This window comes from Agrobacterium sp. 5Ca50, from assembly GCF_055381905.1.
Map to the genome: position 1 here is coordinate 1,865,856 of NZ_AP026438.1, position 56,942 is coordinate 1,922,797.

The 56,942-nt window shown below is 55.6% G+C and carries 55 protein-coding genes (1 of these 55 only partly in view); 13 read left to right on the forward strand and 42 right to left on the reverse strand.

Translation table 11 applies throughout. From position 1 onward, the window contains the following. From gcvP to ACZ5FM_RS09180, 3 genes are all read left to right on the forward strand, one after another. Positions 1–378 carry the end of an aminomethyl-transferring glycine dehydrogenase gene (gene gcvP, locus ACZ5FM_RS09170; RefSeq protein WP_464038510.1) on the forward strand. 2,487 nt of this gene lie to the left of the window's left edge, so the window shows 378 of its 2,865 coding nt (coding positions 2,488–2,865); its start codon lies beyond the left edge, outside the window; its stop codon occupies positions 376–378. A gap of 167 nt (positions 379–545) precedes the next feature. Beyond that, positions 546–2,360, forward strand: coding sequence for a HAMP domain-containing methyl-accepting chemotaxis protein (locus ACZ5FM_RS09175; RefSeq protein WP_464038511.1), 1,815 nt, complete (start codon positions 546–548; stop codon positions 2,358–2,360). Between the two features lie 203 nt (positions 2,361–2,563). Next, the gene (locus tag ACZ5FM_RS09180; RefSeq protein ID WP_464038512.1) at positions 2,564–2,875 is read left to right on the forward strand and encodes a flagellar basal body protein; all 312 of its coding nucleotides are present in this window, start codon (positions 2,564–2,566) and stop codon (positions 2,873–2,875) included. 5 nt (positions 2,876–2,880) lie between these two features. Here the strand turns inward: ACZ5FM_RS09180 and ACZ5FM_RS09185 are convergent, their stop codons facing one another. Further along, positions 2,881–3,384, reverse strand: a complete 504-nt coding sequence (locus ACZ5FM_RS09185; protein WP_259146033.1) for a hypothetical protein — start codon at positions 3,382–3,384, stop codon at positions 2,881–2,883. Positions 3,385–3,525: 141 nt separating this feature from the next. On the opposite strand from ACZ5FM_RS09185, the gene ACZ5FM_RS09190 reads away from it, so the two are divergent. Beyond that, on the forward strand, positions 3,526–4,794 hold the full coding sequence (locus ACZ5FM_RS09190) for an MFS transporter (protein WP_464038513.1): 1,269 nt from the start codon (positions 3,526–3,528) through the stop codon (positions 4,792–4,794). A 53-nt stretch (positions 4,795–4,847) separates the two neighbouring features. On the opposite strand, the gene ACZ5FM_RS09195 is transcribed toward ACZ5FM_RS09190, so the two are convergent. The 5 genes from ACZ5FM_RS09195 to cysG form a co-directional block, all read right to left on the reverse strand. Beyond that, positions 4,848–5,660 carry a ferredoxin--NADP reductase gene (locus ACZ5FM_RS09195; RefSeq protein ID WP_464038514.1) on the reverse strand — a complete coding sequence of 271 codons (813 nt, stop codon included), beginning with the start codon at positions 5,658–5,660 and terminating at the stop codon, positions 4,848–4,850. A 191-nt stretch (positions 5,661–5,851) separates the two neighbouring features. Further along, the gene (locus ACZ5FM_RS09200) at positions 5,852–6,358 is read right to left on the reverse strand and encodes a DUF934 domain-containing protein (protein ID WP_464038515.1); all 507 of its coding nucleotides are present in this window, start codon (positions 6,356–6,358) and stop codon (positions 5,852–5,854) included. 12 nt (positions 6,359–6,370) lie between these two features. Continuing rightward, entirely contained in the window at positions 6,371–8,041 is a 1,671-nt protein-coding gene (locus tag ACZ5FM_RS09205; RefSeq protein ID WP_250981699.1) for a nitrite/sulfite reductase, read from the reverse strand. An 8-nt stretch (positions 8,042–8,049) separates the two neighbouring features. Further along, positions 8,050–8,364 (reverse strand): DUF2849 domain-containing protein, encoded by a 315-nt coding sequence (locus ACZ5FM_RS09210; protein ID WP_250981700.1) that lies wholly within the window; start codon positions 8,362–8,364, stop codon positions 8,050–8,052. Continuing rightward, positions 8,357–9,829, reverse strand: coding sequence for a siroheme synthase CysG (gene cysG, locus ACZ5FM_RS09215; protein ID WP_464038516.1), 1,473 nt, complete (start codon positions 9,827–9,829; stop codon positions 8,357–8,359). The genes ACZ5FM_RS09210 and cysG overlap by 8 nt, the downstream gene beginning before the upstream one ends. Before the next feature lie 229 nt (positions 9,830–10,058). Here cysG and ACZ5FM_RS09220 point away from each other — a divergent pair, with 229 nt between their 5' ends. Both ACZ5FM_RS09220 and mazG read left to right on the forward strand, forming a co-directional pair. Then, positions 10,059–10,646 carry a deaminase gene (locus tag ACZ5FM_RS09220; RefSeq protein WP_464038517.1) on the forward strand — a complete coding sequence of 196 codons (588 nt, stop codon included), beginning with the start codon at positions 10,059–10,061 and terminating at the stop codon, positions 10,644–10,646. Between the two features lie 31 nt (positions 10,647–10,677). Continuing rightward, positions 10,678–11,511, forward strand: a complete 834-nt coding sequence (gene mazG, locus ACZ5FM_RS09225; protein WP_464038518.1) for a nucleoside triphosphate pyrophosphohydrolase — start codon at positions 10,678–10,680, stop codon at positions 11,509–11,511. A 48-nt stretch (positions 11,512–11,559) separates the two neighbouring features. On the opposite strand, the gene ACZ5FM_RS09230 is transcribed toward mazG, so the two are convergent. The 9 genes from ACZ5FM_RS09230 to dusB all read right to left on the reverse strand — a co-directional run bounded on the left by ACZ5FM_RS09230 (position 11,560) and on the right by dusB (position 23,756). After that, positions 11,560–12,753, reverse strand: a complete 1,194-nt coding sequence (locus tag ACZ5FM_RS09230) for a GGDEF domain-containing protein (protein WP_464038519.1) — start codon at positions 12,751–12,753, stop codon at positions 11,560–11,562. A gap of 297 nt (positions 12,754–13,050) precedes the next feature. After that, positions 13,051–14,382: a GTPase HflX gene (gene hflX, locus ACZ5FM_RS09235; RefSeq protein WP_464038520.1), complete on the reverse strand. Its 1,332-nt coding sequence runs from the start codon at positions 14,380–14,382 to the stop codon at positions 13,051–13,053. Positions 14,383–14,562: 180 nt separating this feature from the next. Further along, entirely contained in the window at positions 14,563–14,805 is a 243-nt protein-coding gene (hfq, locus tag ACZ5FM_RS09240) for an RNA chaperone Hfq (protein WP_027673217.1), read from the reverse strand. 198 nt (positions 14,806–15,003) lie between these two features. Next, positions 15,004–16,380: a Trk system potassium transporter TrkA gene (trkA, locus tag ACZ5FM_RS09245; RefSeq protein WP_259146016.1), complete on the reverse strand. Its 1,377-nt coding sequence runs from the start codon at positions 16,378–16,380 to the stop codon at positions 15,004–15,006. Positions 16,381–16,432: 52 nt separating this feature from the next. Then, positions 16,433–17,797 (reverse strand): nitrogen assimilation response regulator NtrX, encoded by a 1,365-nt coding sequence (gene ntrX, locus ACZ5FM_RS09250; protein ID WP_192488735.1) that lies wholly within the window; start codon positions 17,795–17,797, stop codon positions 16,433–16,435. Continuing rightward, positions 17,787–20,042 carry a sensor histidine kinase NtrY-like gene (locus tag ACZ5FM_RS09255; RefSeq protein ID WP_464038521.1) on the reverse strand — a complete coding sequence of 752 codons (2,256 nt, stop codon included), beginning with the start codon at positions 20,040–20,042 and terminating at the stop codon, positions 17,787–17,789. The genes ntrX and ACZ5FM_RS09255 overlap by 11 nt, the downstream gene beginning before the upstream one ends. Before the next feature lie 134 nt (positions 20,043–20,176). After that, entirely contained in the window at positions 20,177–21,628 is a 1,452-nt protein-coding gene (gene ntrC / locus ACZ5FM_RS09260; RefSeq protein WP_250981708.1) for a nitrogen regulation protein NR(I), read from the reverse strand. Next, complete coding sequence (locus tag ACZ5FM_RS09265; protein ID WP_192488732.1) at positions 21,625–22,773, reverse strand: two-component system sensor histidine kinase NtrB; 1,149 nt, start codon at positions 22,771–22,773, stop codon at positions 21,625–21,627. The genes ntrC and ACZ5FM_RS09265 overlap by 4 nt, the downstream gene beginning before the upstream one ends. Further along, the gene (gene dusB / locus ACZ5FM_RS09270; RefSeq protein ID WP_312945989.1) at positions 22,770–23,756 is read right to left on the reverse strand and encodes a tRNA dihydrouridine synthase DusB; all 987 of its coding nucleotides are present in this window, start codon (positions 23,754–23,756) and stop codon (positions 22,770–22,772) included. Before dusB ends, ACZ5FM_RS09265 begins: the two co-directional genes overlap by 4 nt. A gap of 316 nt (positions 23,757–24,072) precedes the next feature. Between dusB and ACZ5FM_RS09275 the strand changes: the two genes are divergently transcribed. Together ACZ5FM_RS09275 and ACZ5FM_RS09280 are read left to right on the forward strand one after the other, a co-directional pair. Next, the gene (locus ACZ5FM_RS09275) at positions 24,073–25,263 is read left to right on the forward strand and encodes a bifunctional 2-C-methyl-D-erythritol 4-phosphate cytidylyltransferase/2-C-methyl-D-erythritol 2,4-cyclodiphosphate synthase (RefSeq protein ID WP_464038522.1); all 1,191 of its coding nucleotides are present in this window, start codon (positions 24,073–24,075) and stop codon (positions 25,261–25,263) included. After that, positions 25,260–25,763 carry a CinA family protein gene (locus ACZ5FM_RS09280; RefSeq protein ID WP_464038523.1) on the forward strand — a complete coding sequence of 168 codons (504 nt, stop codon included), beginning with the start codon at positions 25,260–25,262 and terminating at the stop codon, positions 25,761–25,763. Before ACZ5FM_RS09275 ends, ACZ5FM_RS09280 begins: the two co-directional genes overlap by 4 nt. Here the strand turns inward: ACZ5FM_RS09280 and ACZ5FM_RS09285 are convergent, their stop codons facing one another. Next, positions 25,764–26,213: a type II toxin-antitoxin system RatA family toxin gene (locus ACZ5FM_RS09285; RefSeq protein WP_250981711.1), complete on the reverse strand. Its 450-nt coding sequence runs from the start codon at positions 26,211–26,213 to the stop codon at positions 25,764–25,766. It lies immediately after the preceding gene. Positions 26,214–26,222: 9 nt separating this feature from the next. Further along, positions 26,223–26,792, reverse strand: coding sequence for a P-loop NTPase family protein (locus tag ACZ5FM_RS09290; RefSeq protein WP_464040449.1), 570 nt, complete (start codon positions 26,790–26,792; stop codon positions 26,223–26,225). Between the two features lie 192 nt (positions 26,793–26,984). Between ACZ5FM_RS09290 and ACZ5FM_RS09295 the strand changes: the two genes are divergently transcribed. Beyond that, positions 26,985–27,167, forward strand: coding sequence for a hypothetical protein (locus ACZ5FM_RS09295; protein ID WP_192488726.1), 183 nt, complete (start codon positions 26,985–26,987; stop codon positions 27,165–27,167). A 113-nt stretch (positions 27,168–27,280) separates the two neighbouring features. Here the strand turns inward: ACZ5FM_RS09295 and lipA are convergent, their stop codons facing one another. The 15 genes from lipA to ACZ5FM_RS09370 all read right to left on the reverse strand — a co-directional run bounded on the left by lipA (position 27,281) and on the right by ACZ5FM_RS09370 (position 43,286). Next, positions 27,281–28,252 carry a lipoyl synthase gene (gene lipA / locus ACZ5FM_RS09300; protein ID WP_259146011.1) on the reverse strand — a complete coding sequence of 324 codons (972 nt, stop codon included), beginning with the start codon at positions 28,250–28,252 and terminating at the stop codon, positions 27,281–27,283. Between the two features lie 132 nt (positions 28,253–28,384). Continuing rightward, positions 28,385–28,633 carry a GlsB/YeaQ/YmgE family stress response membrane protein gene (locus ACZ5FM_RS09305; RefSeq protein ID WP_259146009.1) on the reverse strand — a complete coding sequence of 83 codons (249 nt, stop codon included), beginning with the start codon at positions 28,631–28,633 and terminating at the stop codon, positions 28,385–28,387. Positions 28,634–28,699: 66 nt separating this feature from the next. Next, positions 28,700–30,145 carry a dihydrolipoyl dehydrogenase gene (lpdA, locus tag ACZ5FM_RS09310; RefSeq protein ID WP_464038524.1) on the reverse strand — a complete coding sequence of 482 codons (1,446 nt, stop codon included), beginning with the start codon at positions 30,143–30,145 and terminating at the stop codon, positions 28,700–28,702. A gap of 89 nt (positions 30,146–30,234) precedes the next feature. Next, positions 30,235–30,501, reverse strand: coding sequence for a YdcH family protein (locus ACZ5FM_RS09315; RefSeq protein ID WP_464038525.1), 267 nt, complete (start codon positions 30,499–30,501; stop codon positions 30,235–30,237). 89 nt (positions 30,502–30,590) lie between these two features. Further along, positions 30,591–31,241, reverse strand: a complete 651-nt coding sequence (locus ACZ5FM_RS09320) for an SGNH/GDSL hydrolase family protein (RefSeq protein WP_192488721.1) — start codon at positions 31,239–31,241, stop codon at positions 30,591–30,593. A 60-nt stretch (positions 31,242–31,301) separates the two neighbouring features. Next, positions 31,302–32,645, reverse strand: coding sequence for a pyruvate dehydrogenase complex dihydrolipoamide acetyltransferase (locus ACZ5FM_RS09325; protein ID WP_464038526.1), 1,344 nt, complete (start codon positions 32,643–32,645; stop codon positions 31,302–31,304). Between the two features lie 15 nt (positions 32,646–32,660). Beyond that, positions 32,661–34,079, reverse strand: a complete 1,419-nt coding sequence (locus tag ACZ5FM_RS09330; RefSeq protein ID WP_464038527.1) for a pyruvate dehydrogenase complex E1 component subunit beta — start codon at positions 34,077–34,079, stop codon at positions 32,661–32,663. A gap of 18 nt (positions 34,080–34,097) precedes the next feature. Further along, positions 34,098–35,144 (reverse strand): pyruvate dehydrogenase (acetyl-transferring) E1 component subunit alpha, encoded by a 1,047-nt coding sequence (gene pdhA, locus ACZ5FM_RS09335; protein WP_192488718.1) that lies wholly within the window; start codon positions 35,142–35,144, stop codon positions 34,098–34,100. Positions 35,145–35,295: 151 nt separating this feature from the next. Then, a complete protein-coding gene (locus ACZ5FM_RS09340; protein ID WP_192488887.1) occupies positions 35,296–35,613 on the reverse strand; it encodes an FtsB family cell division protein in 318 nt (105 codons plus the stop codon). Between the two features lie 172 nt (positions 35,614–35,785). Beyond that, the gene (gene eno, locus ACZ5FM_RS09345; protein ID WP_250981719.1) at positions 35,786–37,060 is read right to left on the reverse strand and encodes a phosphopyruvate hydratase; all 1,275 of its coding nucleotides are present in this window, start codon (positions 37,058–37,060) and stop codon (positions 35,786–35,788) included. A gap of 144 nt (positions 37,061–37,204) precedes the next feature. Further along, a complete protein-coding gene (kdsA, locus tag ACZ5FM_RS09350) occupies positions 37,205–38,053 on the reverse strand; it encodes a 3-deoxy-8-phosphooctulonate synthase (protein ID WP_250981720.1) in 849 nt (282 codons plus the stop codon). Further along, a complete protein-coding gene (locus ACZ5FM_RS09355) occupies positions 38,053–38,943 on the reverse strand; it encodes a VOC family protein (protein ID WP_464038528.1) in 891 nt (296 codons plus the stop codon). Before ACZ5FM_RS09355 ends, kdsA begins: the two co-directional genes overlap by 1 nt. Before the next feature lie 188 nt (positions 38,944–39,131). Further along, positions 39,132–39,479 (reverse strand): RcnB family protein, encoded by a 348-nt coding sequence (locus tag ACZ5FM_RS09360; RefSeq protein WP_192488715.1) that lies wholly within the window; start codon positions 39,477–39,479, stop codon positions 39,132–39,134. A gap of 167 nt (positions 39,480–39,646) precedes the next feature. Further along, positions 39,647–40,681 carry an L-glyceraldehyde 3-phosphate reductase gene (gene mgrA / locus ACZ5FM_RS09365; protein ID WP_192488714.1) on the reverse strand — a complete coding sequence of 345 codons (1,035 nt, stop codon included), beginning with the start codon at positions 40,679–40,681 and terminating at the stop codon, positions 39,647–39,649. A gap of 154 nt (positions 40,682–40,835) precedes the next feature. Then, positions 40,836–43,286 (reverse strand): beta-mannosidase, encoded by a 2,451-nt coding sequence (locus tag ACZ5FM_RS09370; RefSeq protein WP_464038529.1) that lies wholly within the window; start codon positions 43,284–43,286, stop codon positions 40,836–40,838. Between the two features lie 528 nt (positions 43,287–43,814). On the opposite strand from ACZ5FM_RS09370, the gene ACZ5FM_RS09375 reads away from it, so the two are divergent. Beyond that, positions 43,815–44,861 (forward strand): LacI family transcriptional regulator, encoded by a 1,047-nt coding sequence (locus ACZ5FM_RS09375; RefSeq protein WP_464038530.1) that lies wholly within the window; start codon positions 43,815–43,817, stop codon positions 44,859–44,861. A gap of 130 nt (positions 44,862–44,991) precedes the next feature. Here the strand turns inward: ACZ5FM_RS09375 and gndA are convergent, their stop codons facing one another. From gndA to ccoG, 5 genes are all read right to left on the reverse strand, one after another. Further along, a complete protein-coding gene (gene gndA, locus ACZ5FM_RS09380; RefSeq protein ID WP_192488711.1) occupies positions 44,992–46,422 on the reverse strand; it encodes an NADP-dependent phosphogluconate dehydrogenase in 1,431 nt (476 codons plus the stop codon). Between the two features lie 135 nt (positions 46,423–46,557). Continuing rightward, a complete protein-coding gene (gene ccoS, locus ACZ5FM_RS09385) occupies positions 46,558–46,713 on the reverse strand; it encodes a cbb3-type cytochrome oxidase assembly protein CcoS (protein ID WP_192488710.1) in 156 nt (51 codons plus the stop codon). Continuing rightward, positions 46,710–49,031 carry a cation-translocating P-type ATPase gene (locus ACZ5FM_RS09390; RefSeq protein ID WP_464038531.1) on the reverse strand — a complete coding sequence of 774 codons (2,322 nt, stop codon included), beginning with the start codon at positions 49,029–49,031 and terminating at the stop codon, positions 46,710–46,712. Before ACZ5FM_RS09390 ends, ccoS begins: the two co-directional genes overlap by 4 nt. Beyond that, positions 49,028–49,528 (reverse strand): FixH family protein, encoded by a 501-nt coding sequence (locus ACZ5FM_RS09395; RefSeq protein ID WP_464038532.1) that lies wholly within the window; start codon positions 49,526–49,528, stop codon positions 49,028–49,030. The genes ACZ5FM_RS09390 and ACZ5FM_RS09395 overlap by 4 nt, the downstream gene beginning before the upstream one ends. Further along, positions 49,525–51,111, reverse strand: coding sequence for a cytochrome c oxidase accessory protein CcoG (ccoG, locus tag ACZ5FM_RS09400; protein ID WP_464038533.1), 1,587 nt, complete (start codon positions 51,109–51,111; stop codon positions 49,525–49,527). Before ccoG ends, ACZ5FM_RS09395 begins: the two co-directional genes overlap by 4 nt. Positions 51,112–51,241: 130 nt before the next feature. Here ccoG and ACZ5FM_RS09405 point away from each other — a divergent pair, with 130 nt between their 5' ends. Together ACZ5FM_RS09405 and ACZ5FM_RS09410 are read left to right on the forward strand one after the other, a co-directional pair. Next, the gene (locus ACZ5FM_RS09405; protein ID WP_464038534.1) at positions 51,242–51,646 is read left to right on the forward strand and encodes an SRPBCC family protein; all 405 of its coding nucleotides are present in this window, start codon (positions 51,242–51,244) and stop codon (positions 51,644–51,646) included. Between the two features lie 13 nt (positions 51,647–51,659). Beyond that, on the forward strand, positions 51,660–52,010 hold the full coding sequence (locus ACZ5FM_RS09410; RefSeq protein ID WP_250981731.1) for a VOC family protein: 351 nt from the start codon (positions 51,660–51,662) through the stop codon (positions 52,008–52,010). A 46-nt stretch (positions 52,011–52,056) separates the two neighbouring features. Here ACZ5FM_RS09410 and ccoP read toward each other — a convergent pair whose 3' ends face one another. The 4 genes from ccoP to ccoN are packed head-to-tail and all read right to left on the reverse strand — an operon-like array spanning position 52,057 to position 55,453. Next, a complete protein-coding gene (gene ccoP / locus ACZ5FM_RS09415) occupies positions 52,057–52,920 on the reverse strand; it encodes a cytochrome-c oxidase, cbb3-type subunit III (RefSeq protein ID WP_250981732.1) in 864 nt (287 codons plus the stop codon). Positions 52,921–52,923: 3 nt separating this feature from the next. Further along, on the reverse strand, positions 52,924–53,076 hold the full coding sequence (locus ACZ5FM_RS09420; RefSeq protein ID WP_250981733.1) for a cbb3-type cytochrome c oxidase subunit 3: 153 nt from the start codon (positions 53,074–53,076) through the stop codon (positions 52,924–52,926). Positions 53,077–53,087: 11 nt separating this feature from the next. After that, a complete protein-coding gene (gene ccoO, locus ACZ5FM_RS09425; RefSeq protein WP_192488702.1) occupies positions 53,088–53,819 on the reverse strand; it encodes a cytochrome-c oxidase, cbb3-type subunit II in 732 nt (243 codons plus the stop codon). Positions 53,820–53,830: 11 nt separating this feature from the next. Then, entirely contained in the window at positions 53,831–55,453 is a 1,623-nt protein-coding gene (gene ccoN, locus ACZ5FM_RS09430) for a cytochrome-c oxidase, cbb3-type subunit I (RefSeq protein ID WP_464038535.1), read from the reverse strand. A 70-nt stretch (positions 55,454–55,523) separates the two neighbouring features. On the opposite strand from ccoN, the gene ACZ5FM_RS09435 reads away from it, so the two are divergent. Then, positions 55,524–56,240 (forward strand): hemerythrin domain-containing protein, encoded by a 717-nt coding sequence (locus tag ACZ5FM_RS09435; RefSeq protein WP_250981735.1) that lies wholly within the window; start codon positions 55,524–55,526, stop codon positions 56,238–56,240. A 44-nt stretch (positions 56,241–56,284) separates the two neighbouring features. Here the strand turns inward: ACZ5FM_RS09435 and cobU are convergent, their stop codons facing one another. Further along, positions 56,285–56,806 (reverse strand): bifunctional adenosylcobinamide kinase/adenosylcobinamide-phosphate guanylyltransferase, encoded by a 522-nt coding sequence (cobU, locus tag ACZ5FM_RS09440; protein WP_464038536.1) that lies wholly within the window; start codon positions 56,804–56,806, stop codon positions 56,285–56,287. Positions 56,807–56,942: the final 136 nt, after the last annotated feature.

Below are 56,942 nucleotides of genomic sequence, written 5' to 3' on the forward strand. Positions count from 1 at the left end.
GACTGCGGTTTCCACGCACCGACCATGAGCTGGCCGGTTGCCGGCACGCTGATGATCGAACCGACAGAATCGGAAACCAAGGCGGAACTCGACCGCTTCTGCGATGCCATGCTGGCCATCCGTGAGGAAGCCCGCGACATCGAAGAAGGCCGCAGCGACAAGCTCAACAACCCGTTGAAGAATGCGCCGCACACGGTGGAAGATCTGGTTGGCGAATGGGATCGTCCTTATTCCCGCGAAAAGGGTTGCTTCCCGCCCGGTGCTTTCCGCATCGACAAATACTGGTCGCCGGTCAACCGCATTGACAACGTCTATGGTGACCGTAACCTCATCTGCACATGCCCGCCGATGAGCGAGTACCAGGAAGCTGCAGAATAAAATGAAATGGCCCGCCTCTGGCGGGCCTTTTTTCTAGCGAAAGGGATGGCTTCCTGGAGAACAGCCCTCCCAAAAAATTAGTTTCATTAACAAACGATAAAACAAATATAACTAATTATATCCACAGCATATCCCCTCCTACTTTCCTCCCTGTGGATCCCAAGCATATGTCTATCCGCTTCAAGCTTATTGCAAGCATCTCGATGCTATCGGCAGCTATTGCCACGATCGTTGCTGTTTCATTTTTCAGTATTTCCACCATTTCCGAGCGCACTTATTCATTGCTGCAAGACAGAATTCAGCCAATGGCCCAGCTCAAGATGGTTGCAGACATGTATGCCGTCAATATTGTCGACACCACGCACAAAATCGCTGGTGGTGAAATGAGCTGGGAGGACGGCAGCAGCAGTCTGGCAAGCGCGCAGTCAAACATCGACAAGGCTTGGAGTGCTTACGAGAGCAGCTACATGACGCCGGAGGAAAAAAATCTTGCGACGACATTCAAGGCGCATCTTGCCGAATCCGGCCCTGTCTTGAACGAATTGTCGCAAATCATTGCAAAGCGCGACATGCAGTCTTTGGTGATGTTCAGCCGCACCAAGCTCTACCCGACGATTGACCCACTTTCCGGCCCGATCAACGATCTGATCAATTTGCAAATCGAAACTGCAAAGTCCGATTATCAGGCAACGCTGAAGGAAAAGAACTCCATATTTTTCTGGATGAGTGCTCTTAGCCTCGTCGCACTTGGCATCGTTGGTTTCTCGGTAGCTGTCGTCACCGGCGGGGTCTCCAAACCCCTGTCGCGGCTTGAAAACCTGATGCGCCGCATTGCGTCTGGCGACCTTGAGGTCAAGCTGTTTGGCGAAGATCGTAAAGATGAAATCGGCAAGATGATCGCCGCCGTTGCCGTGTTCCAACAATCTGCCATTACCAACCGTCAACTGGAAGCAGATGCCGCAGGTGCCCGTGCGCGCGCCGAGCAGGAACGCGCTCGCCTGACAGCAGAGGCGGAAGCCGCAGCCCAGGCACGCCTTGAAGCCGCAACATCCGGTCTTGCGACAGGCCTGCAGCGCCTTGCTGCTGGTGATCTTGCTTTCCAAATCACCGAACCCTTCTCGGCAGATTTCGATGCGTTGCGCCACAACCTCAACAGTGCGGTCAGCCAGCTGAACACCACCATGATCGAAATCACCCAGGCCGCATTCAGCATCGAGAGCGGTACATTCGAGATCAGCCAGAGCGCAACCGACCTCTCGCGCCGTACCGAACAGCAGGCAGCATCTCTGGAAGAAACCGCAGCGGCGCTTGACCAGATCACCGCCAACGTGTCCAACTCCGCACAGCGCACCAGCGACGCCCGCAAGCTGACCGGACAGGCCAACGAAAATGCTAAAAAGTCTGGCGAAGTGGTGGCGAATGCGGTGGCCGCCATGCAGAAAATTGTCCAGTCCTCGACGCAGATCTCTAGTATCATTGGTGTGATCGATGAAATCGCCTTCCAGACCAACCTTCTGGCTCTGAACGCAGGCGTGGAAGCTGCCCGCGCTGGCGAAGCTGGCAAGGGCTTTGCCGTTGTCGCGCAGGAAGTGCGCGAACTGGCACAACGTTCCGCGCAGGCCGCCAAGGAAATCAAGGAACTGATCCGCAATTCCGGCAACGAAGTTGAAAACGGCGTGAAGCTCGTTTCCGAAACAGGCACGGCACTGAAATCCATCGAAGAGATGATTGACGAGATCAACCACCATGTTGAATCCATTGCAACATCGTCGCGTGAACAGTCCACCGGCATGTCCGAGGTCAATGTTGCCGTCAACCAGATGGATCAGGTGACCCAGCAGAACGCTGCCATGGTCGAAGAGACCAATGCAGCCAGTGCTACACTTGCCTCTGAAGCGTCGCGCATGAAACAGCTGATGAGCCAGTTCAAGCTGGGCCAGCAGCAGACGCAAGGTTACGCGCAAAACCGTTACGCAGCGTAAGACAGAACTTCCTGCCCAAACAGAAAGCGCCGCACTTACCAGCGGCGCTTTTCTTTTAAGTGCACGGCACGGACATGTCCTGTTTTGCGACAGTGACGCCAAACCGAGCAAGATTTCGCTTACCGCGTCGCTTCACCTTTCCCTAAGCCGTGCCGCTTAATCTGCACCACTGGTAAATGGGGACAGAACAGGCAGGGCAACGCATGAGCATTTCAGCAATCACCAGCAACGCTCTATCAGGCATGCAGGGACATAGCCGAAGCCTTGCGGCAACCGCCAACAATGTCGCCAATGTCAGCACGCCAGGTTACGCCCGCCTTGAAACCAGCTTGTCAAGCAACGCCTCTGGTGGCGTGACAGCCTCTGTCAGCCAATCCAGCGATGGCGCCGGCGTCGACCTTGCCAGCGAGATGCTTGATAGCATCAACGCCAAAATCGGCTTCAAGGCCAATGCGGTCGTCTTTGAAACCGGTGCAGACATGTGGGACATGCTGCTGACAATCAAGCGCGACTGAACTGTTTACCGCGTCAGCTGAATATCGCTCGTGACAACGTTCTTTCCGTTTGCACCGTCCTTGTCAGTGGTGCGCAGGCGAAGGCCGTTATTGCCCACCTTGCTGATGGTCATATTGGCCACCCGATCACCATTGATCTCGCGGTTCCAGCGCACGGTCAGATTGATAGCATCCCCCTGACGTTTGCCGCTGAGCGCTGACGGACGGCCGGACGGGCCAACATAATTGCCTTTATAGCTGTTGCCACTGGCCGCCAAGTCGGCAGATATCTCGCGTTTGACCACCACTAATCCACGGCACGTTCCTTCCATGCGCAGCGATTGGCCCGCCGGATTGGACTGGAATGTGCAAGTAACCTTCACCGGCGATGCATTGGTCCGCATGCGCACGGTGCCGGTGCCCTTCCAGCTGCCGCCAAGACTGGCGAGAAACTGGCTTTCATTCGCCATTGCGGGCGGTGCAGCAACAACTGCAGCAAGCATAATGATCGATGCTAACTTATAGCTCATGACGCTGTTCCTTTTCATATGAACAGCCAACGTCCAGCAGTGCCGATAGTTCCTTCACACCGAAGCGTTAACTGTAACAGCAACCAATTTCAAAATCGCGCGTTTCACGCCAGCTTCGCCTCGCACCAGAACGAGCCGTCGATGACAACGCTAACAACACCCATCCACTCAGACGCCCAATCCCTGGGCAAAACCCCACATTCCGGCATCTCGGATCGTTCACTGCTGGCACTGGCTGTGCTGAACTTTTTCCTGGCCGATGCGCGGGATGGGCTGGGGCCATTTCTGGATGCGTTTCTCGCCACCAATGGCTGGTCGGCCATGCAGCTTGGCCTGATTGCAACGGTCGGCGGGCTGATCGGTCTTGCAGCAACGCCCCTGTGTGGAGCACTGGTCGATAGTTCAACCTGGAAACGGCTGCTGATTGCCGTGCCGGTCATCATCGTCACCGTTGGTGCATTGATCACGCTGATCTTTACCAACGAGGCAGTTGTCTGGACCGGTCAAATCATGACGGCGGTTGTCGGCGCAGTCATTGGACCCGCCCTTGCTGGCCTGACGCTTGGTCTTGTTGGCGAAAAACTGTTTCCACGCCAGATTTCCCGCAACGAGTTCTGGAACCACGGCGGCAATTTCGTCTCACTGTTCGCCACCTATATGGCCGTGTCGGCCTTTGGTATTTCGGGCGTCATCGGGTTGATGATCGTCACCGCTGTCGGAGCACTAGCCGCAATTGCTGCCATTGATCCGAAACGCATTGATCACAAGGTTGCCCGCGGCCTGGCTGAGGACAAGGGTGAGCCCGGACCATCCGGAATAAAGATATTGCTGAATGAAAAAGGCCTGATTTTCCTGGCCATCATCCTGCTGATCTTTCACTTCGGCAACGCACCGATGGGCCGCTTGATCGCGCAGGATTTTGCCATTGAGCTCAATTCGCCGTTTCGTACCACCGCCATCATTACCGGTGTCGCGCAATTTGCCATGATTTTCGTGGCAGCCGCAGCACCGTGGCTCATTCGCCGGTTTGGTCTATCGACCGTGTTTCTGATTGCGCTGATCGCTTTGCCCATTCGCGGTTTGCTTGCCGCGTCCTTCGAACAGTTCTGGGTGATTTACCCCGTGCAATTGCTTGATGGCATTGGTGCTGGCCTGCTTGGCATTGCCACGCCGGTTGCGGTGGAACGTATTTTGAAAGGCACAGGCCGCTTTAATGTCGGCCTTGCCAGCGTCATGACGTTGCAAGGCATCGGCGCCTCCCTCAGCAACGGTGTCGCAGGCTGGTTGACCACCAAGGGTGGTTATGCGCTTTCGCATCTTGTTGGCGGCGGCATAGCGGCCATTGCCATCGCCTTATTCTTGCTGTTCCGACACGACATCGTGCCGCCAAAGGATACGGAAACGGCCTGAATGCAAAAAGGAGACCGCGAGGTCTCCTTTTTCAATTCACAAGGTCTTGTCGATCAACCGACGAAGGCGCGTTCGATCACGAATTCCGCTGGCTTATTGTTGGCGCCTTCATTGAGGCCAGCCTTTTCCAGCAGTTCCTTGGTGTCTTTCAGCATTGCGGACGATCCGCAGATCATGCCGCGATCGATTTCAGGATCGAACGCAGGTACACCAAGATCGGCAAACATCTTGCCGTTTTCAATCAGGTCGGTGATGCGGCCGGTGAAGGGATAATCTTCACGGGTCACCGTTGCGTAATGTTTCAACTTGTCGCCAACCAGTTCGCTCAGGAACTCGTGGTTCTTGATTTCCTCGACCAGATCAAAACCATATTTCAGCTCAGCCACGTCACGGCATGTATGCGTGAGAATGACTTCCTCGAACTTTTCGTAGGTTTCAGGGTCACGGATAAGGCTTGCGAAAGGCGCAATGCCGGTACCGGTCGAGAACATGTAAAGACGTTTGCCGGGTGTCAGCGCGTCCAGCACCAGCGTGCCTGTCGGCTTCTTGCGCATCAGCACCGTGTCGCCTGGCTTGATGGCCTGCAGGTGCGAGGTCAAAGGACCATCTGGCACCTTGATCGAGAAGAATTCAAGTTCTTCGTCCCAGGCCGGGCTGGCAATCGAATAGGCCCGATAAACAGGCTTTTCACCGACCATCAGGCCGATCATGGCAAACTCGCCAGAGCGGAAACGGAAACCGGCCGGGCGTGTCATGCTGAAACGGAACAGACGGTCGGTATAATGCTCAACCGAAATCACCGTCTCGGCGTAAACGCCGTCCGGAATCTTGGCTGCGAATTCTTCATTCTTGGCTGGAGCATTCATGCGTTGGTCCGTCCATTTCAGGTCTACGATGGATATTGCAGGGCAATTATACCATTCCATGCCGCTTTTAAAGGCATGGAATGTCATAGCTGGTCTACGTTTGAAAAATATGCACCAAAATCTCATGTTTTCATGAGATCAGTTGCAAACCACCCACCAAAATTAAGCTTCGGCTTGCAAAATACGAGATGTCATACTGCCGCACGCCGACGCCAGCTGTATGAATCAGTGGTCACAGCTTCCTTGACCGCTGGCTGATAGTGAACATCAATGCCTGGAATACGATGTTCAGACAGCCTGCGGATCGCTGTTTCATTGGTCACCGACAGGCTGGAAAACCCGGTGCGCAACATATGCGGAATTTGGTCAAGCAGCACATCGCCCACCGCCCTCACCTCGGCAGCAAAGCCTAGGCGCGAGCGCAGCAATGAGGCATGGCTGAAGCCGCGACCGTCATTATAGGCCGGAAATGAAATGGCCACCAGCGCTATACGGTCGAGATAAGGTGCCAAACGCAACACATCATCAGCAGGCTTGATCAGCACGCCAAGGTTCACGTCATTGCTTTCCTCTACCTTCACAAGGAAGTTATCAAGATCAAGGATCGCCTGTTGATCGTCCGTGGCCTTTACGTCCTCGGTTTCGATAACCCAGGGGTCGTTCTCGACAAAGCCGCTTTCGTTCCAGATTTTTGTCATGTCCAGTCTTCCTTATGCCGCTTCTGCCGCAGAGCCGTAAAGCGCATCCTTGAAAGGTTGCTGCCCGACACGACGGTAGGCTTCAAGGAAAGTCTCCTCTTTCGACAGGCGCAGGCCAATATAGGTATCGACAATCGTCTCGATGGCGTCGGTGACCTTTTCAGGTTCGAAACCACGGCCGATGATTTCACCTATCGAGGTGTTTTCATCACCAGAACCACCCAGCGTGATCTGGTAAAGCTCCGCACCCTTCTTTTCCACGCCCAGCAGGCCGATATGGCCAACATGGTGATGACCGCAGGCATTGATGCAGCCGGAAATCTTGATTTTCAGCTCACCAATTTCCGCCTGACGCTCTGGCGAACCAAAACGTGTGGAGATCTCCTGCGACACGGGAATGGAACGCGCATTGGCAAGCGCGCAATAATCGAGCCCGGGACAGGCAATGATATCGGTGATCAGACCGGCATTGGCGGTTGCAAGACCCGCTTCGGCGAGAGCCCGATAAACCGGCTCCAGATCAGCCAGCGCCACATGCGGCAGAATGATATTCTGCTCATGGCTGATGCGGATTTCATCCAGCGCATATTCCTCGGCAATGTCTGCCACGATATCCATTTGTGCATCGGTCGCATCGCCCGGAATGCCGCCAATCGGCTTCAGAGAAATGGTCACCATGCCGTAGTCAGGGTGCTGGTGCGGCTGCACATTCTGGTCCACCCAACGTGCAAAGGCTGGATCAGCCTTTTTCCAGCGGGCAAGACTTTCCCAGCCCTCGGCGCGCGCTTGCAGGTCAGGGGCGGCAAAATAGGCGGTAATGGCCTGAACATCGGCTTCCGGCAGCTTCAGCTCGCCATTGCGCAGGTGCGCAAATTCTTCGTCCACCTGACGTGCCAGCTCTTCCGTGCCGGTTTCATGAACCAGAATCTTGATGCGTGCCTTGTATTTGTTGTCGCGGCGGCCATGCAGGTTATACACGCGCATGATGGCCGTGATGTAGGACAGCAGGTCCTCTTCGGGCAGGAAGTCGCGCAGTTTCTTGGCAATCATCGGCGTTCTGCCCTGCCCGCCACCGACGTAAACGGCAAAACCGATCTCGCCCTTGTCGTTTTTCTTCAGGTGCAGACCAATGTCATGCACCTGAATGGCGGCGCGGTCGCGCTCGGCACCTGTCACGGCAATCTTGAACTTGCGCGGCAGGTAGGAAAACTCTGGGTGAACCGACGACCACTGGCGCAGGATTTCCGCGTAAGGCCGTGGGTCGGCCACCTCATCGGCAGCAGCGCCGGCAAAATGGTCGGCAGTCACGTTGCGAATGCAGTTACCTGATGTCTGCAGCGCATGCATTTCCACGCTGGCAAGCTCGTGCAGAATATCAGGCGTGTCCGACAGCTTTGGCCAGTTATACTGGATGTTCTGGCGGGTGGTGAAATGGCCGTAACCACGGTCATATTTGCGGGCGATATGCGCCAGCATGCGCATCTGCCGCGCGTTCAATGTGCCATAGGGAATGGCAACACGCAGCATGTAGGCATGCAGCTGAAGGTAAACACCATTCATCAGTCGGAGGGGCTTGAACGCATCTTCAGCCAATTCGCCAGAAAGGCGGCGCTCTACCTGATCACGAAACTGGTCCACACGGCTCTTTACGAAAGCGTGATCGAATTCGTCGTAGCGGTACATGTTATTCCTCAGACTGCAATAAAGGCGGAATCTGCAGGCTTGAAGCCCGCTGCGTAATGAATGGTCGGGCCAGCCGCACGAATGCGCTCTCTCAAACGCGTCGGCCAAAGACGGCCATCCTGTTCGGCGACATCAACCAGATTGACATCGACCACACGGTTTGCGGAAAAGTCGCGCTTGCCAACCTCTTCCAGCGAAGCAACCGCTTCGGCGTGGCGGGCAACAAAGGCCGCCTGCAGGTCTTCCGTCCATGTGCCATTGGCATCAAGCCACACGGCAATGCCATCGCCCAGCCGGTTCGCAGTCAGAACCTTGTCAGCCATTTTCATACTCCTTCTTGCGATCCGCGACCCGGCCAGACAGGGCCAGAGCCTCGGATCTCTCAAAATTCGCGCCAGCAACCGCTTCCCCGATGATAACCATGACAGGACCTGTCAGTTCATCCCGGAATTCGAGGTCGGGCAAATCGTTCAACGTGCCGTGCAACAGGCGTTTATCGCTTCGGCTTGCATTTTCAATAACCGCCACAGTGGTTTCCGCAGCCAGCCCCGCATTCATCAGACGGGTTGCCACAGAGGCGGCAACTGTACGCCCCATGTAAACGGCAACTGTTGCGCCTGACACAGCAAGGCTTGCCCAGTCCGGCAGGATATCGCCGGTCAGATCATGGCCGGTAGTGAAGATCAGCGAAGAGGCAACGCCACGCAGTGTCAGCGGCAGTTCGAAATCGGCAGCGGCAGCAAAGGCAGAGGTGATGCCCGGAACGATCTGGTAGGAAATACCGGCTTCACGCAGTGCCGCCATTTCTTCAGCCGCACGGCCATAAACCAGGGGGTCGCCGGATTTCAGGCGCACGACACGTTTGCCTTCCAGTCCCAACTGCACCAACAACTTGTTGATCTCGTCCTGCGACTTGCTGTGGCAGCCCTTGCGCTTGCCAACCGACAGACGTTCGGCATCACGCCGGCCCATATCGACAACAGCCTGCGGAACAAGCGCGTCATAAACGATCACATCGGCTTCCATCAGCACGCGCTGGGCACGCAGCGTCAAAAGGTCTTCGGCACCTGGACCAGCACCCACCAACCAGACATACCCCTTGTTGTTGCCAGCCGTGTTCAGCAGCCTGTTGGCCTCGGAGCGTGCCGAAGCGCCATCATTGACAGCAACCGCGTCGGCAACAGCACCGGAAAAGAACTGGCGCCAGAAGCTGCGACGCAAAGCACCCTTCGGCACCAGCTTTTCAGCCGCGTCACGATATTCGACGGCCAAACGCGCCAGGGCACCAAGCGATGGCGACAGCATCTGGTCAATGCGGGCACGGATCATTTGCGCCAGAACCGGGCCTGCACCCTCCGTGCCGATGGCAATGGCCACCGGTGCACGCGACACCAGTGCCGGTGTGAAGAAATCGCAATAATCAGGCTGGTCGACAGCATTGGCGGGAATGCGGGCTGCACGGGCAGCATCGACGATGGCGCGGTCCTGCGCACCATCACCGGTGGCGGCAAAAACCAACGATGCGCCAGCAAGCACATCAGGGACAAAAGCCTGCGCCACATGCTGCACACCACGGCCTTCATGCTCACGCAGAAAACCGGCATAGTCTGCTTCCGGCTGATCGGCATAGGCGATGATACCGGCATTGGTGTTCAACAGGAGGCGGACCTTGGCAAAAGCCTCATCGCCATTGCCAAACACGGCAACGCACTTGCCCTCCACCTTGAAGAAGGCGGGAAAGGTCGAAAGCCGGTCACTGGCATATGGGGAGGCACTGTCCTGATACATGTTTCAAAGTATCGCTGATCCTGCCAAATACTTGAAGAAACAGAAATTCCGCCTAACCCATTAGCTGGATTTTTCTTTTCTGCGATTGCTGGCTTTTGAGGATAACTAACCAACCCTCACCAAAACATCCGCCTAAAAAGCCCTAAATCCATCGAAAAACCGATGTTTTTGCTTCACATTTTTGGCAAAACTCGAATATGGTCGGGGACAAATTTCGAGGAATGAAACCGTGAAAACCACAACGATTGCGTCCCGCCTTCTCGATGTTATCGAGCATGACATATTACCGCTGACGACAAAAGGTGTCGCGACCGGAAACAAGGTTTTTGGCGCCGCCATCCTGCGAAAATCCGACCTGTCGCTGGTGATTGCCGAGACCAATAACGAGCTTGAAAACCCGCTGTGGCACGGTGAGGTTCATACTTTGAAACGCTTCTACGAGATGGGCGAAAAGCTCAACACCAAGGATCTGATTTTCCTGTCTACCCACGAGCCCTGCACCATGTGTATGTCGGCCATCACCTGGGCGGGATTTGATAATTTCTACTCCTTCTTCAGCCATGAGGATTCACGCGATGCCTTCGCCATTCCGCATGACCTGAAGATCCTGAAGGAGGTTTTTGGCCTGGAACCGGGCGGATATCGCCGCAACAATGCGTTCTGGAATTCCTATTTCATTGCCGACCTTGTGGACAGCGAGGCAGAACCGACCCGTGCGCAACTGAAAGCGCAGACAGATCGCATCAAGGCGATTTACAACAGCCTTTCCGACACTTACCAATCCTCCAAAACCGACAACGACATTCCCCTTAACTGACCCCGTAACGGACATAGCCGAAAGCAGCAGCATGGAAGCCTCGAAGGACATCTCCCGCCTCATCGAGATCATGGAGGCGTTACGCCAGCCGGACACCGGCTGCCCGTGGGATATCGTGCAAACCTTCGAAACGATCAAACCCTACACGATCGAAGAAGCCTATGAGGTCGCAGACGCAATAGAACGCAAGGACACGGATGATCTTTGCGAAGAACTCGGTGACCTTCTGCTACAGGTGGTATTCCATTCCCGCATTGCCGAGGAAATGGGTGAGTTTTCCTTTGGTGACGTGGTTCATGCCGTTACCTCGAAAATGATCCGCCGGCACCCGCATGTCTTTGCCGTGTCCGATGCGGACACGCCTGAAACGGTAAAACTGCAATGGGATACCATCAAGGCTGCCGAAAAACGCGAGCGTGCGGAACGCCGCGCCAAACGTGGTATCACCGAGGATTTCAAGGCCGGTTTCCTTGGCAATGTCCACCGCAGCCAGCCGGCATTGACCGAAGCACTGAAACTGCAGGAACAGGCCGCACGGGTCGGTTTCGACTGGTCCCAACCTGAACCAATCCTCGACAAGATCGAGGAGGAAGTGGCAGAACTGCGCGAGGCGCTGGCGTCTGGCAAACCGGAAAAAGTGGCTGACGAACTCGGTGATCTGATTTTTGCACTGGTCAATATCGGACGCCATGTCAGCGCGGATCCTGAGACGGCACTGAGAGGAACGAACACAAAGTTCCGTCGCCGTTTCAATCACATAGAACAAAGCCTTGAATCAAATAATGAGCGCCTTGAAGACGCGGGCCTTGAGCGCATGGAAGCGCTGTGGCAGGCTGCCAAGGCTATTGAGCGGCAACTGGACTGATTGAGTGTTTCTATCGCTATGGCCCGGTGACGGACCATAGGTGCCATATCAGGAGATTGCTGTGCGTACGGCGTCAGCCGATCCAGCCTCAACCGGCTCAAGGTCTTGCGAACGGAACACCGTCAGGCGATTACGCCCGGCACCCTTGGCGGCATAAAGGGCGATATCGGCCTTTTTCAACAGCAGCTTGGCAAAGTTTACCTTTTCCTCGCACACGGCAACGCCCATGCTGAGAGTGGCCGATATTTCCTTGTCTTCAGCTGTGTGAACGATGGCGCTGACGCAGGTGCGTATCCTCTCGGCCAGGATGGCCGGATTGTCCTTGCCGGAAGCACGCAGGAAAATGACAAATTCCTCGCCGCCGAACCGGGCAATCACATCATTGGGGCGCAGCATGGCCGACAGTTCCTGCGCCACCCGCGCCAATACCTCGTCGCCAGCCAAGTGGCCATGCGTGTCGTTGATCTTCTTGAAGTGATCAATATCTGCCATGACGATGGCGTCACCCACCCGCAGCGTTTCCGGCAGGCTTTCAAAAAACGAACGACGATTGGAAATGCCGGTCAGCGCATCAATGTTGGCAAGGCGCAACAAGTCTGCCTCGGCCCGTTCCTTGACCAACGCCATCACAAAAACCGCAATGGCGAAGTGGCAGACAATCGACAGGAAAAACGCGTTGGTCGGCGCAATGATCGCAACCGTTGGAAACTGATACCCGACAATGGCCATGATCCGCAGCATGGCGGAGGTGGCAAGCGCAAGGCTCAGCACCACCCGCACTGGCAATTTCTCCAGCATGCGGTCGCGGTACACGCAAAATGCGGCAATCAACAACAACATCGCGGCCAGTGCATTAAAAAGGCTCGCCCGCAATTCGGCGACCATATACCAAGCGGCACCAACCAGAAAACCTGTACCTATGATGGGAACCAGCATGACCAGCCACTGCCGGTTGCTTTTGCGTTGGCTGCTGACGCGGCACACGCCCACGACGAACACTGCATAACCAATCGCACCCGCCATAAACGCCACCACCGACCACAAGTAGATCTGCTCGGGCGTCTTGCGGCCAAAGATCACAAAGGTTGAAGCAAGGGCGCTGAGGAAAAAACCGATCGACAGAAGACCGAGACCAATATTGCCAGACGAGCGTGAGCGCACGTAAAGGAAACACAGCGCACCGACAAAAAACGACATCTGGTGCAGCAGCAGGACGGTTTGCGTATCAAGAGGTTCAGTCATTCAAAAACTCATCGGTACAGTATGCCTATTATCAGAAAGGCCCTCCCAAACCACAACCGATAAAACCTCGTTGCGCAAAAAAGTAAAAAAATAGAAAAAACAACCGGGATTTGACAATATCAGCCACACACCCTGGAGGCGAAAATATACCCCAAAGCGGTTCTGATATATCAAAATTGAGCGCTAACTGTTTGTTTTAAGATAAAACTACTTGCATAGCGATCACGCCACCTGTCGCAGACACTTCATTAAGCCTGTTTGCAAGTTTATCATGTGAATGTGTGTTGGAAGCGGTGATTACCGCTCCCAGTCCTCAGGCTCGCTTATCGCTACCTTGCCAAGCTTGCGTTCCAGCTGCGCAGTCTGCGCTTCCGACATGCGCACATCAAGCGCGACGGAACCATCTTCACGGTCCTCACGCTCATCGACAATTGCATTGTCATAAACCCACGACAGCAGATGTAGCTTGTCGACCGGCAGGATGACCGTCGTTTCGGTCAACACGCCCGACAGACGCACCGAAATCTCGTCCATCAGGGCATTAACGCCCTCACCCGTCACAGCCGATACGGCCTTGATGTTGTCACGCCCTTGCACGCGCTGCATGATGGCGTCATGGGCCTCGGTTTCCAGCCTGTCGACCTTGTTCCACACCTCGACAACCCGTTCGGACATTTCCTTCTCATCGATCCCGAGATCAGCGAGAATACGCAGCACGTCAGCCGACTGCGCGGCATTGTCGGGGTCCGACATGTCCCGCACATGCAGGATGAGATCGGCTTCCAGCACCTCTTCCAGCGTTGCGCGGAACGCCGCGACAAGGTGGGTTGGCAGGTCGGAAATGAACCCAACCGTATCGGACAGAATGACGGTGCGGCCATGCGGCAGCTTCATTCGACGCAGCGTCGGGTCAAGTGTGGCAAACAGCATGTCCTCGGCCAGTACGCCGGCACCGGTAATACGATTGAACAGCGTCGACTTGCCGGCATTGGTATAGCCCACCAGCGCGACGATCGGATGCGGCACCTTGCGGCGTTTTGAACGGTGCAGCTGGCGCGTACGCACAACCTGTTCCAGCTCACGTTCCAGCTTGACGATACGGTCCTGCAACAGACGACGGTCGGCTTCGATCTGGGTTTCACCCGGACCACCCATGAAACCCGCACCACCGCGCTGACGCTCCAAGTGGGTCCAGCTGCGGACCAGACGGCCCTTCTGGTAGTTCAGATGGGCAAGATCAACCTGTAGCGTACCTTCCTTGGTGGATGCACGACGTCCGAAGATTTCTAGAATGAGGCCGGTGCGGTCAATGACCTTGGCATTCCAGTGTTTTTCAAGATTGCGCTGCTGCACGGGTGTCAGAGGATGGTCGACGATGACCAGGCCGGCATCATGCTCATTCAGCAGGTGGTTGATTTCCTCAATCTTGCCAGTGCCAAACAGTGTGGCCGGGCGCGGCTGGTTCACTGAGACGACCAGACCGGCAACAACTTCAAGATCAATGGCGAGCGCCAGACCTTTTGCCTCTTCCAGCTTCGCATCGCTGGAGCGTACTGGAGCCACGATTATCGAAGGGTCTTTTGACTCACGTCCCGGCTTGAGAACCGGCACCAGCACCACCGCGCGCATATCGTCCCGATGCTTTTCCAGTTCGGGAATAATGGATTCACTTGATGTGTCGCGTGTCGAAATGGTCTTATATCCTGACTAGAAAACGCCTAAAGGGCAAACGGGAAATACGCCTAAACGTTCCCTTGCCCTTTTGGATCGCTATGTTTTTAACGCTCTAACCGCGAGGTCAGCCTATATTTAGGCAGCACCCTCTTCGGTTTCAAACATCTGCATCGGCTGACCGGGCATGATGGTCGAAATCGCGTGCTTGTAAACAAGCTGCGAATGGCCATCACGACGAAGAAGAACGCAGAAATTGTCAAACGACGTGACAACACCCGTCAGCTTCACACCATTGATAAGGAAAATCGTCAGCGAAATCTTTTGTTTGCGAACGGTATTAAGGAAGAGATCTTGCAAATTCTGAGAACGTTCCGCCATGGCGCCGCTTCTTTCTTTCTTGCCGGCAAAAACACCGGAAAATAATCAATCAATAACCGCTGGTTGAGTGGGTTCACCCCCTCATAACCCTCGTCCGCGACTCTGGTACCAAATCGCGCAATTTTGCGCAATGTCGAAAGCGTACGGAATGGTTCGCCAGCAACATATGATGCACCAATTCCGCAAAGAAAAACCAGCCTAAAAATACTGTATCGACACCCGGAACAATTGTTCCACATCACGCACCGCATCTGCGGCGGCAAATAGCACAACCCGATCCCTGGCCTTGATTTTCATCGAGCCATCTGGACGCAGCACCTTGCCTTCACGGTAGATGGCGCCAATACGGATGCCGTCTGGCAAATCGAGGTCACGCAGCATCTGCCCAACCAATGGTGACGTTTCCAGTGCTTCGGCCTCAATCACCTCGCCAGAGCCCTTCTGCACCGAATAGACCGAGCGAATGCGCCCCTTGCGCACATGCTGCAACACACGCGAAATGGTCACGGCACGCGGATTGATGAAGGCATCAATGCCAAGTGATTTCGTCACATCATGGAAAGACGTGCTGTTCAACAAAACGAGGTTTGACTTGCAGCCAAGCTGCTTTGCCATGACCGCACCAAGAATATTCGTCTGGTCATTGTTGGTCAGCGTCACGATCAGGTCTGCATCCTGAATATCGGCCTGCAGCAATATCTTCTGGTCGACCACAGAACCATTGAGAACAATGGTCTTGGACAACAGGTCAGACGCTGTGACTGCTTTTTCACGATCAAATTCGATGATCTTGACCCTGGTATTGGGCTGCAATTCTTCGATCTTGCTGGCCACGTAATGGCCGATATTGCCGGCACCGGCGATGATGATGCGCCGCGCCTCCTGCTCGTCATGGCCAAACAGGCCAAGCGTGCGGCGCGCATGCTGGCGCTGACAGATCACATAGGCCAAGTCACCGGTGCGCAACTGATCCGAAGAGCGTGGCACGATCAGCAGACCGTTACGGTAGATGCCGGTCACAGTGGCAATCAGATCCGGAAACAGGCTGCTCAGCTGGTGCAGAGGCGTGTTGATGACCGGGCAGTCTTCCATGCATTCAATTGCCAGCATGGAAATATTGTCGTCGGCAAAACGCACAACGTCATTGGCGCCGGGAAAGGCGATGCGCCGCAGCACCATTTTTCCGACCTCAACCTCCGGCGAAATCGTCACGTCGATCGACATGTTTTCGCGGCTGAACAGGTCGGCATATTCCGGCTGCAGATAGCTCTGGTCACGGATACGGGCAATCTTGGTCGGCACGCTGAACAGTGCATGCGCGACCTCACAGGCAACGATGTTGATTTCGTCGTGCAACGTCACGGCAATGATCATGTCGGCCTGATCCGCACCGGCCTTGGCCAGCATGTCAGGATGCGCGCCATGCCCGACGTAACCACGCACGTCGAGCGTCTCGGTAATGGCAGTAATCAGTGCGGCGGATGTATCAATGACGGAGACTTCATTGTCTTCCCGCGACAGCTGCTCGGCAATGCCGTAGCCCACCTGCCCCGCACCACAAATGATGACCTTCATGATACCTCTTCACCCGCCGAATCGACACGCAGATCGCATGCCTTCCCGATGCTTATACGCCGAGTGATTTCAATTTGCGATGCAGTGCGGAACGCTCCATTCCGACAAATTCTGCCGTGCGGGAAATATTGCCACCGAACCGGTTGATCTGCGCCACCAGATAATCCCGCTCGAACATTTCACGCGCTTCACGCAGTGGCAGGGTCATGATGTGCTGATCACCCTGCGCGGAAATCTTCGGCAGCATGTCACCAATATCGGACGGCAGCATGTCGGCAGTAATCGTCGGATCACCACCTTCAGGACGCGCCAGGATCATCAACCGCTCGATATTGTTGCGCAGCTGGCGAATATTGCCGGGCCAGTCATGGCTCTGCAGCACGGCCATCGCATCATCGCCAATCTTGCGTGAGCGAATACCGGCCTGCTCGGAAATCTGGCGAATGAACATGTCGACCAGATAAGGAATATCCTCTCGGCGTTCCGACAAGGCAGGTACCTTGACCGGCACCACCGCCAGACGGTGATAGAGATCTTCGCGGAAACGCCCTTCGGCAATCAGGCTTTCAAGATTATAGGCTGTCGACGAGATGATGCGGATATCCACCTTCACCCGCTTGCCGCCACCCACACGTTCAAACTGCTGATCGATCAGCACGCGCAGGATCTTGTTCTGCGTTTCGCGTGGCATTTCCCCGACCTCATCAAGGTAGAGAATACCGCGATGCGCCTCTTCCATCGCACCGATCTTGCGTGGCTGTCCCGGCTGACCTTCGGTACCGAACAGCGCAATTTCCATGCGGTCCGGCGTAATCGTCGCGGCATTCAGCGCCACGAACGGGCCGGAAGCACGACTGGACTTCTTGTGGATCATGCGCGCCACAAGTTCCTTGCCGGAGCCGGAGGGCCCAAGGATCATGATACGGCTATTGGTCGGAGCTGTACGATCAATGGTCTGGCGCAGTTGCGATACAGCAAGCGATGCACCGATCAGTTCCGCCGCATCACCGGTGCGCTTTTTCAGTTCCTGCACTTCACGCTTCAGCTTGGAGTTTTCCAGCGCACGTTCAGCAATCAGAATAAGGCGGTCGGTCTTGAACGGCTTTTCAATGAAGTCAAACGCACCGCGCTTGATGGCGTTGACGGCCGTTTCGATATTACCGTGACCGGAAATCATCACCACTGGCAGGTCCGGGTGGCGGCTCTTGATTTCATCCAGCAATGCCAGACCGTCAAGACGGCTGCCCTGCATCCAAATATCCAGAAACACCAGCCGCGGCACTCGTTCCGAAATCGCTGCAAGCGCGCTGTCGGCGTCATGCGCCATACGTGTTTCATGCCCTTCATCGGACAGAATACCCGCAACAATCTCGCGAATGTCAGCTTCGTCATCCACGACCAGAATATCAGACGCCATAGGCCACTTCCTTGTCACTTGCTGCTTCGGTCGCATCAAGATGCGGCAGAATCACTCTAATCATGGCACCATGGCCATGGTCGAAATCGGCGGGTGCATCATGCAGTTCGATCTGCCCGCCATGCTCTTCTATAATCTTTTTGACGATTGCCAGACCAAGGCCGGTGCCCTTGTCCCGCATTGTCATATAGGGCTCCAGAATGCGGTGCCGGTTTTCAGCCGGCAGGCCACGGCCATTGTCGATGACGTCAACCACGAAGTGATCCGTATCGAACTGGCTGCGCACCAGAACACGGCCTTCACGACGCTCGCCGCCATCCGCGTCGATGGCATCGATTGCCTCAACAGCATTCTTTATCAGATTGCCAAAAGCCTGCCCCAGCATACGTGCATCAAACAACCCGTTCTGGGCATCTTCACCCAGTTCTGTGCTGATCTTCACGTGGCTTGCGCCAATTTCCCGCAGGAATGCCGCATCCTTCAGAATATCGCGTAGATCGGACTTTTCCTTAGTCGGCTTCGGCATGCGCGCGAACGCCGAGAACTCGTCGACCATGCGGCCGATATCGCCCACCTGGCGCACGATCGTGTCGGTACACTGGTCAAACACCTGCCGATCCTCCTCGGCTATCTGCTTGCCGAAGCGGCGCTTGATACGCTCGGCTGACAGCTGGATCGGCGTCAGCGGGTTCTTGATTTCATGGGCAATACGGCGCGCCACATCCGACCAAGCGGTAGAGCGCTGCGCAATCACCAGATCGGTAATGTCATCAAGCGTAATGACATAGGCGTCACGGGCCGCTTCGCGCGTTACCTTTACGTTGAGTGCCCGCTCCTTGCCACGCCGCATGATGTTGATCTGCTTGTGGAACTCACCACGCGACCAGACGGCAGCCTCAGTCACCACCTGATCGATCTCAGGCGCTGCATCACCCAGCTTCACGCCCATCAGCTTGTCGGATGGCATGGCGAGGAAATCCTCGGCCGATGGATTGGCAATGGTGATCTGCCGGTCTTCATCCACACCGATAACCGCCGCTGTCACACCTGACAGCACGGCCTCGATAAAGCGCCGGCGCGCATCGATATCGTCCTTGGCTTCGAGAATTTCGCGCTGTTGGGTGCGGATCTCCGAAATCATCTTGTTGAAGGTGCGCGACAACCTGCCAACGTCACCGTCAACGGCGCGCACCGGCACCAGCACATTCATGTTGCCGGTTGCCACACTGTCGGCCGCACCAATCAACAGGCGGATCGGCCGCACGATACGGTCGGCCACCGCAATGGCGGTCCAGATGGCGGCCAGAAGGACGATCAGCGCAAAACCGAGATAGAGAATGGCAAAGGCCACCTGCAACGAGGCACGGCCCGCCTCCATGGCTTTGTATTCATCGCGGTTTTCATCCATCAACCGCATGGCGACCATGACCTTGGGGTCAACCGCACGCACGGTATAAAGGAACGTGCCACCAATGCTGTCGAGCTTGATGATGGCGCCAACCAGGTTGGTAATGCCAGGCGGAATAAGGGTCGGTTGACCGGCAGCGGCCTTTTCCAGCGCGTCCTGCGGAATGGCTGGCAGCGGTTTTTCCGTTTCGATATTGGCTTGGACAATGGCATCGCCATCTTCACGCACCAAAAACGCGCCAAGCAGGCCACGGCCCTTCGCCTGCCGTGTTAGCAGGTCCACAAAACCGGTACGGTCGAGATAGAAAAGAGCGCGGTTGCGCTCGAGGTCATTGGCCATGGAAAGCGTCTGCCCCTGAACATAGGAGGCATTTTCCATCATATAGGCCTGCGCCACATTGCTGGACGATTCCACGATCGACTGGGTTCTGATCGAGAACCAGCGATCAAGACCGGCATTGAGCGTGATACTGGCGAAAATCGCCACAAGAACAGCCGGTGTAATCGCCACAATCGAAAACAGCACAACGATGCGGATATGAAGGCGCGCAGCAGCGCGTCCCACCCGGCGGGCTTTCAGCAGCCGGCTGACTTCACGGCCGATCAGATACATCAGGCCAAGCACGAACAACCCGTTGATGACACCAAGGCCGATCACAACGTTGGATGTTGGCGAAATGGGGGTCAGGCCAACGAGAATAAACAGGGAGAAGATGGCGCACGAAAGCGCAGCGCCAGCCAGCAAAAGACCGGGCAACGCAAAGGATATGCGCCGGTCTTTCACACTTGCATCACTCACGTCACTGTCCGCAGCGTAGTCGGCGGCAGGTGTTCGCATTCAATTCTCCTGATTGCAGCCACTTGTCCAATGGCAGCCTGACAGCGGAATCACTCTGATGAAATTGTCCCGCGTGTTTTTCAAGCAACACAATGTGGCGAAAATGCAACGAGAATTTCGCGTCTGTCAATATCTCAGGTCGTACGCGAGCTACGATACACCGAGACACCCAGCTCACGGATTTTCTTGCGCAACGTGTTGCGGTTGAGACCGAGAAGATCGGCTGCCTTAATCTGGTTGCCCCGCGTGGCCGTTAAAGCCGCGAGAATAAGCGGATATTCCATCTCGCGCAGGACACGGTCATAGAGGCCGGCAGGCGGCAAATCGTCGCCAAAACCGGAGAAATACTCGCGCATATTTTCTTCCACGGCCTGCGAGATTGTCAGCGTACCGGTGCGGACGTTCATCTTGTCCATCGGACGTTCAGGCACATCGGAATTCAATTCCGAATCGATGATCTCCTTGGTGATGACTTCCTGCGGATAAAGAGCCATCAAACGACGAATAAGGTTTTCCAGCTCGCGCACGTTGCCAGGCCAGGCATAGGCCTTCATCAGTTCCAGCGCTTCGGTTTCGAATCGCTTGCCTTCAAGTCCTTCCTTTTCACCCTGCTGGATGAAGTGGCGAACCAGATCGGCAATGTCTTCTGCACGGTCACGCAGCGGCGGCAGGCGCAGAGGCACCACGTTGAGGCGGTAATAAAGGTCTTCACGGAACAGGCCCTGATTGATGGACTGTTTCAGATCCTTGTTGGTGGCAGCAACAATGCGGACATCGGTGCGGATCGGTGTACGACCGCCAACGGTGGTGTATTCGCCCTGCTGCAGCACGCGCAACAGTCGGGTCTGTGCATCCATCGGCATATCGCCAATTTCATCGAGGAACAGTGTACCGCCTTCGGCCTGTTCAAAACGGCCGGTGGAGCGGTTCTGTGCGCCGGTAAAGGCACCCTTTTCATGGCCGAACAGTTCGGATTCAATCAGGTCACGCGGAATGGCCGCCATGTTGATCGCCACAAAAGGACCGTTGCGACGCTTGCCATAATCATGCAGCGCCCGTGCCACCAGTTCCTTACCAGTACCGGATTCGCCGGTGATCATCAGCGTCAGGTCGGTCTGCATCAGACGCGCCAGCACGCGGTAGATTTCCTGCATGGCAGCGGAGCGGCCAACCAGCGGCATGCCGTCCTGCATGTCATCATCCAGCTTGGCAGGCTTGCGCTTCGGTTCTGCCAAGGCGCGACCAATGATGGCAATCAGCTCCGTCAGGTCGAATGGCTTTGGCAGATAATCATAGGCACCCTTTTCCGACGCCTTGATGGCCGTCATGAAGGTGTTCTGCGCACTCATGACGAGCACGGGCAGTTCGGGACGAGCCTTCTTGATGCGTGGCAGCAGGTCAAATGCGTTTTCGTCAGGCATTATCACGTCGGTGATAACCAGGTCCCCCTCACCTGCAGAAATCCAGCGCCACAATGTGGCGGCATTGGAAGTAATACGCACGTCATAACCGGCTCGGCTGAGAGCCTGATTAAGCACAGTGCGGATGGCCGCGTCATCGTCGGCCACAAGGATCGTCGCTGTCATGGGGTATTTCCTGTCGGGTTCGGAATTGTACGCTCTTCCTGCGCTATTTCCGGTGAAACGGGCATGAGAACACGGAATGTCGTGCGATGGTTCTGGCTGTCGCATTCGATAATGCCGCCATGGGCACCAATCAGCTTGGCCACCAGCGCCAGACCGAGGCCGGAGCCATTGGTCTTGGTGGTAATGAACGGATCAAAAAGATAGGGCAGAAGGTCCGACGGAACGCCGGGACCGTTATCCACCACACAAAACTCAAGCGGCAGCGAAATACGCTCACGCGTTCCGGCAACCGAAAGCCGGATGCCCGGACGGTAAGCTGTGGTCAGAACGATTTCGCCATCCTGCTGGTTGCCAATCGCCTCGGAGGCGTTCTTGACCAGATTGAGGAAAATCTGCACGAGCTGGTCGCGGTTGGCATAAACCGGCGGCAAGGACGGATCGTAATTTTCGCTGATCTTGATGTTGCGGGCAAAGCCCGCCTTGGCAACCGCCTTCACGTGATCCAGCACCGAGTGGATGTTGACGGGAACGCGGTCCACGGGACGCTCGTCGGAAAACACTTCCATACGGTCAACCAGCGACACGATACGGTCGGTCTCGTCACAGATCAGGCGTGTCAGCGCACGGTCATCATCGGCAACCGATGTCTCGAGAAGCTGTGCTGCACCACGAATGCCCGAAAGCGGGTTCTTGATTTCGTGGGCCAGCATCGAGGCAAGGCCGGACACCGAACGGGCAGCGGCACGATGGGTCAGTTGACGGTCGATCTTGTCGGCCATCGAACGTTCCTGAAACACCACAACCACCGAGCCGGGTTCGCTGACAACCGGTGCCACGTAAAGGTCAACCAGCTTTTCCTGGCCAAGCCGCGGCGAGCTCAGGTCCACGCGGTATTCATTGACCGGCGCGCGACGTTCGCGCACCTGCTCGATCAGCGCCAGCAGCGGACTGCCGAACGGAATGAAGGTCGAGATTCGGTACCGTGCCAGATGGGCGGCACTGGCGCCAAAAAACGCTTCCGCTTCCCAGTTGGCAAAGGCGATGAATCCTTCGGCATCAACCAGAACCACCGGATTTTGCACCGCGTTGAGAACAGCCATGGCAAGCGCATTGCTGGCTGCCGGATCATGTGTCGGAACAGTCATGCTGCCTTCCTTGCAGCAAACAATGCTGCGCCTTCTTCCAGAGCAGCACGCACCATCTGCGTGACCTGCGCTGCATTTTTCGATGTCATGATCGTTGCCTTGTCCTGTCCCGCCATGTGCGGCGCGAACCTTTCCAGATACCAGCCAAGGTGTTTGCGCGCGTGGCGCAAGCCTGCCTCAAGCCCATAAAACTCAAGCATCATTTCATAATGTTCAACGGCGAGGGCTGCGATATCCTGTCGCGCAGGGCCGTCATGTCCGGCAAGCACGGCTGGCAACCACGGCTGGCCCTGTGCGCCACGTCCCGCCATCACCGCATCGGCACCCGAGCGGCGCAAAATTTCCTTGGCATCTTCAACCGTCTCAACATCGCCATTGGCAATCAACGGTACGGAAATGGCATCACGAACGGCGCGAATGGCATCCCAGTCGGCCCGTCCCTCGTAAAACTGCATGCGGGTGCGGCCATGAATGGTAATCAGCTGCACGCCCGCATCCTGTGCACGCCGTGCGATCTCTGGCGCATTGAGGGAGTTCTCATCCCAGCCAAGACGCATCTTCAATGTTACTGGAACCTTGACGGCATTGACTGTCGCCTCGATCAGCGTCAGCGCATGGTCAGGGTCACGCATCAGCGCAGAGCCGGAATAACCGCCCGTCACCTTCTTGGCTGGACAGCCCATATTGATGTCGACGATATCTGCGCCATTGGCTTCAACGATCTTGGCAGCCTCGGCCATCCAGTGCGCCTCACGTCCGGCCAGCTGCACCATGTGCGGCGTCATGCCTGCGTTTCTCAGCCGCGCCCAGGATTCACCACGGTTGGCCACCAGCTCGCGGCTTGCCACCATTTCCGTTACCACCAGCCCGGCACCGAAACGCCAGGCGATCTGCCGGAACGGCAGATCAGTTACCCCCGACATAGGCGCAAGGACAGCCCGGTTACGAACGGTTACGGAGCCGATATTAAAAGGCGCTGACAACTCCGGGATGGGCAATTGATGATCTTTCGTGCAGAATTATGCTTTGCATTATTTTTAGACATATATTGCGCAGTTGCCAAGCACTTTCACACGGCAATGTGCTGCTTTTATAAAGATCAGGGATTGCAGAGGCGTGATGACGACGTGCGTGATCTTAAAAACCGGGCAAATGATCGATTTACTCTCAAGCCTTTGACCAAGCAACGCCAAGGCTGCAAAAGCCTTTTGTTGTTTGGGACTCTGGACCGCTCAAGTCAACTCCTTTACGAGCAGACAGCATCTTGGATCAATTGATGAGAGAAGTGAGACAGACAGCATGAAAACCGGCGTCATTATTGTTGCCGCTGGCCGTGGCGAACGGGCAGGCTCCCCGCAGGATGGACCGAAACAATACCGGTTGATTGGAGGAAAGCCCGTCATTGAGCACACGCTTGAGGTTTTCTTGGCCTGGGCAAAATCCCCTGCCATCACCGTGGTCATTCATCCAGACGACAAGGACCTGATTGCCCCCGTGCTGCAACGCCTCGATGCAGACGACCGCATTCGCACCGTGCTTGGTGGCGCAACCCGCCAGCAATCCGTCCTCGCTGGCCTGAAAGCCATGGCGCCGGATGACCTTAGCCACGTCATGATCCATGACGCCGTGCGCCCCTTCATCGATCACGATCTTCTGGACCGCGTGGCCAACACGCTGTCGCAAGGTGCGCAGAGCGCCCTGCCCGTGCTTGCTGTCACCGATACGCTGAAGCGTGGCTCGGCCGCCGGTTACAGCGAAGAGACCGTACCGCGCGCTGGCCTTTACGCCGCCCAGACACCACAGGCTTTTGCTTATCAGGCAATTACACAAGCCCACGAACAGGCCGCCTCTTCCGGACGGGATGACTTTACCGATGACGCCTCGATTGCCGAATGGGCGGGGCTGCCGGTCAAGCTCGTCGAAGGGCTGGTCGACAATGTAAAACTGACTTTGAAACGGGATATCACCATGGCCGATGAAAAACTCACCCAGGCACTGCCGGATGTACGCACAGGTAACGGCTATGATGTTCATCAGCTTGAGCCAGGTGATGGCGTGACGCTGTGTGGCGTGTTCATTCCCCACGACCAGAAGCTCATGGGACACTCGGATGCTGACGTTGCCCTGCACGCGCTGACGGATGCCCTGCTGGCCACCTGCGGCGCCGGTGACATTGGCGACCACTTCCCGCCATCCGATCCTCAGTGGAAGGGTGCCGCATCGCGCATCTTTCTGGAACATGCTGCAAACGTCGTGCGCGGCAATGGCGGCACCATCATGAATGCCGATGTGTCGCTGATTGCCGAAGAACCAAAGATCGGCCCGCACCGTCAGGCCATGCGCGAAATGTTGTCGGAAATTCTCGGCATTACGCTCGACCGTTGCTCGGTCAAAGCCACCACCAATGAAAAGATCGGCTTTGTCGGCCGCAAGGAAGGCATTGCCGCCATCGCCACTGCGACCGTGGTCTATCAAGGCCGCCAGGCATGAGCATCTTCCCGGACGATATCGCAGCACTGGCGCAAAAGATGATCTCGCACGGCACGGCCCGTGGCGAGATGGTCTCGACGGCGGAAAGCTGCACCGGCGGCCTGATTGCCGGTGCACTGACCGAAATCGCCGGTTCATCCGCTGTGGTCGACCGGGGATTTGTCACCTACACCAACGAGGCCAAGGCCGACATGCTGGGCGTACAAGACAAAACGCTTGAAACATTCGGCGCGGTGTCGAAAGAGACCGCATTGCAGATGGTCCAGGGTGCGCTGCTGCGCTCAAGGGCCAGCCACGCCGTGGCGGTCACCGGCATTGCCGGTCCGGGCGGCGGTTCTGACACCAAGCCGGTTGGCCTTGTGCATCTGGCGGCGATGAGCCGCAACGGCGCGATCCTGCACCGCGAAATGCGCTACGGCGACATTGGTCGTGATCAGGTGCGTCTCGCCACCGTCACAACGGCACTGGAAATGCTGCTGGACGTGTCTGGAGCAAAATAATCAGGTGCCGTAAATCTTGTCGGCCCGCGCCTCGAAGGCTTCGGCAAACATCCGGAAGGCCCGGTCAAACATCGTGCCCATGACGGCACTTAAAATGCGGCTTTTGAATTCGTAATCGATGAAGAAGTGAACCGAGCAACCGCCATCGTCCATTGGCTCGAAGCGCCAGCGATTGTCGAGATATTTAAATGGGCCATCGAGATATTTCACATCAATGGCCAGATCATTGCCATTCAGCAGAACCTGTGTGGTGAAGGTTTCGCGGATCGCCTTGTAACCAACCGTCATATCCGCAATCAGCAGCGCCTTGCCGTCCCGTTCCTTGCGGGAACGCACGGTCAGGCCTTCGCACAGAGGCAGAAATTCGGGGTATCGCTCAACGTCGGCAACCAAAGCATACATGCGTTCTGGGGAATGCTTGACGGGGCGACTGGTTTCAAACTGCGGCATAGTCCGCAGTTAATCTGCGAGCATCAGAATATCAAGAAGCCTTTGCATGTCGCGGCGTGATTTCACCTGAAAGATCGGCACATCGGGGCCGTATCGTTCAAAATTGCGCAAGAAAGCCGGCGCGTATTTCTTCTCGAAGTTCCAGATATATTCCAGGAACTCCCGGTCCGGCAAAGGTTCCGGGCAGCCATCCGCCATAGCAGGCCGGACTGTGCCATAATAACGTGCCACGCGGCGGGCAATGCCGGTCAGGCACACAAAGCGCGACATGCGCACCCAGATGACGATGTCGGTGCGTGGCAAACGAATGTCAAAGGTCGATGGATTGCTGCCATCCATCACCCAGCGATCCCGCGCAATCAGCTCTTCGAGCAATGCGTGCTGCTCAACCCTGTCCCGCTGCTGCCAACCGGGTAACCACCTGATGTCACGATCGATCGACTGATATTCCAGCCCGAATTTTGCGGCCAGCTTGAGAGAAAGCGTTGTTTTTCCGCCACCTGAGCAGCCAACCACCATGATGCGGGATGCCTGTCGAATGAGACTTGCCGCTTTTTGCGCTTCATCAATTTTCTGCATCATACCCCTCACCTCAATGCAGCTTCCCGAAATTGACTATTGCAACCATGCCTACAGGATTGCTATTGATTTGCCACAATGAGTACATCTTTTGGGTGCAAACGAGGCAAGCCTCCCAACTTGTTTCTGTATCGGACATCCGAAGAATACTTGCCTTAACAACAATTCAGGTTTGACCTGCCGAGTGAGCCGATGGACGATTTTTCAAATATCATCAACCTTCTTGAATCCGCAAAGCAACTGGCATCGATGAATGGCATGCCTGTTTTGGCCTATCTTATCGATGTTGCCAAATGTGAAGCGCGCGAGAACAAGCCGACACTTCGCAAGCGCAAGCGTGGCGAGTCCACCGCGAAAGAAGAAACCACAGCATGACGCAAAAGGCTGCCGCCTGTGATGTGGCAGCCGACTGACAAGCGGAAATGCACCCCATAAAAAAAGCGCCCTTGAGGCGCTTTTTTATTGTCCTGATCAGGCCGTTGTCCCGATTATTCGGCAGCAACGAGAAGCTTCTTCTCACGTGCGGCACGCAGACGCGCAAAGTCATCACCGGCATGGTGCGAAGAACGGGTCAGTGGGCTGGACGACACCATCAGGAAGCCCTTGGTGTAAGCCACAGTCTCGTAAGACTTGAACTCTTCCGGCGTGACGAACTTCTCGACCTTATGGTGCTTGCGGGTAGGCTGCAGATACTGGCCAATGGTAATGAAATCCACATCGGCAGAACGCAGGTCGTCCATAAGCTGCAGCACTTCGTTACGCTCTTCGCCAAGGCCAACCATGATGCCGGACTTGGTGAACATGGTCGGATCCAGTTCCTTCACGCGCTGCAACAGACGTACCGAATGGAAATAACGCGCACCCGGACGAACCGTCAAGTAATTGCCCGGTACGGTTTCCATATTGTGGTTGAACACGTCAGGCTTGGCCGCAACAACACGCTCCAGCGCGCCAGGCTTCTTCAGGAAGTCTGGTGTCAGGATTTCGATGGTTGTGCCAGGCGATGCCGCACGAATGGCCCAGATCACCTTTTCAAAGTGTTCAGCGCCACCATCAGCCAGATCGTCACGGTCCACGGAGGTGATAACGACGTGAGACAGACCCATCTGCTTGACGGCCTTGCCGATGTTCTCAGGTTCGTTTTGATCAAGTGGATTCGGCTTGCCGGTCGACACGTTACAGAAAGCACAGGCACGGGTGCAGATTTCACCCATGATCATGAATGTCGCGTGTTTCTTGCTCCAGCACTCGCCAATGTTGGGACAGCCTGCTTCTTCGCACACGGTCACCAGCTTGTGGGAACGAACCAGTTCGCGGGTTTCCTGATACCCTTTCGAGGTCGGCGCCTTGACGCGAATCCACTCAGGTTTGCGCGCAACCTCGGTATCTGGCTTGTGAGCCTTTTCCGGGTGGCGAACACGCTTTTCTTCCTGCGAAGTCCTGTCGAGAATGGTGACCATGAAAACCTGCTTTCACCGAGTTTTACGGCTCATTAGAACAATTCCAGAAAAACTGTAAGCGGATTTTCTGGAAGGGCCTAAAATAATGGGTCTCAGGACATGTCGATTTGCAACAACCTGTCCTGTCTTGATTTACCGCCGGACGATTTTGGCAACAAACAGCAACAGGCTGGCACCAAGAAACGCGGTGATGAAATAGCCCAGACGGCTATCCTGCACGAAAACATCGAACTGGCGCAGCACGGCAACAGCCACAACAGAACCGACGATACCCAGAATAATATTCATGAAAATGCCGAAGCGAATATCCATCAGCTTGCCTGCGAGCCATCCGCCCAGACCACCAATGATAATTGCACCAATCCAGCCAACACTTTCCATGATCTACTCCGTTAAAGTTCCGCTCCCCAAAAGGATTTACTCCAGATAGGGAGCGGCAGATTTCAATCAAGCATTCAGAACGCGACCATAGGCGTCCAGCACGCTTTCCTTCATCATTTCCGACAGGGTCGGATGTGGGAAGATCGTGTGCATCAGTTCTTCTTCTGTGGTTTCAAGGTTCATCGCCACCACGAAGCCCTGGATCAGTTCGGTCACTTCTGCACCAACCATGTGCGCGCCGATCAGCTCACCGGTCTTCTTGTCGAAGATGGTCTTGATCATGCCCTGGTCTTCACCCAGCGCGATTGCCTTGCCGTTGGCAGCGAAGGAGTAACGGCCCACGCGGATTTCGCGGCCCTGTTCTTTCGCCTTTGCTTCCGTCAGACCGACCGAAGCGACCTGCGGGTTGCAGTATGTGCAGCCTGGGATCTTGCTCTTGTCCATCGGGTGAACATTCGGCAGACCGGCAATCTTTTCAATGCAGATCACGCCTTCATGCTCGGCCTTGTGGGCGAGCATTGGAGGACCGGCAACGTCGCCAATCGCGTAGAGGCCCGGCACGTTGGTCTTGCCGTAACCATCAATGACCACGCAACCGCGATCCGTCTTGACGCCTAGTGCTTCCAGACCAAGGTTTTCGATGTTGCCCTGCACGCCAACAGCCGAGATCAGTCGATCCGCCGTGATCTGCTGAACCTTGCCATCCTTGGTTTCAACATGCGCCGTAATCGAGTTTGTACCCTTTTCGACCTTGGAAACCTTGGCTTCGGTGATGATCTTCAGGCCGCGCTTTTCAAGCTGCTTGCGGGCGAAAGCGGAGATTTCCGCATCTTCGACAGGCATGACATTGGCCATCAGTTCGACAACGGTCACGTCAACGCCCATGGAGCGGTAGAAGGACGCAAATTCGATGCCGATAGCGCCGGAGCCCATCACGACAATCGACTTCGGCATGAAGTCAGGCTTCATCGCTTCGAAATAAGTCCAGATCAGCTTGCCATCCGGCTCGATGCCTGGCAGCGCACGCGGACGTGCACCTGTGGCAACGATGATGTGCTTGGCTGTGTAGGTGCCCTCACCCAGAACGCCCTTTGGAACAGGGTTTTGTGGCTGAACGGCAGGCTTTGCCGTCTTGCCGACAACGATCTCATTTGGCTTGGTCAGCTTTGCCTCGCCCCAGATCACGTCGATCTTGTTCTTCTTCATCAGGTAGGCAACGCCACCGTTGAGACGAGCGGAAACGCCACGCGAACGTGCAACAACTTCCTTCACGTCGGCGGTGATGGTGCCGTCCAGCTTCAGACCGTAATTCTTGGCGTGATTGGCATTATCAAGCACTTCGGCAGAGCGCAGCAGTGCCTTGGTTGGAATGCAGCCCCAGTTAAGGCAGATGCCCCCCAGATGCTCGCGCTCGACAATGGCCGTCTTCAAACCAAGCTGGGCAGCACGAATGGCAGTGACATAACCGCCGGGACCGGAACCGATAATGATGACGTCATAGGCGTTCGACATTTAGGCTATCACTCCTTGTTTCATTTTTGAGGTGGCGCGAGGCATTCGCATTCCACCCTTTTGTCGGGAGCAAAGCCTGGGCTTGAAGCCTATTGTCCGAAATCTTCCGGTATTGGCTCGGCCGCTGTCAGCATCCCGTATATTTCGTCTTTCAGGACCATTCTGCGCTTGCGCATATCGGCCATATGAAAATCATCACATGGCTCGATATCTGTCTCCGCCCGGTGAATTTTCTGATTCAGCGCCTCGTAAGCGGCGCTGATCCTGTGAAAGTGTCCGTCACGCTCGCGCAGATGGCGAATGAGGCTGACATATTCAGCAAATTCCTCGAGCAGTTGGTGCGGTGTGTTCGACATCCCGTAACCTCCGTCTTGCGGTTGATACGGTCAGGCTAGACGCCCGCTGCATTCGCTCCTTGATCCTGATCAAAACCTGTCAAATTGCATTACAATCCAAGCATCATGCGCACGACCGGCTCCAAGCCGCGACCAAGCGCACGGGTATTTTCTGCGTCCAGATGCACGCCATCAATTGGTGTGGCAACAGAGACCGAACCGGCGTCAAAGAAGCCGCATTCCTTCTCGTCCGCCAGATCGCGGTAAAGCGAGGCCAGCATCTTGGATTCCTCAACTGCACCTGCATACATTGCCGCGAAATAGGAATTTGCGGTTTCGCAGATCAGTGGCGGTGCAACGATTAGAATTTCCGGTTGCTCATCCGAGCCGAAATGCCATTCGTGACGGCGCACCAGGCTGACAAGCCTTTTGACGCCGCTTGTCGCAGCAACGGCAAAACCGCCGCCGGCAAGGCCACGTTTCAAATCGTTGGTGCCAAGCATGATGATGACGAGATCAAGCGGACCATGGCTGTGCAACAGCGTTGGCAAGGTGCGTGCACCATTGCGATCAAAGTCAGACAGGTTATCGTCATAAACAGTGGTACGGCCGTTCAGGCCTTCGGCGATGACTACAACGTCATTGCCCAATGCCTTTTGCAAGACAGTCGGCCAACGATCATCAATAGCATGACGCCCCATATTGGCCGCGTCATAACCCCATGTCAGACTATCGCCATAGCAAAGAACAGTCTTCGTCACGTGCAGCTCCTGAATACAGCGAGCCGAAAACCATATGCGGTTTTCGGCTCTGCTCTTTTCTTAAACCAGCATGCCCATCGGGTTTTCGATGTAGCGTTTGAAAGCACCGAGAAGTTCAGCACCCAACGCGCCATCAACGCAACGGTGGTCAGTGGACAGTGTGACCGTCATGACATTGGCGATCTTGATCTCGCCATTCTTGACAACTGCACGCTGTTCACCGGCACCAACAGCCAGAATGGTGGCATGTGGCGGGTTCACAACAGCCGAGAAGCTCTTCACGCCCATCATGCCCATGTTGGACACGGCAGTCGTACCGCCCTGATATTCTTCAGGCTTCAGCTTGCGCTCCTTGGCGCGCTTGCCGAGATCCTTCATCTCGTTGGAGATGGCAGACAGCGACTTAAGCTCAGCCTGACGAACGATCGGGGTGATCAGACCACCGGGGATCGACACGGCAACGCCAACATCAGCATGCTTGTGCTTGACCATGTTGGTTTCGGTCCAGGATACGTTGGCATCCGGAACGTCACGCAGGGCAAGGGCAAGCGCCTTGATGACCATGTCATTGACCGACAGCTTGTAGGCCGGCTTGCCATCCTTTTCAGGGGAAGCGGCGTTGAGCTGGGCGCGCAGTGCCATCAGGGCATCCAGTTCGCAATCCACGGAAACGTAGAAATGCGGAATGGTCTGCTTGGATTCCTGCAGGCGCTTAGCAATGGTCTTGCGCATGCCGTCATGTGGCACAAGTTCGTAAGAACCCTGCTCGAACAGCTTGAGAACGGCCTCTTCGCTCATGCCCTTTGCAGCGGTAGGTGCCGAAGCAGCGGCAGCAGCAGCGGTTGCCGGAGCAGCCTTTGCACCACCGGACGCAACGGTCTTTTCAATGTCAGACTTCACGATACGGCCACGTGGACCGGAACCGGAAACCGTAGACAGATCAAGACCAGCTTCCTTGGCCAGACGGCGTGCCAGTGGCGACGCAAAAACGCGTTCGCCAGACGGTTCAGCCTTGGCAGCAGGTGCCGGTGCCGCAGCAGGTGCAGCGTTAGCGGCAGGAGCAGGTGCAGCCTCGGATTTTTCTTCCTTCGGTGCTTCTGCCTTTGCCTCAGCCTTGGCCGGGGCAGCATCGCCACCCTTGGCCGCAGCCGCTACATCTTCACCTTCTTCAGCAAGAATGGCGATCAGTGCGTTGACCTTGACCGCATCGGTTCCAGCCGGAACCACGATCTTGGCAACAACGCCTTCATCGACAGCTTCCACTTCCATGGTTGCCTTGTCGGTTTCGATTTCGGCAATCACGTCGCCGGGAGCAACCTTGTCGCCTTCCTTGACCAGCCACTTGGCGAGATTACCCTCTTCCATCGTGGGAGACAGGGCAGGCATTGTAATGTTGATAGGCATCGAAACGCCCTCCCCTTATTTGTAGCAGACGGTTTTGACGGCCTGTACGACTTCATCCACGTTCGGCAGAGCCAGCTTCTCGAGATTGGCCGCGTAAGGCATTGGAACATCCTTGCCGGTAATCGACAGGATCGGCGCATCCAGATAGTCAAATGCAGCGCGCTGAACCTGGTTGGCAATGAAGTCACCAACCGATGACTGCGGGAAGCCTTCTTCAACGGTTACCAGACGGCCGGTCTTCTTGACGGATTCGATAACGGCAGGAAGGTCCATCGGACGGATGGTGCGCAGGTCGATCAGTTCAACGTCGATGCCGAGCTTTTCGAGTTCAGCAACAGCCTTGACCGCATAGGTCATGCCGATACCGAAGGAAACGATGGTCGCATCCTTACCCTGGCGGTGAATGCGTGCCTTGCCGATTGGCAGCACGAAATCATCCAGCTTCGGAACATCGAAGCTCTGACCGTACAGGATTTCGTTTTCAAGGAAGATGACCGGGTTCGGATCGCGGATAGCAGCCTTGAGCAGACCCTTGGCGTCAGCAGCCGTGTACGGCATGACGACCTTGAGGCCCGGAATGTGGCTGTACCAGGCGGCATAGCACTGCGAGTGCTGTGCACCAACGCGCGCAGCAGCGCCCGACGGACCACGGAACACCATCGGCGCGCCCATCTGACCACCAGACATATACAGTGTCTTGGCAGCAGAGTTGACGATCTGGTCAATGGCCTGCATCGCGAAGTTGAAGGTCATGAACTCGACGATTGGCTTCAGGCCAGTCATCGCAGCGCCGACGCCGATACCGGCAAAGCCGTGTTCGGTGATTGGCGTATCGATAACGCGCTTTGCACCAAATTCCTGCAGAAGACCCTGGGTGATCTTGTAGGCGCCCTGGTACTCGGCAACTTCTTCACCCATGACGAAGACTTTTTCGTCAGAGCGCATTTCTTCGGCCATCGCGTCACGAAGAGCTTCGCGAACAGTGGTGGACACAAATTCTGTACCAGTCGGAATATCCGGATCAGCAGCAACTTCGATCTTTGGAGCAGCAGGAACCTTGGCAGCTTCCTTGGAAGCCGATGGCTCTTCGCTTGCTTCGCGTGCCTTGCCGCCAGCAGCGTCAGAGGCATCAGCCTCAGCCTTCGGCTCTTCCTTCTTCGGTGCGGAAGAAGAAATGGCGTCAGCGCTTTCGCCATCCTGCAGCAGAACTGCAATGGCCGTGTTGACCTTGACGTTTTCAGTGCCGGCATCGATCAGGATCTTGCCGATAACACCTTCGTCAACAGCTTCCACTTCCATGGTTGCCTTGTCGGTCTCGATTTCAGCGATCACGTCACCGGAGGTAACCTTGTCGCCTTCTTTCTTGAGCCACTTGGAAAGCGTGCCTTCCTCCATGGTCGGGGAAAGTGCAGGCATAAGAATTTCAATAGGCATGGATTCTTTCTCCCCGGATCAGAGCAGAATATCGGTGTAGAGCTCGGATACATCCGGCTCCGGATCGTTCTGGGCGAAGTCGGCGCTGTCGGCAACGACGTCACGGACATCCTTGTCGATAGCCTTGAGTTCGTCTTCGCTTGCCCAACCCTTTTCAAGGAGGCGTGCCTTGACCTGTTCGATCGGATCCTGCTCGGAGCGCATCTTCTGCACTTCTTCCTTGGAGCGATACTTTGCAGGGTCAGACATCGAGTGACCACGGTAACGGTAGGTCAGCATTTCAAGAATGATCGGACCCTTGCCGGAGCGGCAATGTTCAAGCGCTTCGTCAGCGGCAGCCTTCACGGCGCGAACGTCCATGCCGTCAACCTGGATACCAGGAATGCCGAAGGATTCACCACGCAGCGAGTAGTTGGACTGTGCTGTTGCACGGGCAGTCGAGGTACCCATGGCGTAACGGTTGTTTTCCACGATGTAGACGATCGGGAGTTTCCACAGAGCTGCCATGTTGAAGCTCTCGTAAACCTGACCCTGGTTGGCAGCACCGTCACCGAAATAGGTCACGGAAACATTGCCATTACCACGGTAGTGGTTTGCAAACGCAAGGCCAGTGCCGAGCGAAACCTGCGCACCAACGATACCATGGCCACCGTAGAAATGCTTTTCCTTGGAGAACATGTGCATGGAGCCGCCCTTACCCTTGGACAGACCACCACGACGGCCGGTGAGTTCGGCCATAACACCACGGGCACTCATGCCAGCTGCCAGCATGTGGCCGTGGTCACGGTAAGCGGTGATAACCTGGTCGCCTTCCTGCTGGGACATCTGCATGCCGACAACGACAGCTTCCTGACCGATGTAAAGGTGACAGAAGCCGCCGATGAAGCCCATACCGTAAAGCTGGCCAGCCTTTTCTTCGAAACGGCGAATCAGCAACATTTCCTTGTAGGCATGAAGCTCTTCGTCTTTGCCGAATTCGGCTGCATTTTTTCCGGTGAAGTCCTTTGCGGCGGCTTTCGCCGTCGTCTTACGGCCGGATACGGACGCGGTTTTACGTGGCGCCATTGATCCCTCCCTGAGTTGCCGGTTGCTTGTTCATGTGGCGCGTACAATATGCAAGAAAGCGCGCCACAGCAATGCCATAAATGCATGGCTCGTATTCAAATTAAATAGCTGATTTTCAACAGAAAAAGTTGATTAACTTGAATTGAGTTAATCAAAAATATCCATTCAGGATGACAATTTCGTCGGTGCGGGACACATTCAGTTGGTAGCGCGCAATTTCGTCAATCATGTCCCGCTCGAGCGAACCATCGCTCAATGCTTCAACCTGACGTTCAAGGGCAACACGGGTTTCGGTCAAGCGTGAAAGCTCACCGCTTCTGGCCAGGCGCTGGCGTTCAAAACGCTCGGTCGCAATCAGTCCATATTCACCGTGGATGCAGTGGTAGCCAAAATAAGAGAGAAAAGCGACTGTGATAGCGGGCACGACGAAACGCCCGAATTTTCTTTTCTTGTGATGTCGTGTCCACATTCCGGAAAAAGCCTTGAAACGCATTACCTTTTCGCAACAGTAACGCGGATTGCTTAACCATCCGTTGACCATAGAGCCGAGTTTGGCCTGATATTTTCAAGCCAGACGGGAACAAAAAAGCCCGCACCAGAAGGCACGGGCTTTTTAAAAATCATGTCACCAGACGCAGATATTAACCGCGCAGGATCGAACGACCTGCGTAGGTCGCCTGTGGACCAAGCATTTCTTCAATGCGGATCAACTGGTTGTACTTGGCAAGACGGTCGGAGCGCGACAGCGAACCGGTCTTGATCTGACCGCAGTTGGTGGCAACTGCGAGATCGGCAATGGTCGAATCTTCGGTTTCACCGGAGCGGTGAGACATCACAGCCGTGTAACCGGCCTTGTGTGCAGTCTCGACAGCGTCGAGCGTCTCGGACAGCGAACCGATCTGGTTGACCTTGACGAGGATCGAGTTGGCAACGCCCATCTTGATACCGTCACGCAGACGCGCAGAGTTGGTCACGAACAGATCGTCGCCAACCAGCTGAACCTTGGAGCCGATCTTGTCGGTCAGGTACTTCCAGCCATCCCAGTCGTCTTCGGCCATGCCATCTTCGATCGAAATGATTGGGTACTTGGCAGCCAGTTCGGCAAGGTAATCAGCCATGGCTTCCGGCTCGAGCGTGCGGCCTTCGCCTTCCATCTCGTATTTGCCGTTCTTGAAGAATTCGGTCGATGCGCAGTCAAGACCAAGGAAAACGTCGTCGCCCGGCGTATAGCCAGCCTTTTCAACCGACTTCATGATGAAATCGAGAGCTTCAGGCGCGCTCTTGAGGCCCGGTGCGAAACCGCCTTCGTCACCAACGTTGGTGTTGTGGCCCTGCGCTGCCAGTTCCTTTTTCAGAACGTGGAAGATTTCTGCGCCCATACGGACAGAATCACGAATGTTGTCGGCGCCAACTGGCAGAATCATGAATTCCTGGAAGTCGATCGGGTTGTCGGCATGTGCGCCGCCATTGATGATGTTCATCATTGGAACCGGCAGAACATGGGCGTTCGGGCCGCCAACGTAACGGTACAGCGGCAGGCCGGACGATTCGGCAGCAGCCTTTGCAATCGCCAGCGAAACGCCGAGAATAGCGTTGGCGCCGAGGCGCGACTTGTTCGGTGTGCCATCGAGAGCGATCATCATCTGGTCGATCTGGATCTGGTTTTCGGCGTCGAAACCGCCAATAGCATCAAAGATTTCGCCATTGACTGCATCAACAGCCTTTTCAACACCCTTGCCCAGGTAACGCTTGCCGCCATCACGCAGTTCTACAGCTTCGTGTGCACCTGTCGAGGCGCCCGACGGAACAGCAGCGCGGCCCATGGAGCCGTCTTCGAGGTAAACATCGACCTCAACGGTCGGGTTACCACGGCTGTCGAGAATTTCACGTGCAATGATATCGGTAATAGCGGTCATGGTCTCTCCCTTGGGAATGGAACAGTCGTTCTGAGCCTGTCTTAGCGGATGGGCAAGAAATTACAATGACGGCAATCCCGTTGAGGGACGCCGCCACGCAATTAAGCTCAATTTTAAGTTAAAGTGCAGCAAAAGCTGGGCATATCAGGCCTTTGCGATAGCATCGAAGGCCAGAAGCTTTTCCAGCAGACGTGGCATATCCTTCAGATGCACCATGTTCGGGCCGTCGGACGGCGCATTATCTGGGTCTTCATGGGTTTCAATGAACACGCCGGCAACACCAACGGCAATCGCCGCACGCGCCAGTGTTTCCACGAATTCACGCTGGCCACCGGTGGAGCCACCCTGCCCGCCCGGCTGCTGCACGGAGTGAGTCGCATCAAAGATAACAGGTGCGCCAAGCGATGCCATGATTGGCAGCGAGCGCATGTCTGACACCAGCGTGTTGTAACCGAACGACGCACCGCGTTCACACAACATCACATTGGGGTTGCCGCTTTCATTCAGCTTGGACAGAACATTCTTCATGTCCCAAGGCGCCAGGAACTGGCCCTTTTTAACGTTGACGACACGGCCGGTCTTGGCGGCTGCCACCAGCAGGTCCGTCTGGCGGCTGAGGAAGGCAGGTATCTGCAGCACATCGACAACAGGTGCCACGATGGCGCATTGTTCTTCGGTGTGGATATCGGTCAAAACAGGAAAGCCGAATTCTTTTTTCAAGTCGGCAAACACGTCGAGTGCCTTATCAAGACCGATGCCGCGCTTGCCAGACAGCGATGTGCGGTTGGCCTTGTCGAAGGACGACTTGTAGACAAGACCGAGACCGAGCTTGGCACACAGTTCTTTCAAAGTGCCGGCAATCATGAAGGCATGATCGCGGCTTTCCATTTGGCACGGACCGGCGATCAGCGAGAATTGTTTGGTGTTACAAAACACCACCTGTCCCGCACCTTCACCAGCAACCACGTCCAGATTATTTTTCATGACAGACATTACTCCTCGAACGCAAAAAATGCGCCTTGTCCAGAAGCAGGCGCTACCGTTATGCGGCCGCCCGTACGTGTAGATGCCACGCCATTAGCAGCAAGAAGCGTCTCTGTCACGGTAAGATCGGCAACTGTGTAGACGATACCGGCACCGTATAATTCATCGGGAATGACAACATCCTCCATTCCCGGCAGTGCCTGCGCTGCCTCGGTCGTGAGAATGGTGATACGAGCATTGCGCGTTTCAAACGTCACGCCGTCAGCAAGCAGCAGTGGAGGTTTGCCAAAAACCGCCGTAATCAACTCCGCGTAATCTGCTGGCCGTTTGGCAGACAGCATGATCGTACCAATGCCGCCCACGCCATTGGCATGTTTTTCAAGGGCGGAACGATCGACCGGCAAGGCGACCAGCCGCTGGCAGGAAAACAGGAAAAATGCCCGCATGCGCGCCTCAGCGGCAAAAGACAACAAGAAACGTCCCTCACCTGTCGTACCGTCAGGCTTTTTCATCGGTCGTGAAAATTGCAGCATGCTGCCAGCCGACATGTGGCGCGCCTCAAACCGGGCGTGGTCACTAACCGCATCGGAGGTCTTGGCAACAATGGCGCTGAAACCTTCTGCACCACGGGCGGCGCGAAACAGCTGGTCGCGCCGGGTAAAACTGTTGGTCGCATCAATAGAGGATTTGTAGACCGCCTTGTCGCCGATCGCCAGCGGCTCAAGATAGGTACCATCAGAGAAAAACACACAGGCATTTTCGGTGCCGAACGGATGTCGGGCATCCGCAGCAACGGTAAAACCAAGCGACACCAAACGGTCGCGCGTCGACTCCAGGCCGGAAACCGGCAACACCAGATGGTCGACGGACTGCGTAATCGCAGAATCAGCAGAAAACACGGCATCTCCTAAATTTATAAAGGGAGAGATCAATTAACTGCCAAGATAGAATACCCATTGGCGACATTTGTATGAACACGTGCTGCGCGCATATCATCGCGTTTCGGTTATTTGTGCAATGCAGGAATAACAAAATCCCCGACGCAGGCGCATCGGGGATCCAAAACTGTCGGATTTGTGCGGACCAATCAGCGTGCAGCCGACAGACCAACGATCAGACCGGTCAATGCGTTGACCAAAAGGAACTGGTTATCAACCCGTACCCAACGCTCGTTTCTCTTTGGCTCGCGCAACTTGTAACGGCGGTATTCGCGCTGGTCGATGTAATGGTTGCGCTGTGCAGACGAGAGCCGCTCGCCACGCTTCCAGTTGCGCTTCTTGACGATGACCTTCTTTTCGACGTGCCGTTCAATGACAACGCGCTCATTGCGGCCACGGTCATGACGGGGGCCATTGTCGTAACGGCTCTGTGCCTCGGCAGCCAAAGGCGCGGCCAGAACGGTAGCAGCAAGAAGCGTTGCAAAAAGTTTTTTCATTGGGGTTTCCTCAGCGTTTCGATGGTTCGAACCTAAGACCCCAAGGATGAATGAAAACTGAATTTTAAATTACATTTTAGTAATGGTTATTAACACTTGAGAACCATTCCTCAAGCATTGATTGATGTGAAAACGCCCGGATTTCAAGGCCCGGGCCTATCCATGACTTACTTCTTCAACTCAGCAGATTTGGCCCAAAGGTTGATATCTGCTTCCTTGGCGTGGCTGTCGATGAACGCCAGTTCTTCCGCCGTGAAATCCGGTTTGTCGAGCGCCTTGACGCAATCGATAACCTGTTCCGGTTTGCTGGCGCCAATCAGTGCCGAGGTGATGCGGCCGTTGCGCAGCACCCAGGCAATGGCCATTTGCGCCAGTGTCTGGCCACGCTTTTCAGCCAGCGAATTGAGCGCACGGATATTCTCGACATTCTTGTCATTGAGGAACTTCGGGTTCAACGACTTGCCCTGTGCTGCACGGCTGCTGTCTGGAATGCCACCGAGATATTTGGTGGTCAGCATGCCCTGCGCCAGCGGCGAGAACACGATGGAGCCAATGCCGAGCTCTTCCAGCGTATCGACCAGACCATCCTCTTCAATCCAGCGGTTGAGCATAGAATAGCTCGGCTGGTGAATGATGCATGGCGTGCCGAGATCCTTCAGGATGGCGGCAGCTTCACGGGTGCGCTTGGAATTGTAGGACGAGATGCCGACATAGAGCGCACGGCCGGATCGCACGATATGATCAAGCGCACCACAGGTTTCCTCAAGCGGGGTATCCGGGTCAAAACGGTGGGAATAGAAAATATCCACATAATCGAGACCCATGCGCTTCAGGCTCTGGTCGCAGGACGAAATAAGATATTTGCGGCTGCCCCATTCGCCGTAAGGACCCGGCCACATGTTGTAACCGGCCTTGGACGAGATAATGAGCTCATCACGGTAACCGGCAAAATCTGCTTTCAGGATTTCACCAAATGCCGTTTCGGCGCTGCCGGGAGGCGGGCCGTAATTGTTGGCCAGGTCGAAATGGGTAATGCCTAGATCAAACGCCGTGCGGCAGATATCCTGCTTGGTCGAATGTGGGGTATCGTTACCGAAATTATGCCACAGGCCGAGCGAAATGGCCGGTAATTTCAATCCGGTCTTGCCGCAATGATTGTATTTCATGGTTGCATAACGGTTTTCAGCCGGTTGCCAGGCCATGCGCCTCTCCTCCTCTAATGTTCGGTAATCGCCCCCTGTCAAGAAAATGGTCGGGGGGCGTCATGAAAATGAACCGATACAAACGGGCACCGGTTCACCAAGTGCAGACTAGTCACAGGCCGTTTTCATTTCAACCTGTGGCGAAAAATTGCTTTCACACGTAGCTGGAATAGAGATCATAAATGCGGAACTGCGGGGTGGAATTATCATCGCTTTTCCGGGTTGGCGTGAAGATGATCTTGCGCACTTCGCCGGCGGAGAGATCAAACACATTGTCCGAATAACGGCCCGGTACATCGCTTTCCAGCATCACGAACAACGCAAGACCACTGGCCCTCACGCTGATTTCCACCTGACCACTGGCCAGTGTCGCCGTTTCAATTTCCAGCCCGGCCGGTCTGAAATCCAGCATCTTGTAAGTATCAGGCACATGATGTCCCTCGCCCGTCATGCCGTTGGAGGCAATAAAGTCCCAGACCAGAATGGCATCGGCCGGAATATCGGACAGTTTCACCTCAAGCAGTGTCGCGGCAGCATTAGTGCCGCATTCACCATTGGCAGAGCGCAGTGGAATGCGTTCGCCATCCAGTCCCATAACATAGACATTCATGTCGATAGCAACATTCTCCGTGGTGTCATTGACCATCGAGAACGCAAGTGTCTGGCCATCATCTCCAGGAATGGCAGCCACCGATACAGGCTGGAAAAACCGTCGGGCCAGATAGTGCAGCGCCTTCCAGCTACCACCATAATCAAGGCTCGACCATGAGGCGACCGGCCATGTGTCATTCAGCTGCCAGTACAATGTCCCCATGCAGTGAGGTTTCAGCGAACGCCAGAATTCAACGGCGGTCTTGATGGCAAGCGCCTGCTGCACTTGGCTGAGATAAACGAAGTTGTCGAAACTCCCAGGGAAACGGAAGTAACGGAACATTGTGCCGGCAATCCGCTCATTGCCACCGACATTCTTCTGGTGATGCTCAATGACCGGCGACGAAATATTCATGTCCTTTTCATCGGCGTAACTGCGGATGACATTCATCGAGGTATAGGACTGGAAACCGAATTCCGAGCAGAAGCGCGGACGGATCGACCGGTAATTGTCGAAGGATTTGTTCTCGTGCCATACCGACCAGTAATGCATGTCGCCCGAACCATCGGCATGCCATGCATCGCCATAATCGAGATATCCCGATGCCGGGCTGGATGGCCACCAGATTGCCTCTGGCGCAGCTTTCTTCAAGGCGGTCTCGATAGTGCGGTTCAGACGGTCATAGGCCACCAGATACCGGTCGCGGTTTTCCAGCGGCTCCTTGAACCATGTCAGCGCGCCGACCAGCTCATTGTCGCCACACCACAAAACAATGGAGGGATGGGATGACAGGCGGCGCACCTGATAATCGACTTCCTTGTCGACATTTTCGAGGAAATCGTCGGTGCATGGGTAAAGGTTGCAGGAGAACATGAAGTCCTGCCACACCATAAGTCCAAGCCGGTCGCACAGATCATAGAACCAGTCCGCCTCGTAAAATCCGCCGCCCCAGACACGGATCATGTTCATGTTGGCCTCAACGGCCGAGCACAACAAATCTTCTGTCTTGTCCTGCGACGTCAGCGAAAACAACGCGTCGGCCGGTATCCAGTTGGCGCCTCGGCAGAAAATCTCACGGCCATTGATGCGGAAGGCAAACCGGCTGCCCGCGTCATCCTTGTCGGTCAGCAATTCCACTGTGCGCAAACCAATTTGCCTGACAATAGTCTCGTCGGGCAGTTCAACCTTCAACTCGTAAAGCGCCTGTTCTCCACTGCCCGCTGGCCACCACAGCTTGGGGTTTTCGACATGGAACACATGCCGCACCACGGTCTCGCCGGCTGAAACGCCAATATCCAGACGCAACCTGTCATCACCCAGTGACAGATGCAGCGGCACGATAACCGGTTCTGCCGCAAACAATGTTACCGCCACATGCAACTCAACGCCGCTATCGACATGCAACTGGTGCGTCACGACATGTTCGACACGCGCGCTGTCCAGCTTTTTCAGCGCGATCGTGCCGTAGCAGCCCAAAGGTGCAATGGCGAGGTTCCAGTCCCAGCCGAAATGCGATTGCGGTTTGCGCAGCATGTTGCCGTTGGCAATCGGCGAATTTCCCGTGTGATACGGCACGTAAAACGGCTGTTTGGCCTGTCGTTCCTCACCCGCCCGGATGCTGGAATGGAAATGAATACGAATGACATTTTCACCCTGCTGCAGCGCCTTTGAGACATCCGGCCGATACCGGCGGAAACAATTGTCGGCACTCAGCACCGGCGCATCATTCAAAAACACCACGGCCACCGTATCGAGATTATCGATATCCAGATACCAGGCTGCATCCACCTCATTGATGGTAAAACGATGCTCCACAATCCAGTCCTGCTGCGCCACCCATTGCACGTCATTTTCGTTGCGGCCACGATACGGGTCAGGAATGAGATCGGCCGCAAGCAGTGCAGAATGGACGTCTCCCGGCAAGCTCATGATCGTCTTGTGGGCGCCATCAGCGGAGGTCAGAGACCACTCGCCGGAAAGATCGATCATGTTTGCGGATTCGTGCGAAGTCATGGGAAGTCCTGTACTAGAATCATCAACGGATGGCCCGGTGCCAGGTGACTAACGACAGATATGGACATCGAAGCCATCCTACGACGTCCTCCTCATCGTTGGCCAACCGGGCGGAAACGTTACAGATAAAAATGCAAACAGCAAGGACGGGTTCTGCCAGCCACCGCATCTACCGGCGAATATGTGTTGCAAATCAACAGCAACGGCGGACGATCACATCGGTTAGGCGGCTGTATATATTTTCAAATTGAAAAAAATATTATACAGTATTTGCAACTGGCCCTGCGAAATATGGGCGGCTTCGGCAAAGCCGAATTTTTCGGGAACAAACAAACCTGTTTTACTTAGCGTCGCGGACCGGAAAATCGGATGATTTTCGGTTTGCTCGAATGCCATACTCCTGAAATGAGGTTCGGCAGTGCGTGATGACAGGCATGGAAATACGTCGCGCCTTGCTCCGCGTTCTCTACTGGAACCGGCTTCATGGCTTTCACTCTCATTCAATACCTCTACGGCCACTGATTCCAAATGAACGAAAGCGTGACACCACCGGCAGCTATCACACTGGCGCCAAATGAGAGACCCACTCTCAAAACCATCGCCCAGATGACCGGGCTGGGTATAACCACGGTGTCGCGAGCGCTGAAAGATGCGCCGGATATTGGCGCCGATACCAAGGAACGTGTCCGTCTTATTGCCGATCAGATCGGCTACCAGCCAAACCGCGCGGGCGTTCGCCTTAGAACCGGCAAAACCAACGTTATCGCTCTGGTGCTGAGCATCGAAGAAGAGCTGATGGGCTTCACCAGCCAGATGGTGTTCGGCATTTCCGAAGTGCTGGCCGGAACACAATATCATCTTGTGGTCATGCCGCATTCCCACAGCAAGGACCCGATGGGACCGATCCGCTACATTCTTGACACCGGCTCTGCCGATGGCGTGATCATTTCGCGTATCGAGCCGAAGGATGAGCGCGTGCGCTTGCTGACCGACCGCAAGATGCCCTTTTCCACCCACGGCAGAACGGACATGAATATCGTCCACCCCTACCACGATTTCGACAACGAGGCTTTCGCTTACGAAGCCGTCAAGAAGCTGGTCGAAAAGGGTCGCAAACGCATCTCCATCCTGTTGCCACCAAAGAAACTGTCCTTCCACGATCATGCACGGGCTGGATTTGACCGGGCAATCAAGGACTTCGGCATCAGCGAAGTACCACTGGATCATGTGACCATCGAAACCAATCTTGAGGAAACCCGCAACCACGGCGAACAGCTGATGCGCTCAGCCACCCCGCCAGATGGTTTCATCTCGATCAGCGGCAGCTCCACCATCGCTCTGATCGCCGGTTTTGAAGCAGCCGGCAAAAAGCTCGGTGTCGACTTCGACATGATTTCAAAACAGTCCGCCGAGTTCCTGAACTGGATCCGCCCGGAAATCTACACCATCAATGAAGATGTGCGTGAGGCGGGCCGCGAGCTTGCCAAAGCGGTTCTGGCCAGCATTGCCGGCAATCCACCGGCCCAGCTGCAAAGTCTCAGCAAGCCGGTTTGGTCGCGCGCTTTCCCAGACTGAAACCGCGACAGTTCAACATCTCCAAAATCGCAATAAAAATGGCCCGACAAGCGAGCCATTTTTCTATCTAAACTCAATTTTCCAACAGGTCATTCTCCCGGAAGCGATGATCGCCCCAGGAGAAATCATATTAGAATATGTCAGCACCGCTGCCCCATGGGCCGTGTGGCTTATCCACGCCGTCGGTGCGCTCAAAGCCATGTGCGCCGAAGAAGTCGCGCTGTGCCTGGATAAGGTTTGCGCTGCCACGGCCACGACGGTAAGCGTCGAAGTAACCAAGCGCCGATGCCAGTGCCGGAACCGGCAGACCCGACAGGGTGGCGTAGGAAACAACCGAACGCAGCGACTTGTCGGTGTCCTTGACCATCTGCGCGAAGGCAGGTGTCACGATGAGGTTTGCAACATCCGGATCCTTGGTGAAGGCCGATGTGATTTCATCAAGGAACTGCGAACGAATGATGCAACCTGCGCGCCAGATACGGGCGATGGTTGGCATTGGCAGGTTCCAGTTGAACTCCTTGGACGCCGCAGACATGATGGCAAAGCCCTGCGCGTAAGCACCGATCTTGGCGGCCAGAAGCGCGCTTTCCAGATCAGCAATAAACGCCTTTTTGTCAGCAGGTGCTGGCAGAACGTCCGGCAGGCCGAAAATCTTCTCTGCTGCAACGCGCTCGTCCTTCTGCGAAGACAGGATACGCGCAGCAACAGCAGCTTCGATAGCCGTTGCAGCAACACCCATGTTCTGCGCTTCGATAACCGACCACTTGCCAGTACCCTTCTGGCCAGCCTTATCGAGGATAAGGTCTACCATCGGCGTGCCGGTGATCGGGTCTGCTGCGCGCAGCACTTTTTCAGTGATTTCGATGAGGTAGGAGTTCAGGCGGCCCTTGTTCCAGGTCGCGAACACGTCAGCGATTTCAGCTGCACTCATCTTGAGGCCGTCGCGCAGGATGCCGTAGATTTCGGCAATCATCTGCATGTCGGCATATTCAATGCCATTGTGTATGGTCTTGACGAAGTGGCCTGCGCCATCATTGCCGAGCCATGCAACGCACGGATCATCATTGTACTTGGCGGAGATCGAGGTCAGAACCTTCTCAACGCGCTTCCAGCTGTCTTCCGTGCCACCAACCATGATCGAAGGACCATGACGTGCACCTTCTTCACCACCGGACACGCCCATGCCGATAAAGGTCAGGTCTGTGTCTTTCAGGGTGTCGAAGCGGCGAATCGTATCGCGGAAATTGGCGTTACCGGCATCGATCATAATGTCGCCATTGGCCAGATGCGGCTTCAGGATTTCCATCTGCTGGTCAACCGGGTCACCGGCCTTGATCATGATGATGATCGGACGCGGCGGACGAATAGCAGCGACGAATTCCTCGATTGTTTCGCAAGGAATGATCTGGCCCTGCAATTCACCGGCTTCAGCGTAAAATTTTCGTGTTGCCTCCGGGGTGCGGTTGAATACGGCAATCTTGTTGCCCTTTTCTGCAATGTTCAGGGCAAGGTTAGAGCCCATGACACCGAGACCGATCAAACCGATTTCTGCCTGTTCCACGGATGTGCCTCCATCTTTCGTTCAATGGCGCATGTTGTGGCACTGTAAATGGAAAACGGCAAGGCTGGACATGAACGAAACGATTATATTTTGATGACGAAAATCATCTTTGCCTTCAAATAAGGCAGGCAAAGTTTACTTCGCAGGGTGGTCGTCTCCGTCATCCAGCGCCCGCCAGCCGGCCCCATCCATGTCTTCATACTGGCCGCTTTTCAGCGACCAGAGAAAAGCAAAAAGTCCCAAACCGCCGAGAAACAAGGCAACTGGAATAAGAAACGAAAGCATGTTCATGCGAAACGCGCTCCTTTTTCCACGCCGTTAGCATCGTCCGTTTTGATATTGCGATTGCTGCTGGCAATATCGGCCTGTGCAGTATTTGCAAGGCTGTTAAGACGTAATGCGTTGGCTACCACGATAATCGACGAGGTCGACATGGCAATGGCGGCAATCATCGGCGTGGCGTAACCGGCAAGCGCAATTGGCACGGCAATGATGTTGTAGCCGATGGCCAGTGCAAAGTTCTCGCGGATCAGCCGTCCGGCCTTGCGTGATGCCTCGACCGCAAACGGCACCGCACTCAGATTGTCCTGCATAAACACGAAGTCTGCGGCCTGACGGCCAATATCCGCCGCCGTTGCCGGCGCAATCGACACATGGGCTGCGGCAAGTGCCGGGGCATCGTTGATGCCATCGCCCACCATCAGCACCTTCCGGCCCTGTTCGGCAAGCTCGGTGCAGCGGGCGGCTTTCTCGGCTGGAGCAAGTCCGGCATTCCACTGCGTGACGCCGATCCGCCGCGCCAGTGTCTCAACCGCTGCCGGACGATCGCCTGAGACGATTTCGCTTTTCATGTGGTCGCCAAGCAGTCTCGAAATGGCTTCCGCCGCGCCAGGACGAACCGTATCTTCAAAGCGGAACTGCGCCAGTTCACGGCCATTAAGCGACAGCACCACTTCAGACGAGGCAAAGTCACTGTTCGAATCACCTGCCGTGTCAGGCAGCGCAAAACGCCTGCTGCCGAGACGATAAAGACCATCAGGGGTTTCCACCTCAACACCGGCACCGGGAATTTCACGACCGCCGGCAAACACCGGCAATGGGCCATCCACCGAACGGGCCAAAGCCTGCGACAGCGGGTGCCGCGAATTGACGGCAATGCCGGCGGCGGTCTTCATCAGCGAAGGTGTAATCTCACTGGCATTGACCAGCTGTGGCCGACCAAGTGTCAGCGTACCGGTTTTGTCGAACAAAACCGCATCCGCTTCGGCAAGGCGCTCCATCGCCGAACCATCCTTGACCATGATGCCGTGCTTGAACAGCCGACCAGCCGCAACCACCTGCACGACAGGTACGGCAAGACCAAGCGCACAAGGGCATGTGATGATCAGGACGGCAATGGCAATCAGCATGGCCTGTTTCCAGTCGCCACCAAACACGCCCCAGCCGATAAAGGCCGTCAGCGCCAGCAAATGCACGACCGGTGAATAATATTGGGCAGCCCGGTCAGCCAGACGGCGATAACGCGCCCGGCCACCTTCGGCAGCTTCCATCAGGCCGATGATTTCCGACAGGAACGAATCCCTTGCCAGCGCGGTTGCCTCGATTACCAGTGCACCGGTCAGATTAAGTGTACCGGCCTGCACCGCGTCGCCCTGACGGACTGTCAAAGGGGCGCTTTCGCCATTGACGATAGACACGTCGAGATCGCTGGTGCCGCTGAGGATACGGCCGTCAACCGGCACCCGGTCGCCCGCGGCAATGGCAATGTGATGGCCGGGCACGATATCGGTCACTGGAAGATATTCCCGCGAACCGTCGTCCATCAGCACCGTGGCACCACGCGGTGACAGGCGTGCAAGCCCGGCAACGGCCGAACGCGCCCGGTCCCGCATGACGTGATCCAGCGTGCGGCCAATCAGCAGGAAGAACAATAGCGACACCGTAGCGTCAAACCAGGCGTGTGGGCCGCTGTGAATGGTTTCCCAGACCGACACCGAATAGGAAAGCGTGATGGCCAAAGCAATCGGCACGTCCATATTGGTACGGCCATGTTTCAAGGCATTATAGGCCGACTGGTAGAAAAAACGGCCGCCATAGATCAGCGCCGGCGCAGCAATCAGCCCCGAAATCCAGTGGAACATGTCGCGGGTTGAGGCATCGGCACCCGACCAAACCGAAATCGACAACAGCATGATGTTGACGGCGGCGAAACCGCAAAGGCCAACCGCACGGATCAACTGGTTGCGCAACTCATCAGAACTGTCCTGCAACGATGTGAACAGATGCGTTTCATATCCGGTCGAGGCCACCGCCTGCGCAAGAATGACCGGATCGGTCTTCACGCCGTCAATTTCTTCCTTCCAGACGATGGAAACACGCTTTGAAGACAGGTTGACGCGTGCCTTCTCAACCTCGGCCAACTTTTTCAAAGCGCCTTCGACGGTCGTGATGCAGGCACCGCAATAAACACCGGGAACGCCGAGATCGGTCTGGCGCAGCCCCTGCCCCAGGTCCCGGCTTGCCAGGAACAACTCTTCCGATGAAGGCAGAGTGCGGTTGAAACCGGCCTGCTCCAGCGCGCTTTCTGTACCCGGTGCACAGCAGCTCATTGCACGTCTCCCGTTACAGCAATGCGTGTACCCTCATGTACGATGACCTTGCCATCTTTCATGGCAATCGCCTCAACGATCCAGTGACCACCGGGAATGTCATGCTGGCCCGAGAATACGCCGGTTTCGGCCTTTTGCAGTGCCATGTCGAAATTCTGTTTTTCACCAACCGGACGGCGGAAATGCAAGGTCACGCTATCGGTATCGATGGCGCCGCGTTCAGGATGCGAAATCTCGTAGCGGGCAATATCGTTCTTGACCTCAAGCTTGCCGATGATACCGGAGGCAGCACGCGCCTTGGCAGCCGCTGCCTTGCCGTTGAACTGCTGGCTTGCCACATAGGTATTGGGCACCACCAGCCCGCTCCAGCTGGTCACTGCATTCCAGGCCATGGTGATGTTGACCGAGATGATGGTTCCGAAAAACAGAACCATGACTGCAAGCATATGCCAGCCGGTAAAAACGAAACCCTGTTGTTTTTGTTGTTCAGCACTCATTTCTTAGCTCCCGGAGCAATAAAGACGGCCTTGTAATGGGCAGTTTCGTGAATTTCATTGTCGATCGCAATGAAATCGAAATCTTCTGAGGTCGAGGTGATTGCCTTGCCCGGCAGCGTCACAAACACTTTCAGCGTCGTGACTTCGTCCGGCTCGACCATCACTGTAAACGAGCGCGATGGCGCATCCTGCACACCATTGATCTTCATGACCGCTTCCGGCACGCCTTCGATCGACAGCGTGATCTGGCGTGGCTGCGGCACCATGTTCAACAGACGTACCGTGTAGCCGTTACGGATCGAGCCATCCGATTCCAGCACATATTGCGGGTTTCTGTCATGCAGCACGTTGACCGACAGGCGATCACGGGTCGCCAGCGCAAACAGCATGGCCAGGCCGACAGCCGACCAGATGCCCATGTAAAGAAGGGTCCGCAGACGGAAGATGATACGCCAGTTGAAGTGCCTGATGGCATCCACGAACTTGCCATCCTGATCCCGAATATTGGATGGGCGGATCGGATGTGTGCTGTTGCCGGTTGCCAGCTCCATATTGGCTTCATATTCACTGAGTGTGGCATAGGCGATCAGCCCGCGAGGCTTGCCAATCTTGTCCATGACGCCGTCACAGGCATCGATGCACAGCGCGCAGGTGATGCATTCCAGCTGCTGCCCGTCCCTGATATCGATGCCCATGGGACAGACGGCAACGCAGGCATTGCAGTCCACGCAATCTCCCACCGGTTCCCCGGCGGCAATCAGCTTTTTTGAATGGCGTGAACGTGGTTCGCCGCGCCAGTCATTATAGGTCACCACAAGTGAATGTTCGTCGAGCATTGCAGCCTGAATACGTGGCCACGGGCACATGTAGGTGCAGACCTGCTCGCGCATCAGACCACCGAAAATATAGGTAGTTGCAGTCAGCGTAGCGACGGTCGAATAAGCTACCATGGCGGCTTGGCCCGTCATGAACTCCATGGCAAGTGTTGGTGCATCGGCAAAATAGAAAATCCAGGCACCACCGGTCGCAACACCGATGACAAGCCAGATCGAATGTTTGAGCAGGCGCTTGCGGATCTTGTCGAAGCTCCACGGCGCCGCATCCAGCTTCATGCGGGCATTTCTGTCACCTTCGACCGCCCGCTCGACCACCAGAAAGAGGTCGACCCAGACGGTCTGGGGACAGGTATAACCGCACCATGCACGGCCAACGGCCGACGTGATGAGGAACAGCCCGAAACCGGCCATGACCAGCAGGCCGGCAACATAAAAGAATTCTTGCGGCCATATTTCGATAAAGAAGAAATAGAACCGGCGGTTGGCAATATCGATCAGAACAGCCTGATCCGGTGCATAGGCACCACGGTCCCAGCGGATCCATGGCGTCAGATAATAGATGCCGAGCGTGATCAGCATCACGATCCATTTGAAACGGCGAAATTGCCCCTCAACCCGCTTCGGAAAGATCTTCTTGCGGGCTTCATACAGTGGCTGACGAATTTTGGCGGAATTGACAGGTAAAGCGTCAAGCTGTTCGACATTCGCGGGCCGACTGCTATCCTGCTCGGCGTTGTAGAGGTTCATGGGGCAATATCCAGATTTCTGTATTTGCCTTTTCTCATTTCGTAGCCGTTTCATCCTTGACTTAAGTCAAGCATGGACAAAGTGGCGCATGTGGCAGGTTTGAACGTCGCCCCGCAGTACGGAGACCGCAATGACCGATAGTATGACCGCAAAGATCGTGCATTTGACGATTAATCGCCCATGGACGGCCGTTTATGCGTTCGCGTCCGATCATTCAAAAATGCCGTTATGGGCCGCGGGCCTAGCCAGCGGCCTTACGCCGCAGGGTGACGATTGGATCGCTTCGGGGCCGCTCGGTGATGTCACGGTGCGATTCGCAAAACCAAATGACCTCGGCGTTATCGACCATGTCGTCACCATGCCAGATGGCCTGGAAGTCTATAATGCCCTCAGGGTCACGCCAAACGGCGACGGCTGCGAAATAGCCTTTACCGTCCTGCAGCTGCCGGGCATGAGTGATGACGACTTTAAAAATGATGCGGATCTCGTCTACAAGGATCTGATAACGCTAAAAAAAATTCTGGAAACAACCTGATTGGAGACCTGCCGTGGCCGGTAAAAACAACACCATCAATTACGTCGAATTCAACGTCAGTGACATCGAAGCGTCCAAGGCCTTTTATGGCACCGTATTCGGCTGGCAGTTCAAGGATTACGGCCCGCAATATTGCGAGTTTTCCGATGGCAACATGACGGGCGGTTTTACCACAACGGCACCAGTCAAGGCAGAAGGTGGCGCACTGGTCATTCTCTACGCCGATAATCTGGAACCAACGTTGGAAGCTGTCAAAAAAGCTGGCGGCACCATTGTTGAGTATATTTTTGAATTTCCCGGCGGTCGCCGTTTCCATTTTAGGGATTTGGACGGTTACGAACTGGCCGTCTGGACCGCGAACTAAAAAAGGGCCGCGAAAGCGGCCCTTTTGTCATTGTCAGGTCGGGTGGTTATTCACCACCACCCAACGAGTGCACGAAAAGTGCCAGCTGCTTGACGGTGGCATCGCCAAGGCGCTCGCCCCAGGCAGGCATAACGCCATGCTTTGGTGCGCGGACCTGTGCGGCTATGCCGTCTTCGCCTTCAACCTTCAGCCAGATGGCATCGGCAAGGTTTGGCGCGCCAAACTCGCGGTTGCCCTTGGCATCTTCGCCGTGACACGAAGCACAGTTGTCGGCAAAGATCTGCTTGCCCGGTTCAACCATGCTGGCATCACGCGGCGTGCCGGTCAGGCTGACGACATAAGCTGCAACCTGCTTGATTTCCTGTGATTGCAGCATGTCGGCATAGGCTGGCATTTCCGACAGGCGTGTATCGTCATCATCGGCAAAACGAATACCATGGGTAATCGTTGTGTAGATGTCGTCAGCGCTGCCGCCCCACAACCAGTCGTCATCGTTGAGGTTGGGGAAGCCTGCACCACCCGAAGCACCTGAACCATGGCACTGGATGCAGTTGACCTTGAAGGCGGCAGAACCACCGGCAACGGCAAACTGCAACAGCTCATTGTCGGCCTGAATGTCGGCCAGCGACGATGCGGCAATCTTGTCGAGGTAGACGCTCTGTGCCGTCTTGGCTTCCACCATTTCGCCGGCAAAGTCAGCACGACTGCTCCAGCCAAGCAGACCCTTGGTGTTTTCGGTCAACAAAGGCCATGCCGGATAGGCAATCGTGTAACCGATTGCCCAGATGATCGTCAGGTAAAAGCACCATACCCACCAGCGTGGCATGGGGTTGTTCAACTCACGAATACCATCCCATTCGTGACCGGTGGTTTCCACGCCACTAATTTCGTCAATGTGTTTTTCCGACATATCCTAGTCCTCCTTGAGAGGAATATTGGCTGCGTCCTTGGCCTGCTTTCCGCCACCGGGACGCAATGTGAAGAGGACGACCGCAAGAAAGAACAGTGTCATGGCCAGCAAGCCCCAACTGTCCGCGAAGTGACGCATGGCTGTGTAGGTTTCCACGTCATCTCTCCTTAGCGGTAGCCAGCGGCATCGTCGTAGGTCGAAAAATCGACCAGCGTGCCGAGCATTTGCAGATAGGCAACCAGAGCATCCATTTCCGTCAACTTGGCTGGGTCGCCGTCGAAGTCACCGAGCTTTGCCTTGGGATAGCGCGCTTCGATACCTGAAGTATCCGCATTGGGATCTGCCTGTGCGGCAAGATCGGCAGCGGCGTTTTCGATCATCTCGTCACTGTATGGAACGCCCACGGCACGGTTGGCCTTGAGCTCCATTGAAACGTCGGTGATCTTGAGCGGTGTTTCCTTCAGGAAGGAATAGCTGGGCATAACCGATTCCGGCACGACAGAGCGTGGCTCGACCAGATGCTGCACATGCCATTCGTTCGAATAACGGTCACCGACGCGGGCGAGATCTGGCCCGGTGCGCTTGGAACCCCATTGGAACGGATGGTCATACATCGATTCAGCGGCAAGGCTGTAGTGACCGTAACGCTCAACCTCGTCGCGGAACGGACGGATCATCTGGCTGTGGCAGGTGTAGCACCCTTCACGAATGTAGATGTTGCGTCCGGCCAGCTCGAGCGGCGAGTAAGGCCGCATGCCCTCCACCTTTTCAATGGTGTTTTCGAGGTAGAAAAGCGGTGCGATTTCAACGATACCGCCGATGGAGACCACAACGAGCGATCCCACCAGAAGCAATGTTGCATTACGCTCGATGACGCCGTGTTTATCAAGAATAGACATCGTCAAACTCCTTACTCAGCCGGTTGCAGCGCAGGCGCGGCATCCTGGCGAACACCCTCTTGGCGCTGATGGCCAAGAATGGTTCTGGTAATGTTGTAGGCCATGATGATTGCACCGCTGAGGAACAGCAGACCGCCACCGGCACGCAGCACGTAGTACGGGAACATGGCTGCTACAGATTCTGCGAACGAGTAAACCAGGAAGCCCTGCGCATCATATTCGCGCCACATCAGAGCCTGCTGGATACCGGCAACCCACATGGCGGCCGCGTAGACAACGATACCCAGTGTGGCCAGCCAGAAGTGCCAGTTGACCAGTTGCAGGCTATACAGACGATCGCGGTTCCACAGCTTTGGCACCATGTAATAGAGGGCGCCGAAGGTGATCATGCCGTTCCAGCCAAGCGCGCCGGAGTGAACGTGGCCAATGGTCCAGTCGGTATAGTGGCTGAGCGAGTTGACGGCCTTGATCGACATGACAGGACCTTCAAATGTTGCCATGCCGTAGAAGGCAACCGCCATAACCATCATGCGAACGACCGGGTCGGTACGGATCTTGTCCCATGCGCCCGAAAGCGTCATCAGACCGTTGATCATGCCACCCCACGAAGGCATCCACAGCATGACCGAGAACACCATGCCCAGTGTCTGCGCCCAGTCCGGCAGCGCCGTATAGTGCAGGTGGTGCGGGCCAGCCCAGATATACATGAAGATCAGGGCCCAGAAGTGGATGATCGACAGGCGGTAGGAATAGACCGGACGGTTAACCTGCTTGGGAATGTAATAATACATCATGCCCAGGAAGCCGGCGGTCAGGAAGAAGCCCACGGCGTTATGGCCGTACCACCACTGTGTCAAAGCATCCTGCACGCCCGAGAAGGCCGAGTAGCTCTTCACGCCGAGGAACGAGACCGGCACCGCCAGATTGTTGACGATATGCAACATGGCAATGGTGACAATGAAGCCAAGGTAGAACCAGTTGGCCACGTAAATGTGGGGTTCCTTGCGCTTCAGGATCGTGCCCAGAAACGCAATGAGATAACAGACCCAGACAATTGTCAGCCAGATATCGACGTACCATTCCGGCTCGGCATATTCCTTGCCCTGCGTAATGCCGAGAAGGTAGCCGGTGGCGGCCATGACGATAAACAGGTTGTAGCCCCAGAAAACGAACCAGCCGAGGTTACCGCCAAACAGGCGTGCACGCGATGTGCGCTGAACCACATGGAAAGACGTCGCGATAAGCGCGTTACCACCAAAGGCAAAAATGACCGCCGAGGTGTGCAGCGGGCGTACACGACCGAAATTGAACCATGGCTCAATATTGAGGTCGGGAAATGCCAGCTGAAGCGCAACGATCAGACCGACGAGGAAACCGACAACGCCCCAGAACACGGTGGCAATGACACCGTATTTGATGACTTCATCGAAATACTCCGACTGCTGACGCTGCTTGGCGGCGGCATCGATCGGCGCAAAGGATGTGCGTCGCAGCAACACGACCGCGCCGATGAGCAGCACGAAAAACAGCACCCACATGTGGGATGCAAACTGATTATCATGGGCGAATGCCGCCCCTAGCAACGCAATAAAGGCTCCCAGAGCCACTATCACGAATTCCAAAGTGTAGTTCATTGTTGGTTTCCCCCAACGTCCTGGCTGATCCGACGCGGCCAGACATCTGCCCTGTGCAGAGTCGTGCGGCATGTCGCGTCGTTTGGAGAAGTGCCATTCGCGGGCAAAACTTACCTTGATCCAAATCAAGGCAGACGCGGCAGACTGTGGGAGAAATAGAAACGAACTGGAAATAGCGGCATTTTCGCAACTGGATGCGTCCTTCGGGACATCATGCCGCACGACAGGCGTGGCAGCGCAGCCAGTCTTGCGCTTGAAGGGCAAGAACGAGGTCATGACCATGGCACAGAAAGGCAATCTTTCAGGGCGACCTGAACAGGAAACCATCACCCCGTTATCGCGGGCGGAAAAGGATTTCCCCAAACTGGACTGGCTGCGCCGGGCGCATACGGAACAACTGGCACTGTGCCGGGAGCTGGAAGAGATCGCAGATTCCCTGCCCTCCAACGTCAACCGGCAAAAATGCATCTATGCCGCCAAGGCGCTTGGACCCGTCATCCGCGGCGCTCACCATTATGAGGAAACTGTGCTGTTTCCCTGGATAGAACATCGCACCGGTCAGCGGGCTCGTTCTGAGACGCTGGAACGTCTGCGCTTTGAGCATTTCGAGGATGAATGTTTTGCCGAAGAACTGACCGATGCCCTGCTGAAGGTCGGCTCAGGCAATCCGGTCAACATGGAGGCAGTCGGCTACATGCTGCGTGGTTTTTTTGAAGCAACGCGTCGACATATAGCCTTTGAAAGCGACTGCCTTCTCGAAGAGCTGGAAAACGAGCAGACGCATTGAATCAAAAACTTAAGTACCCGATTCAAAATATGAGGAACCCGACCTTACCCCTTCATTTTAAGGGGTAATCCAGCCGCGATGAAATAAACTTCATTTGCAACTTCGGCCACATTTTGATGCAGGCGGCCAGCATGGTCACGAAACTCTCGCGCCATGCGATTGTCAGGCACGATGCCAAGCCCGACTTCATTGGACACAAACACCAGCTGCGCCTTAGCCACCGCAATGTGACGGCAAAGAGCCTCGAATTCGGCGGGCATATCCCTGTTGTCCATCATCAGGTTTGTGACCCACAATGTCAGGCAATCAATGAGAATGATCCGTTTGGGATCATCAATCTTTTGCAGCAGACCCACCAGATCAACCGGCTCCTCATGGCTGGTCCAGACAGCACCACGCCGGGATTGGTGCTCACGAATGCGCTCTCGCATTTCATCGTCCCAGGCTCGCCCGGTCGCCACATAATGGGCGTCGAGGCCGCTTGCTAGAACCAGTTTTTCGGAGAAGGAAGATTTGCCGGAACGCGCACCACCCAGCACAAGAACCGTTCGATTTTGGTGCGACATGAAAATCCGCTCTGTCATGTATGAAATTATGTCCGGACCCCAATGCGCGTAGGCGCAAGGCCATTGCATCAAGTCATGAAAAGGGACGATTCGTAGATAGGAGGCGTCCCCCGGTCGATCATGCTCAACACTCCGG

What these genes read in the sequence shown, in the direction of transcription:
- ACZ5FM_RS09315 (WP_464038525.1), bottom strand. Translation starts at nt 30,501, where the DNA reads ATGTCGAACACACCGCACCAACTGCTCGAGGAATTTGCTGAATATGTC.
- hflX (WP_464038520.1), bottom strand. Translation starts at nt 14,382, where the DNA reads ATGCGCGCGGTGGTGCTGGTGCCGGTTCTCAAGCCGGGACGTGAGTCA.
- lpdA (WP_464038524.1), bottom strand. Translation starts at nt 30,145, where the DNA reads ATGTCGAACGCCTATGACGTCATCATTATCGGTTCCGGTCCCGGCGGT.
- ntrC (WP_250981708.1), bottom strand. Translation starts at nt 21,628, where the DNA reads ATGACAGCGACGATCCTTGTGGCCGACGATGACGCGGCCATCCGCACT.
- ACZ5FM_RS09370 (WP_464038529.1), bottom strand. Translation starts at nt 43,286, where the DNA reads ATGACTTCGCACGAATCCGCAAACATGATCGATCTTTCCGGCGAGTGG.
- ACZ5FM_RS09390 (WP_464038531.1), bottom strand. Translation starts at nt 49,031, where the DNA reads ATGAGCTGCTGTGCACCGGGTACAGAAAGCGCGCTGGAGCAGGCCGGT.
- cobU (WP_464038536.1), bottom strand. Translation starts at nt 56,806, where the DNA reads ATGTCGCACCAAAATCGAACGGTTCTTGTGCTGGGTGGTGCGCGTTCC.
- ACZ5FM_RS09290 (WP_464040449.1), bottom strand. Translation starts at nt 26,792, where the DNA reads ATGCAGAAAATTGATGAAGCGCAAAAAGCGGCAAGTCTCATTCGACAG.
- ccoO (WP_192488702.1), bottom strand. Translation starts at nt 53,819, where the DNA reads ATGTCTATTCTTGATAAACACGGCGTCATCGAGCGTAATGCAACATTG.
- ccoP (WP_250981732.1), bottom strand. Translation starts at nt 52,920, where the DNA reads ATGTCGGAAAAACACATTGACGAAATTAGTGGCGTGGAAACCACCGGT.
- ACZ5FM_RS09295 (WP_192488726.1), top strand. Translation starts at nt 26,985, where the DNA reads ATGGACGATTTTTCAAATATCATCAACCTTCTTGAATCCGCAAAGCAA.
- ACZ5FM_RS09375 (WP_464038530.1), top strand. Translation starts at nt 43,815, where the DNA reads ATGAACGAAAGCGTGACACCACCGGCAGCTATCACACTGGCGCCAAAT.
- mazG (WP_464038518.1), top strand. Translation starts at nt 10,678, where the DNA reads ATGGAAGCCTCGAAGGACATCTCCCGCCTCATCGAGATCATGGAGGCG.
- ACZ5FM_RS09190 (WP_464038513.1), top strand. Translation starts at nt 3,526, where the DNA reads ATGACAACGCTAACAACACCCATCCACTCAGACGCCCAATCCCTGGGC.
- ACZ5FM_RS09325 (WP_464038526.1), bottom strand. Translation starts at nt 32,645, where the DNA reads ATGCCTATCAACATTACAATGCCTGCCCTGTCTCCCACGATGGAAGAG.
- ACZ5FM_RS09275 (WP_464038522.1), top strand. Translation starts at nt 24,073, where the DNA reads ATGAAAACCGGCGTCATTATTGTTGCCGCTGGCCGTGGCGAACGGGCA.
- ACZ5FM_RS09265 (WP_192488732.1), bottom strand. Translation starts at nt 22,773, where the DNA reads ATGACTGTTCCGACACATGATCCGGCAGCCAGCAATGCGCTTGCCATG.
- hfq (WP_027673217.1), bottom strand. Translation starts at nt 14,805, where the DNA reads ATGGCGGAACGTTCTCAGAATTTGCAAGATCTCTTCCTTAATACCGTT.
- ACZ5FM_RS09210 (WP_250981700.1), bottom strand. Translation starts at nt 8,364, where the DNA reads ATGGCTGACAAGGTTCTGACTGCGAACCGGCTGGGCGATGGCATTGCC.
- ACZ5FM_RS09200 (WP_464038515.1), bottom strand. Translation starts at nt 6,358, where the DNA reads ATGACAAAAATCTGGAACGAAAGCGGCTTTGTCGAGAACGACCCCTGG.
- ccoS (WP_192488710.1), bottom strand. Translation starts at nt 46,713, where the DNA reads ATGAACATGCTTTCGTTTCTTATTCCAGTTGCCTTGTTTCTCGGCGGT.
- ACZ5FM_RS09405 (WP_464038534.1), top strand. Translation starts at nt 51,242, where the DNA reads ATGACCGATAGTATGACCGCAAAGATCGTGCATTTGACGATTAATCGC.
- ACZ5FM_RS09285 (WP_250981711.1), bottom strand. Translation starts at nt 26,213, where the DNA reads ATGCCGCAGTTTGAAACCAGTCGCCCCGTCAAGCATTCCCCAGAACGC.
- lipA (WP_259146011.1), bottom strand. Translation starts at nt 28,252, where the DNA reads ATGGTCACCATTCTCGACAGGACTTCGCAGGAAGAAAAGCGTGTTCGC.
- ACZ5FM_RS09180 (WP_464038512.1), top strand. Translation starts at nt 2,564, where the DNA reads ATGAGCATTTCAGCAATCACCAGCAACGCTCTATCAGGCATGCAGGGA.
- ACZ5FM_RS09175 (WP_464038511.1), top strand. Translation starts at nt 546, where the DNA reads ATGTCTATCCGCTTCAAGCTTATTGCAAGCATCTCGATGCTATCGGCA.
- ACZ5FM_RS09230 (WP_464038519.1), bottom strand. Translation starts at nt 12,753, where the DNA reads ATGACTGAACCTCTTGATACGCAAACCGTCCTGCTGCTGCACCAGATG.
- ACZ5FM_RS09255 (WP_464038521.1), bottom strand. Translation starts at nt 20,042, where the DNA reads ATGCGAACACCTGCCGCCGACTACGCTGCGGACAGTGACGTGAGTGAT.
- eno (WP_250981719.1), bottom strand. Translation starts at nt 37,060, where the DNA reads ATGACCGCTATTACCGATATCATTGCACGTGAAATTCTCGACAGCCGT.
- ccoG (WP_464038533.1), bottom strand. Translation starts at nt 51,111, where the DNA reads ATGAACCTCTACAACGCCGAGCAGGATAGCAGTCGGCCCGCGAATGTC.
- ccoN (WP_464038535.1), bottom strand. Translation starts at nt 55,453, where the DNA reads ATGAACTACACTTTGGAATTCGTGATAGTGGCTCTGGGAGCCTTTATT.
- ACZ5FM_RS09185 (WP_259146033.1), bottom strand. Translation starts at nt 3,384, where the DNA reads ATGAGCTATAAGTTAGCATCGATCATTATGCTTGCTGCAGTTGTTGCT.
- ACZ5FM_RS09340 (WP_192488887.1), bottom strand. Translation starts at nt 35,613, where the DNA reads ATGTGGACACGACATCACAAGAAAAGAAAATTCGGGCGTTTCGTCGTG.
- ACZ5FM_RS09305 (WP_259146009.1), bottom strand. Translation starts at nt 28,633, where the DNA reads ATGGAAAGTGTTGGCTGGATTGGTGCAATTATCATTGGTGGTCTGGGC.
- ACZ5FM_RS09205 (WP_250981699.1), bottom strand. Translation starts at nt 8,041, where the DNA reads ATGTACCGCTACGACGAATTCGATCACGCTTTCGTAAAGAGCCGTGTG.
- mgrA (WP_192488714.1), bottom strand. Translation starts at nt 40,681, where the DNA reads ATGGCCTGGCAACCGGCTGAAAACCGTTATGCAACCATGAAATACAAT.
- ACZ5FM_RS09280 (WP_464038523.1), top strand. Translation starts at nt 25,260, where the DNA reads ATGAGCATCTTCCCGGACGATATCGCAGCACTGGCGCAAAAGATGATC.
- ACZ5FM_RS09435 (WP_250981735.1), top strand. Translation starts at nt 55,524, where the DNA reads ATGTCGCGTCGTTTGGAGAAGTGCCATTCGCGGGCAAAACTTACCTTG.
- ACZ5FM_RS09330 (WP_464038527.1), bottom strand. Translation starts at nt 34,079, where the DNA reads ATGCCTATTGAAATTCTTATGCCTGCACTTTCCCCGACCATGGAGGAA.
- ntrX (WP_192488735.1), bottom strand. Translation starts at nt 17,797, where the DNA reads ATGGCGTCTGATATTCTGGTCGTGGATGACGAAGCTGACATTCGCGAG.
- ACZ5FM_RS09195 (WP_464038514.1), bottom strand. Translation starts at nt 5,660, where the DNA reads ATGAATGCTCCAGCCAAGAATGAAGAATTCGCAGCCAAGATTCCGGAC.
- ACZ5FM_RS09360 (WP_192488715.1), bottom strand. Translation starts at nt 39,479, where the DNA reads ATGAAAAAACTTTTTGCAACGCTTCTTGCTGCTACCGTTCTGGCCGCG.
- cysG (WP_464038516.1), bottom strand. Translation starts at nt 9,829, where the DNA reads ATGTATCAGGACAGTGCCTCCCCATATGCCAGTGACCGGCTTTCGACC.
- ACZ5FM_RS09395 (WP_464038532.1), bottom strand. Translation starts at nt 49,528, where the DNA reads ATGAGTGCTGAACAACAAAAACAACAGGGTTTCGTTTTTACCGGCTGG.
- trkA (WP_259146016.1), bottom strand. Translation starts at nt 16,380, where the DNA reads ATGAAGGTCATCATTTGTGGTGCGGGGCAGGTGGGCTACGGCATTGCC.
- pdhA (WP_192488718.1), bottom strand. Translation starts at nt 35,144, where the DNA reads ATGGCGCCACGTAAAACCGCGTCCGTATCCGGCCGTAAGACGACGGCG.
- kdsA (WP_250981720.1), bottom strand. Translation starts at nt 38,053, where the DNA reads ATGTCTGTCATGAAAAATAATCTGGACGTGGTTGCTGGTGAAGGTGCG.